The organism is Vibrio sp. 811 (genome assembly GCF_033339195.1).
On sequence record NZ_JAWOUB010000003.1, the window covers coordinates 57672 to 115342 of the forward strand.

Below are 57671 nucleotides of genomic sequence, written 5' to 3' on the forward strand. Positions count from 1 at the left end.
AGATTGGTAACGATTAGTTCAAGGCCATCAGCGTTAAGCAAGCTAACGACATGAATCATGCCATCCGCGGCACGACCTTTTGCACCCTCAGGACGAGGGTCAACTACGGAAACTTCGAAGTATCCTGCAATACCCGACATCACCAGAATGGCTAAACAGAAAATGGCAAATAGTGTGATCGGGTGGGGTAATAAGTTCCCCAAATATTCGACAGTATCCAAAAAGCGCGTAAACAGCGGCTTCTTAGGCGAGTTTTGTTTAATTGAATCAGATGAACTCATCTGTTCCCTCCTTGTTTTTATTCCTATGCAAATGTGACAAAAATGTCAAAAAGCGTGCGAAGGGTACTTGAGTAGAAGGTCAAATAAAAGCCCTAAATGTTACAAACTGTGACGAACAGAGGCATTTATAACCAACATTGAATAAAAATGTAGATATTTCATCCATGTAAGATAATTAACTCAACATTATCAATTAAACAAAACCATAAGTTAGATATATGCAGGTTGATTACTTTTGCACAGCTTTGAATCTCGGGTTCGTTTTACAAATGACATAAAGACGCCCTCTCCGTTTTACAATCTGACAATCCGGATGACGACTTTTTGCACTTTTTAATGATTTTACTACCTTCATGATTTATTCCTTTTCGCTCTTAAATTGACCAAAACGACGGTTGAAGTTCGCAATGCGACCTTCGGTTTGTACAACGCGCTGTTTACCGGTGTAGTACGGGTGAGAAGCTGACGACACATCTAACGTAAAGTAAGGGTAAGTTTTGCCATCTTTCCATTCGATGGTTCTCTCCGTTTTCAACGTAGAACCAACGACAAAGTACTTATCTACACTGGTGTCGTGGAACACCACAGGACGATATTCAGGGTGGATTCCTGGTTTCATAATACTTTTCCTTTTAATTAAATTGTTATGTTATAACATTTTGATTAATAATCATTATCAACAAGAAAAGCAAGAGAAATTTGTGATACTTTTCATCTCAATGAATTCTTAAAGATGTCCACCATGTATTCCATCGAACCCATCGGCGTCATTGAGACACCGTACAAAGAAAAGTTTGCAGTTCCGCGCCAACCACGCTTAGTACCAGAGGCTAAAGCACGCGTAAAACTGTTAGGTGCAGCAAATAGCCCTGAAGCAGTGCGTGGGCTAGAACAGTTCTCTCACGTTTGGTTGTTGTTTCTATTTGATCAGAATCTGGAAGCTGGTTGGAAACCAACTGTACGTCCGCCACGATTAGGCGGCAATGAACGAATTGGTGTCTTTGCCTCGCGCTCGACTTTCCGTCCAAACGGAATCGGAATGTCAGCCGTTGAAGTGAAAGGAGTCACTAAGCAAGGCGATCAAATCTATCTTAATTTAGGCAGTGTAGATCTCGTGGATGGGACACCGATTGTGGATATTAAGCCTTACATCCCCTATTCGGATTCTATTTCGGAAGCACAAGGCGGATACGCAGACCAAGAGCCAGAAAAGTCACAAGTCACCTTTTCTGCTCAAGCATTAGCAACGATAAAAAATCGATCCCATACTGACTATGTAAGATCAGTCATTGAACAAGTTCTGGCACAAGATCCTCGCCCTGCATATAAGAAAAACAAGCCGGACGACAAAGAATATGCGGTAAATTTGTTCGACTTGAACGTAAAGTTCACAGCAACAAGCAACTTAATAACGGTTACCGCTATTGAAAGCTTTTGACAAACGCAATTGGCTGATATTATAGACGGCTAACAAATTTCCCTTTAGGGAACTCCCATACTCCTGCTTATTCAAGCTTGAGTATCTAACTTAAATAAACGGATAAATTTAATGCGTACCAGTAATTATCTTCTTTCTACTCTGAAGGAGACTCCAAACGACGCAGAAGTAGTGAGCCACCAGCTCATGCTACGTGCAGGTATGATCCGTAAGCTGGCTTCAGGTTTATACACCTGGCTACCTACTGGTCTACGTGTACTGCGTAAAGTCGAAAACATCGTTCGTCAAGAAATCGACAATGCAGGCGCAGTCGAAACTTTGATGCCCGTTGTTCAGCCGTTTGAACTATGGGAAGAGACAGGCCGCAGCGAAAAGATGGGCCCTGAGCTACTTCGCTTTACTGACCGTCATGTTCGTCCGTTTGTACTTAGCCCAACCGCTGAAGAAGTGATCACTAGCCTTGTTCGCAATGAAGTGAGCTCTTACAAACAGCTTCCGCTAAACCTGTACCAAATCCAAACTAAATTTCGTGACGAACGACGCCCACGTTTTGGCGTAATGCGTTCACGTGAATTCTCAATGATGGATGCGTACAGCTTTGACATTGATAAAGACGGACTACAAAAGTCATACGACGCAATGCACGATGCTTACTGTAAAGCATTCGATCGCATGGGTCTGGATTACCGTCCTGTACTTGCAGATAGCGGTGCTATCGGTGGTAGCGGCTCTCAAGAGTTCCACGTACTGGCTGAAAGCGGCGAAGATATCATCGCATTTTCTAGCGAGTCAGATTACGCGGCAAACATTGAAAAAGCAGAAGCACTAGCTCCAGCCTCTGAGGCTGCGGCACCAACACAAGAAATGACGTTGGTTGATACGCCAAACGCGAAAACAATCGCTGAATTGGTTGAGCAGTTCGAACTACCAATTGAAAAAACAGTGAAAACACTGTTTGTGAAAGCATCTGACGAAGTTGATACGCCAATCATCGCGCTTATTATTCGTGGTGATCATGAACTGAACGAAGTGAAAGCAGAAAACCTTCCTCAGGTTGCAGCTCCATTGGAAATGGCATCTGAAGAAGAAATTCGTGAGCTTATCGGTGCAGGCCCTGGTTCACTAGGCCCTGTTGGCCTTAAACTGCCGTTCATTGTTGACCGCAGCGTTGCGGTAATGAGCGACTTCGGTGCGGGCGCGAACATCGATGGCAAACACTACTTCGGTATTAACTGGGGTCGTGATGTAGAGCTTGGTCAAGTTGAAGACCTACGTAACGTTGTGGAAGGTGACCCAAGCCCATGTGGCAAGGGCATTATCCAGCTTAAGCGTGGTATCGAAGTTGGCCATATCTTCCAACTAGGTAACGCTTACTCCGCAGCGATGAACTGTGGTGTACTGGGTCCTAATGGTAAGAACGTCATCCTAGAAATGGGTTGTTACGGTATCGGTATCACTCGCGTAGTAGCGGCTGCTATTGAACAAAACCACGACAAATACGGCATCATCTGGCCAGATGCAATCGCACCATTCCAGGTAGCGATCGTTCCAATGAACATGCACAAGTCAGAAGAAGTGAAAGAAGCCGCTGAGAAATTGTACGCTGAGCTAACGGCAATGGGCATCGAAGTGCTATTTGACGACCGTAAAGAACGCCCAGGCGTAATGTTCTCTGACATGGAGCTTATTGGTGTACCGCATACCATTATTATCGGTGACCGCTCAATGAAAGAAGGCAACTTCGAATACAAGAACCGTGCTACTGGTGAGAAAACAGCAGTCGCAATGACTGACATTGTTGAGCACGTAAAAGCTCAACTAAAGTAAGCACTAGACGAGTTCGCATTTGAAGTAGTTTCAAATAGTTAAAAAGGGTTGGCTTCGGTCAGCCCTTTTTATTACAGCTCAACATCCTCCCTCCACCTTTTTCGAACTATTCACTTTGTTAATCTTTGGTTCAGCTTCTTGCTATTAAACTGATTTCATCATCTAAAGGAGGTCAGTTATGGATTTAAAAAGTCTTCTAAACCAAGCACTCAAATCAGACTTACTTAAGCAAGGTGCAGATGCATTGGGCAAACAAACCAACAACATCAAATCCTCATCAAATTCAAGTAGTCTAAAAACGCTAGGAGCAGGTGCTGTAGGCGGAGGCCTCATCGGTATGCTGATGGGCTCAAAGAAAAGTAAAAAAATGACTAAAAAAATAGGGTCAAACGCATTAAAAGTCGGTGGCGCAGCTGCGCTTGGAGCCTTGGCCTACAAAGTGTATAACGACTGGCAAGCCAAGCAATCCGGTCAAGGTGTTCAAGAAACCTTTGACCCCGATGACAGTAAACACAGTGTCTTAATTTTAAAAGCAATGATTGGAGCTGCAAAAGCTGATGGTCACGTTGATGAAGAGGAAATGGCGCGCATTGAACAAGCTCTCGCGGATATGGGCGCAGATGAGCACGTTCGTCACCTCGTTCAGCAAGAGTTAAACAAACCGCTTGATCCTGCTGAAATTGCTAATCAGGCGACCTCTCCTCAACAAGCGTCAGAAATTTACCTGGCGTCTTTGATCGTCGCTGATGAACAAAACTTTATGGAAAAAGCGTATCTGCAAGAACTAGCAAAACAACTTCAACTTTCACCAGAAGTCACCCAGCAGTTAGAAGCACAAATGCAGTGATTAAATCTCGCTCAAGCAAACCTTCAACTTGAGCCAAAACAACTCTGTACTTTGAGTTTCAAATCCGCTGTGTGTATATTGAGATAAGTTATCATTTAGTGGAAAGAAAACATGCAAGTATACGGCTGTTGTGAACTGGTTCGTGAGCTTTATGCTCAGATTGGTAGTGGCGATCAAGCTTATATTCCCCAAGCAATTTCATGTGCAGTTAAAGCACTGAACGATGTTGCAGCGGATGAGTCCCTGCCTAAAGAAGTGCGTGAAAAAGCGGCATTTGCTGCGGCAAACCTACTGATTTCAGATTTTGAGGATAAGTAATGAATCTAGCGAACTTTGAATCCATGGATCCTGTCATGCTGATGAGCATTGTGAATATGAAGCTACGCGACGACTTCGGTGGTGACTTAGATAAACTGGTGGCTTTCTTCGATATCGAACGCACAGCACTGGAGACAAAACTGGCTTCTGCTGGTTTTGACTTTCTTCCAGAAGCAGGACAATTCCGTTAATCAACACCATTCTTGGCGGATAACCGAAACGAGAATAACCAATATCAAAAAGGGCTTGATGAGTTACCATCAAGCCCTTTTCTTTTATTCGATAGGCGTCTCGGTTAGCCAAATGAAGCCCAGATGACTGTCGCCACAAGAATTGGACATACAAACTTCACATACGCAGGCCATAACTTACCAAACCAACCTTGCGTAAACTCCGGGCAACCTTGCTCAAGTTCTTTGATTTTTGAGTTGCGATTCCATACCCAACCACCAAATAAGCAGAATAAGAGCGCAGCGGTTGGTTGTAGATATTGAGTAGCAACCGTCGCGACCATACCAAACAGAGCGCCAAAGTTATAAACAATCACCACACTGAACAAGGCAATGAGACCACCTAAAACCCAGCTCGTTGCGCTGCGCTTAGTATTGAAGCGCTCACTCACTAAAGCCACTGGACACTCTAACATTGAAATGGAAGACGTTAGCGCCGCAATCGTCAGCAATAAGAAGAACACAATAGAGAATAATTGACCAAGCAAACCTAAACTATCAAACATTAGTGGCAATACCGTAAACACTAACGTATCTGAGCTTAAGAGAGAGCCATCTTCTGCATAGATTTGAACGCCCTTTTGCATTGCTACAAACATCGCTGGCATCACCACTAACCCTGCAATGAAAGCAACGGCAGTATCTACCATGGTCACGTTCATCGCCATCTTTGGTAGGTTTTCTTTCTTACTCAAGTAAGACCCGTAAATCAACATTGAGCAGCCACCGATCGTAAGCGAGAAGAAGCCCTGTCCCATTGCAGCAAGAATCAACTTGCGGTCCCATACCTTTTCAAAATCCGGCACTAGGTAATGTTTCAGACCTTCCATCGCACCGTTTTGCGTCATGATGTAAGCAAATAGCAGAGCAAACAGAACAAACAATGCTGGCATCAAACGTGTGGACCACTTCTCAATACCTTGTTTTACGCCACCTTGTACGATGAGAATCGTCAGTACATAAAAAGTAATGGTTCCGAACAAGTTACGTTCAACACTAAAGCCCTTTAGCCATTGAGTTGCAGCTTCTAACCCCATTAGATCTGTGATTGCACCCAGTAAAAAGCAGATCAACCAACCACCAACAATTGAATAAAACGCTAAGACAGCGCTTGGTACGCTTAAACCAATCCAACCCACAATGCCGCCGAGCTTTTTACCGGTAGGGTTATCTGTGATTGCACGCATACTGTCTACAGGGTTGGCTTGACCATGGCGACCAATCGCCATTTCAACCACCAGCATCGGAAATGCGACGATAAGAATCATCACCAAATAAACTAACAGGAAAGCACCGCCACCATTACTGGCTGCTTGAGTTGGGAAGCCCCAAATATTGCCAAGGCCAACCGCGGCACCTGCGGCAGCTAAGATGAACCCGAGACGAGAGCCAAAATGCTCGCGAGGCTGAGAAGAGGTTTGCTGTGTCATACTACTCACACAAAAATATCATTGAACTAGCTAACTAGTACACTATAGCAATATTCACTATTCAACAAGAGTACCTCGGTTAAATCCTCGACAGTTGAAATAATTTATAGTCATTCAGCTTGTAAATTTTAACGTACATCTCATATTCATCGCTCAAAAGCCTCGCGACTGTTGCTCGTTTTACGTGGCTGAATTTTACCAATCCTTCTGCCGTGAAGTGAGCCGAAAAATAATGAGCTCTGGTGTAAGGGACGAACTGTTCCTCGTGATACTGTGTCGAAAAGCAGAATATTGTGCTTCGCTTTTTCCCCCTAATGTCTATTTATCAGCTAGTTATTACTCTGTTCTCATTTATACCCATGATTCAAGGAGAGGAAAATGAAGGTCACCCTACTTCACGGAGCGATGGTTGTAGCACTCAGCGCCAGCTACCAAGCTCAAGCCTATAACTGTCAAAGTCTACCCGACTGGGACAGCACTGCGACTTATACATCGGGCGCTTTAGTAAAAACGCAAGGAGCCGCTTATGAGGCTGCATATTGGACGCAAGGCAATGACCCCGTGACCAACTCAGGATCTTGGGAAGCATGGAAAGCGTTAGGGCAATGTGATGGTGGAAGCAACAATTTATCACCAACGGTGTCGTTCTCCTCTCCAATAAACAACGCACAAATTCCCGAAGGCAGTGCGATCACTTTGTTAGCCAACGCAGCTGACGAAGATGGCCAAATCACACAAATTGAGTTTGTTGCAGGCAACCAAACCGTTGCTGTGGTAACTCAAGCACCATTCGAAGCTTCTTGGACAGCTATTGAAGGGATCTCGCAATTGACCGCAATTGCGACAGATAATGAGGGAGCTGTTAGCACCACGACGATTTCTATCCAAGTTCAACCACAAGTCGAATTACCGCCACCAAGCATTTCATTGACAAGCCCAGTAGGCACAGAAGTGCTTAATGTAGGCGATAACCTAACCGTAGCCGCTCAAGCTGACGATATTGATGGTGTGGTCACACAAGTTGAGTTCTTCGTAAACAATCAATCTGTCGCCATTGATACTAGCGCACCTTACGAATATCAATGGACCGCTAGTCCAGGTACATACTCGTTCAAAGCACAAGCGACTGATGATACAAACCTCGCAACGATGAGCCAAGAAGTAGCGCTGGTTATTAGTAATTCAGAAACCGGAACGGGCGGATGTGCAGATGCAGTACCTTATGTGGCAGGCACAAGTTATCAAGCTGGCGACCTGGTTTCTCACTTCAACCAAAAATATCGTTGTGATGTTGCTGGTTGGTGCTCCTCGGATGCGACATGGGCTTACGAGCCTGGTGAAGGGCTATACTGGCAAGATGCTTGGAGTGGCCTAGGTGCTTGTTCGACACCACCGCAAGTTACCATTACGGCACCAACGGATGGACAAGTCGTGCTCGCTGGCAGCAATAACGAAATCACGGCAAACGCAAGCGATGCTGATGGCACAGTCACGCAAGTTGAGTTTTTTGCGAACAACACCAGCTTAGGGGTCACCACTCAAGCGCCATATTCCGTTACTTGGAACGCCACACTTATTGGCGCTAACCAGCTTAAAGCCGTCGCAACCGATAATGATAACAACACGTCAGAGTCCCTGGTTGGTGTGGAAGTCAGCGATAAAGATTTGGTCGTCTCTCTGACTTCACCAAGCAGCGGTCAAACCGTCGGATTAGGCAAAAGTCTCGCATTAAGCGCCGATGCAACGTCTTTAACTTCAGGCATTAAACACGTTGATTTCATGATCAACGGCTCTATTGTTGCAACCGATACCACAGCACCTTACACAGCCAACTGGACACCAACTGCACTTGGTAACTTTACAGTTAGCGCCCAAGCTGTGGATTTGTCAGGAAGCAATGCACTGTCTGACGCCGCAGCAATAACGGTGGTTGAGCAAGTAGAGAAACGCCATAAACTCATCGGTTACTGGCACAATTTTGTAAATGGTGCGGGCTGTCCAATTCGTCTAGCAGATATGGCAGATGCTTGGGATGTGATTGATATTGCCTTTGCTGAAAATGATCGCAACAGTGATGGCACTGTGCACTTTAATCTATATTCAGGCGATATTTACAGCGATTGTCCAGCACTCGATCCAACACAATTCAAGCAGGACATGGCAGCGCTTCAAGCTAAAGGTAAGAAGTTTGTTCTCTCTCTTGGCGGCGCAGAAGGCACGATTACGCTGAATACCGACCAAGATGAAGCCAACTTTGTCTCTAGCCTAACAGGTCTTATCGCTGAGTGGGGCTTTGATGGTCTAGATGTGGATTTAGAGAGTGGTTCTAACTTAGTTCATGGCTCGCAAATTCAAGCTCGCCTTGGTCGTGCTTTGCTTCAAATAGAGCAAAACATGGGTGGAGATATGTACCTAACCATGGCGCCTGAGCACCCTTATGTTCAAGGCGGCTATGTGGCTTACAGCGGTATTTGGGGAGCTTACATTCCTGTGATAAACGAGACACGCAGCACGCTCGACTTGCTTCACGTCCAGTTATATAACAACGGCGGTTTGCCAAACCCATACCTGCCAGGCAGTGCACCAGAAGGCTCTGTGGATATGATGGTAGCGCAATCTAAAATGCTTATCGAAGGTTTTGAGTTGGCCGACGGCACTCAATTTGCACCATTGCGCGATGATCAAGTCGCAATCGGTTTACCTTCAGGTCCTAGCTCGGCAAATTCAGGGCAGGCTCCAACACAGAATATTATCAACGCACTAGATTGTTTAACCAAAGGCACTTCATGTGGCACCGTTAAACCAGCGTACCATTACCCGAATTATGCAGGAGTAATGACATGGTCTATCAACTGGGATCAGCATGATGGCTTTAACTTCTCAAAACCTGTCGGCGATAAACTCACCGAGATGAATGCGCAATAAGCTATCAAAGAATAAGCGAGTAAAACGCAAAGAGAGCACAATAGTGCTCTCTTTCTTTATCTCATCGAGTTTTTGCTTTTTAATGAGTAATTAAATCGTAAATACTCGATAATCTTTTAGCTCAGGGATTTTCTTCAACAGATCGTTTTCTTGCCCTGCCATGTCATCCAGCGAATCGCACAAGTCTTCTGCTTGTTGTTCTACCTCTTTCGAATGCTCGGCTAAACGCTCTTCTACTTTCGCGCTGAGTTCAGCCATACTCTCTGATAATGCAGTGAGGTTTATCCCTCCCTCTTCCTTCATTTTTTTCGATAAAGCATCCAACGAACTGGCTAAAAACTCTTTATTGAAGATCTCTTGTGCTTTTGCAAAGTCTTCAGTCCACCCTTGTGTCATAGACTCAAAACTCTCCGCAGGCAGGATGAAATCACCATCTTTGTAGTAACGTGATTCAACATCAGCGAAAAAGTCCTTTACTGCGACTTTTACATTATCAAACGCACCAGGTGCATCGAGGCTTTCCGCAACATCATCAATAATATCATTCGCAAGCGCTAAACCATCACTCGCCAATTGCTTTGCTTGTGGAATATACGCGTTCATTTTTTCGCGATAGTCTTCAATTGCCGCTTTTTGGTCGGCATTGAGTTCAATTAGCTCACCTTTGATGAAGAGGTTGTTATCCTCATCCACGACAGCTTTATCACCTGTCGTTTGGCGAATTTCCAAGCTTTGCCCATCCATACGGACTTCATTATTGATGTCCACACGACACTGCGCTGCATAACCAGTAGCACTGACCATCAGCAATGAGAGTGTAAAAAGCTTTTTCATGTCATTCTCTTTTATTTAACATTACTCGTGTTAAACATAACACTGAGTGATACATGAGATGTCAGCAAATCGTCACGACTTCGTAACAAGTTGTTTTATCTCCTATTTTCACGTCAACCTCATCACCCTCTTCTTTCCCGAACAACGCTCGACCCAGAGGAGATTTAGCTGTTAAGACAAAGACTTCCTGAGCCTGATATTGAACAGTCAAACCACCAGAGCAAGGGCCTACAAAGAAGTGCTTTTCAAGCAAATTCTCATCTGCGAGAACAACGTAAGCGCCAACACCAACAGGCGCATTCTTAAAGTCGCGAGTCACTAAAGAACGATATTGACGCAATTCCTCTTCACTATCTTGGATTCGCATGGCTTGTCCATGAGCAAGATACGCGGCTTCAAGTGCCAATGTATCGTACTTGTGCTCGGGAACAGTTTCTTCATCTGTCGCGGCATCGATCGCTCGCTGAGCCGATGCATGGGCAACTTGAAGTTTTTCTTCCAGATGTTGGATGATAATTTGGACTAAGTCAGCTTTGTTCATACTTTTAGGACGCGCGTTTAGTATTCGGGGTGTGTTAATGTAGCCAAGTTTACCATCAAAGAAAGGTTTCCCTATTATGCAAAGTGACTCGCTGCATCAAACACTTCAATCTGTATTTGGCTTTGACTCATTACGCCAAGGTCAGCAACCCGTTATTGAAGCAGTTATGAATGGTTACTCTGCTGCGGCAATCTTTCCTACAGGCTCGGGGAAGTCACTCTGTTATCAACTACCTGCAACCATATTACCCAACCTTACGTTGGTGATCTCTCCGTTGTTGGCGTTAATGAAGGATCAACTGAGCTTTTTACAAAGTAAAGGAATCGCGGCCGCTTCTATCGATAGCAGTCAAAGTAGAGAAGAAGCACAACAGGTCATGGCTGGCGTGAAGAATGGACAAATCAAAATCTTGATGATTTCTGTTGAGCGACTAAAAAATGAGCGTTTTCGTGAATTCATTCGCCAAGTACCGATTTCTTTGATGGTCATTGATGAAGCGCACTGTATTTCCGAATGGGGGCATAACTTTCGTCCAGATTATCTCAAACTACCGCAATATCAACGTGAACTGAACATCCCACAGTCTTTACTTCTCACCGCAACGGCAACGCCTGCAGTTATTGAAGACATGCAAAAAAAGTTCGATATTTCCAGTGAACATATTACCGTTACAGGCTTCTACCGCTCTAATCTGGATATCTCGGTGATCCCGTGTGAGGAAACAAAGAAACAAGAACAGCTCAGTGAGATCATCGCCTCTTCACCTAAGCTTCCGACCATCGTATACGTGACGCAGCAGCAAACAGCAGAACGAGTAGCAAAGTCATTAATCCATATTGGCATTAACGCTCACGCATACCACGCTGGCATGAAAAGCGACGTTCGTGAACAAATCCAACAGCAGTTCATGGATGGCCAAATTGACTGTATTGTTGCAACGATTGCATTTGGTATGGGGGTCGATAAATCTGATATTCGACGCGTCATTCACTTCGACTTACCCAAATCAATCGAGAACTACGCACAAGAGATTGGACGTGCAGGCAGGGACGGGCAACGCTCGGAGTGCATTCTGCTAGGCAATACGTCCGGCCTAACGGTGTTGGAGAATTTTGTCTATGGTGACACACCAGAATTTACGTCAATTAACTATGTAGTCGAGCAAGCGAAAGAACATGCTCCACAATGGGAGGTAGTGCCACTGCGTTTGTCGCGTGAAAGTAATATCCGCCAATTGCCACTCAAAACCTTGTTGGTTTATTTGGAGCTACATAACGTCATTGAAGCAAAGTACAGTTACTTTGCGGAATATCGGTTTAAGTTTTTGCACGATCAGCAATTTATTGTGAATCAATTTCAAGGCGAGCGACGTCAATTTGTGGAGGCCATTTTTTCCTGCTCACAAAAAGCCAAAGTGTGGTGCCAAGTTGATCTAGAAGCGCTATGGATGAACTATCAATCGGAACGCAGCCGAGTTGTCGCAGCGCTCGACTATTTTCACCAGAACGGCTGGATAGAACTAGAGAGCAAACAACTGACGGACGTGTACTCAGTTATGCCAACCACACCAAGCTCGGATGTTTTAATCCAACAACTGTCTGAACTGTTCCAATCCAAAGAAAGCAAAGATATCGAAAGAATCCACACCATGCTGCACTTGTTCCAGTCCGAGCACTGTTTGAGCTCACAATTGGCGAACTACTTTGCGGATCACGATGCACCAAAGCAATGTGGTCACTGCTCCGTGTGTCGTGGTCACGTCGCCACATTCACAGCACCAGAACCTGAAGATATTGAACAATCTCAAGTATCGATATGGGCGCAGGAGTTTATTCAGCTTTCCCCATCGGCCATCAGTAATGATGCCGTTGCTCGCTTCTTGTGCGGAATCAGCACTCCTTTGATTAGCCAGCTAAAAGCCTCAAAGCTAGCAGGTTATGGTGCAATGGCAAATGTAAGTTTTGAGCAGGTATTAACGCAGGTAGAAACGGTAAGGGCCTAAAAAAAGCTCAATTGACGCGCTTGGTCTTCGGGCTTGAGCATCACGTTCAAGCCTAAAAGGCGAATTTCCCGTCCATTTTGGCGTTTAAGAATATCTCTTAGCAAGATCTTGAAGTCCTCAAGCTCTAATTGCGGATGGATGTGCTCAATTGTTGTCAGTTGAAAATCGGCAAATTTGACTTTAATACCTTGTTTAATAATCGACTTATCTGGGCTTGCACGCTCTAAACGTTTCTCGAGTTCAGGATAAAGTTTCTCCTCAATCACTTGCCAACATTCACCATAGGTTGCGATGTTCTGGCTGAATGTCCTTTCCACACCGACGGACTTTCTCTCGCGCTCAACAACGACTTCTCGATTATCAATTCCATGGCTTCGCTGCCATAAGGAGGCACCCTGACGACCAAACTGCCTCAACAACTCTCGATAGTCACTGTTTTTAATGTCCTCACATCGATAAAAACCAGCTTGGTGGAGCTTCTCAAGACTCACCTTCCCCACGCCAGGAATATTCTCTAACGGAAGACTATCGATAACCTCTTGGACTTTCTCTGGCGGAATCACAAACTGACCGTTGGGCTTGTTCATGTCTGACGCGACCTTGGCAAGAAACTTAATCGGAGCAATGCCCGCCGATGCCGTCAACCCAAGTTCACTCCAGATATCACGGCGAATTGACTCTGCGATCAACGTTGCGGAGCCACGGCAAGCTGTCGAGTCCGTGACATCGAGGTATGCTTCATCCAATGAGAGAGGTTCAATGATAGGCGTATAACGCTCAAAAATAGCACGAATCTGCTGAGAGACTTGCTTGTATACATGCATTCTACCGGGCACAACCAACAAATGAGGACAGAGTTGCAGCGCGCGCGCCGTTGACATTGCACTGCGAACACCATATTTACGCGCATCATAATTACAGGTGCTAATCACTCCACGCTGCTTTTCATGTCCGCCAACAGCGAGTGCAATGCCACGGTAACTGGGGTTATCTCTCATCTCTACGGCAGCATAAAAACAATCCATATCGACATGAATAATTTTTCTAATTCGATCTGACATAGCTATCAAGGTACTGTTCAAAAAAACAGTATAAATCAAATCTACCTGAAGAGAAATGGGCGTGTTTAAGCGAACGTCAATCTCGAAGCATTACGTCCAGTTGATCGACCAATTCGGCCCAATCTGCATCTTCTTCGATGGCTTGTTTTAGAAAGTTCGCCTGTGACATCGTCCAAAAGCTAGCTTCATGTAAAGGCGCAGAATCTCTTTTGTGTCGATGTTGATTAATAAAATCTTTCATTTCTTGAGGAGAGCTACCGAGGCCCAGTTGTTGAAATAGCTCAGCCATACCATGTTGATGCATTTCCATACTACTTTCTCCCTACGTTAGCTAAACATAATTATATAACTAAGACAGGAATAATGATGTGATGTTAACGGATGCGTGTCAAACATTTGGGTAGTTGTTCTACTTTTGGTTGACATGTGTTTTTTGATGGCGATAAGTTTAATTTTAGTTATCATTGATTTTAAACAATTAATTTTGGGGACTGCGCTTGAGTAATAAGATTCTGGTTGTTGAAGATAGTCGTGCGTTTAAAAACTTTCTTTGCCAAACAATAAGCCAAGCTGGTTATGAGGTCATCGCAGCAGAAAGCTACGCGGAGGCAAAGAACTTGTTATCTTCAGCACAGGACCTCTTCTGTGCGGTTTTAGACTATTGTTTACCGGATGCTCAAGATGGCGAGATTATTGACCTCGTTTTGGAACATGGTCATCGTGTCATTGTTTTAACGGCTCGATTTCAAGAAGACACTCGCGAAAAGATGCTCGCAAAAGGTGTCCTCGACTATATTTTGAAAGACAGCATGGCGTCCGTTTCCTATCTATTACCACTCCTCAAGCGACTAACCAACAATCAACAACACAAATGTTTAGTCGTTGATGATTCACACACCGTAAGAAGACACATTGCCCAACTTTTGGAGCATCAATACATTCAAACGTTGGAAGCTGACAATGGGCAAAAAGCCCTAGAGCTTGTCGAGCAAAATCCAGATATCACTCTCGTTTTAACCGACCATGACATGCCCGTTAAAGATGGCATTACGATGGTGCGAGAATTACGTCGGAAGTGGGATAAAAATCAATTAGCCATTCTCGGCTTGTCGGGTAGTAACTCTAAGACAATGACGGCTAGGTTTCTAAAAGCAGGGGCCAATGACTTTTTATACAAGCCATTTAATCAAGAAGAATTTTTTTGCCGTATTCACCAACTGTTAGATATCAAAGACGCAACATCTGAACTGTTTAAAATGGCAAATCAAGATGCGCTAACGGGCTTATGGAACCGCCGCTTTCTGTTTGAGCAACCCCATGTAGAAAACGCTCAAAGAAACATCGCGATGCTTGATATCGATTTCTTTAAGCAAGTAAATGATACACACGGACATGAGGGTGGCGATGCTGTGTTAGTCATGATAGCGAATATTCTAAAAATCTATTTTCCAAATGATATTGTCGCTAGGCTTGGTGGCGAGGAGTTTTGTATTCAAGCCAGTGGCGACTATGACGGCTTTCTAACACGCTTAGAACAAATGAGACAGCGCATAGAAAAAACGCCAATAACTTATTTGGACAAAAACATTCTTGTGACCGCGAGTATTGGTGTAAGCAACATCGAGGGGGAGCTGGAACAACAAATAAAAGTGGCGGATGAGCGACTTTACATGGCCAAAGAGAACGGACGTAACCAAATCATTTCTTCGTCCTAATGACTATCAGTGTGGTCTTGCTCTGTAACATGAGAGAAAGAAACAACAAAACACGGTATTGGGCTCTTTCTCGGACATCTGAGCTTTGGTTAGCTGCCTAAAAATAAAGCTCAGCAGAACGCTGAGCTTTATCACTTTCTTAGTACGATTAACCAATACTAAGCAATTCTATCTTTTTCCCACGCCGCCAATTTCTCAGCACGCGCAGCCTCGCGCGCTTCACGTTTTTTACGCGCATCGCAGGGTTCTGGACAATTACACACTTTTTCGATGCCAACTGCCCCTAAGCCACCACAGCTACCTTTCACGACTTTCTTTTGGAAAATGTATCCGACAGCCATTGCAGTGATTACCGCGACAAACACAGCAAAGGTAATTAGAAATGTATTCATAAAAACATGCTCACTTCTGTTGTTATTTCTTCATGAATGGCTTGTATGCTTCCGAAGCCAACTCTTTAAAACCATCTTCCGTTTTCACAATCATGAAAACAGGAATATTATTTTCGTTCGCAATTGCCATGCCTTTGTCTTCACCTAGCACCATAAGACCAGTTGCAAGACCATCAGCAGTCATCGACGATTTATCTAATACCGTTACAGACACCACTTTATGATGAATTGGTTTGCCTGTTCGTGGATTAATAATATGAGAGTATCTCACACCATTACTCTCAAAGTAATTACGATAGTCACCACTTGTTGCAATTGCCATGTCGCCTGGTTCAATAATTTCTTGAATTGAACGTTCATCAACGGTCGGTTTTTCAATTGCGATACGCCAAGGCACACCTTCACGATTGACACCTTTGAGACGCATTTCACCGCCAACTTCGACCATAAAGTTCTGTACCCCTTCAGATTGAAGGTAGTCAGCAACCACGTCAACCCCCCAACCTTTCGCAATCGTCGATAGGTCGACGTACAAGTTAGGAAGGTCTTTGGACAGTGTATTACCATCAACAGATAGGTGGTGAATACCGGTATTTGCTTTGCGAGCAGCGAGTTCTTCATCGGTTGGAACTACATCTGGACGAGCTTCTGGACCAAACCCCCACAGGTTAACTAGAGGGCCGACCGTCACATCCAATGCACCTAAAGTAAGACCGTTAAGGCGAATTGCTTCTTTCACTACCGTTGCTGTTTGTGTCGAAACTGTAAATGGCTCGCTCGTTTGATGCTGATTAAAACGACTTAACTCTGAGTCGTCACGATAGGTCGACATTTGGTCATTAACCTCTTCCAATAAGCGATCAATTTCTGTCTGCATCGCTTTTGGCGTTGGAATACCATCTTGCTCGATATACTTGATGTTGTAAGAAGTCCCCATGGTAGGGCCACTTAAATGAATTTGATCTGCAGGCTGCTCACAGCCAGCCAAAATCAATAGAGAAGCGAATGCAACAAGCCACTTTTTCACTTGTTAACTCCCAATGTTGTTGAATTGATATGGGAAATAGGACCAATCCTTTCAATCCGATTACCTATATCAACTGTTGAGTATCAGTTTTATGTCTATAAAAAACAATGGCTAGCTCTCTTGGAGAGCTAGCCATAGATTCAATCACTTGGAGGAATTAACCACCGAAGTCATCTAGTAGGATGTTTTCATCCTCTACACCTAGATCTTTTAGCATGCCGATTACAGCTGCGTTCATCATAGGTGGACCACACATGTAGTATTCACAGTCTTCTGGCGCTTCGTGATCACGTAGGTAGTTCTCGTAAAGAACGTTGTGAATAAAGCCAGTGTAACCATCCCAGTTATCTTCTGGAAGTGGATCAGACAGTGCACAGTGCCATACGAAGTTGTCATTCTCAGCTTGTAGCATATCGAAATCTTCTACGTAGAACATTTCACGCTTAGAACGTGCGCCATACCAGAAAGACATCTTACGCTTAGAGTGCAGACGCTTAAGTTGGTCGAAGATGTGTGAGCGCATTGGAGCCATACCAGCACCACCACCAACGAATACCATTTCTGCATCTGTATCTTTCGCAAAGAACTCACCAAATGGACCAGAAATAGTACACTTGTCGCCTTCTTTTAGAGACCAGATGTACGAAGACATGATGCCTGGTGGTACGTCTGGGTTGTTCGGCGGCGGAGTTGCGATACGAACGTTAAGCATGATGATACCGTGCTCTTCTGGGTAGTTAGCCATAGAGTATGCACGAATGGTCTCTTCATTAACTTTAGACTCGTAACGGAAAAGGTTGAACTTCTCCCAGTCTTCACGGTATTCCTCAGGAATATCGTAGTCTGCGTATTTCACGTGGTGAGCAGGAGCTTCAATCTGGATGTAACCACCAGCACGGAAAGGTACTGACTCGCCATCTGGAATTTGTAGCTTAAGCTCTTTGATGAATGTCGCTTTGTTATCGTTAGAGATAACAGTACATTCCCACTTCTTAACGCCGAAGATTTCTTCAGGAAGCTCGATATCCATGTCAGTTTTCATTGCAACCTGACACGCTAGACGCTCACCTTCACGCGCTTCACCTTTAGTAATATGGTCAAGCTCGGTTGGTAGGATGTCGCCACCACCTGATTTAACTTTTACGCGACACTGACCACATGAGCCACCGCCACCACAAGCAGAAGATACGAATACGCCAGCACCTGCTAGAGCACTCAGTAGCTTACCACCTGGTTGTGTAACGATCGCCAGAGAAGGGTCATCGTTCACAGAAATTGTAATGTCACCTGTTGGTACAAGCTTAGACTTAGCGAAAAGAATCACTAGTACTAGTGCAAGTACGATCAGAGTAAACATCACTACACCAAGAATAATGTCCATTGACTATTCCTTAATTGTTGCGGTTTACCCGACTTACAGTTGAACACCAGAGAAAGACATAAAGCCTAACGCCATAAGACCTACAGTGATAAATGTGATACCAAGACCACGTAGACCTGGAGGTACGTCAGAGTACTTCATCTTCTCACGGATACCTGCAAGAGCAACGATTGCTAGCATCCAGCCCACACCAGAGCCGAAACCGTAAACGATCGATTCAGCAAAGTTGTAGTCACGTTGTACCATGAAAGATACACCACCGAAGATTGCACAGTTTACTGTGATCAGCGGTAGGAAGATGCCTAGCGCGTTGTACAAAGGTGGGAAGAAACGGTCTAGGACCATCTCTAGAATCTGTACAAGTGCTGCAATTACACCGATAAAGGTGATGAAGTTTAGGAAGCTAAGGTCCACTCCCTCAACTAACGCGTTCTCTCTCAGAACTAGGTTGTATACCAGGTTGTTCACAGGAACAGCGATAGTCAGTACTACCACAACTGCAACACCTAGGCCGAAAGAGGTCTTAACCTTCTTAGATACGGCAAGGAAAGTACACATACCCAGGAAGAAAGACAGAGCCATGTTTTCGATGAAAATCGATTTAACTAACAGACTAATGTAATGTTCCATGACGTCCTTACTCCTTCGCTTCTACTTGTTCTGGTTTCAGAATACGGATTACCCAGATAAGGAAGCCGATTAGGAAGAATGCTGATGGTGCTAGTAGCATTAGGCCGTTAGGCTGGTACCAACCACCGTTGCTCACTAGAGGTAGAACTTCTAGACCAAATAGTTTGCCTGAGCCAAATAGCTCACGGAAGAAACCTACAGTGATAAGAACGAAGCCGTAACCTAGACCGTTACCAATACCGTCAATAAGAGATGGTACTGGCGCAGACTTCATTGCGAATGCTTCAGCACGACCCATTACGATACAGTTAGTGATAATCAGACCAACGAATACAGATAGCTGTTTAGAGATATCGTATAGGTAAGCTTTTAGCACTTGGTCTACCACGATTACTAACGATGCGATGATTGCCATCTGAACGATGATACGCACACTGTTAGGAATGTGGTTACGGATCAATGAAACAGAGAAGTTAGACAACGCAGTTACAAATGTTACCGCTAGTGTCATTACAAAAGCTGTTTCTAGTTTAGTTGTTACTGCAAGAGCAGAACATACACCAAGAACTTGTAGCGCGATTGGGTTGTTATCCAATACTGGCGCTAGAATGCTCTTTTTAACGTTTTGTGCACTAGACATTAGTTAAGTTCTCCGTCACGAACTTTTGCTAGGAAAGGACCAAAGCCCATATCACCTAACCAGAAGTCAAATGTGTGTTGAACACCATTACTAGTGAGCGTCGCTCCTGATAGGCCATCAACACCGTGCTCAGAACCTTGCGGTGCGCCGCCTTTCACGACCTTAATCGCTGGCTGGTGATCTTCATTGTACAATTTCTTGCCAATGAATTGATCGCGCCATGAAGGGTTCTCTACTTCACCACCAAGTCCAGGAGTTTCACCTTGCTCGTAGTAAGTAATAGCAGACACAGTGTTACCATCAGTTTCAACGGCTACAAAGGCATACATCATCGACCATAGTCCTTTACCGTGCATAGGCAGGATAACTTTTTGGACTTCATCTTGATCTTTTACAAGGTACACCACTGCTGTATTCGCGCGACGACGGATATCAGCTACGTCTTCTTCTGGTGTCAATGCGATTGAACGTTCTGCATCTTTTGATGCTTCACGTTGATCGTACGTAGATGCATTACCCTCAGTAAAGTTACCTGTTTCAAGGTCTACTAGACGAGGTTCGATGTACTCAGCAAATAGCTCTGGTACTTTCTTACCGTTTGCGTCAATGCCTGCAACTTCAACGATCTTTGATTGCTTATCTAGGACAGCGTTAGCTTTTTGCTTATCACGCAGACCTACTGCTGCTGTTGATACGATGATTGAACAAACAAGGCTCAACCCGATAACAACACCCAGCGTCTTTTTAATGCTGTCGTTATTACTTGCCATAGCGTGCTAGTCTCCGCTTGATGTTCTTCTCAATCACTACATGGTCGAACAGAGGTGCGAATAGGTTCGCGAATAGAATCGCCAGCATCATACCTTCTGGGTACGCTGGGTTAACTACACGGATCATCACACACATTGCACCAATCAGGATGCCGTACCACCATTTACCTTTGCTAGTAAATGACGCTGATACTGGGTCCGTTGCCATGAAGAACATACCGAATGCAAAACCACCTAGAACTAGGTGCCAGTGCCATGGCATATTAAACATTGGATTAGTGTCAGAACCGATCACGTTAAACAGAGTCGATACTGCGATCATACCGATCATTACACCCGCAATGATGCGCCATGAAGCGATTCGCATGTAAACGATCATCGCTGCACCGATCATTAGAGCTAGAGTCGATACTTCACCAATTGAACCAGGGATGTTACCGATGAACGCATCCATCCAAGTGATAGGAGCGCCAGTTACTGTGTTAACTAGAGCACCGTTACCACCTTGAGCCCATTGGCTAAGAGCAGTTGCACCAGAGAAGCCGTCAGCTGCAGTCCATACTACGTCACCCGAAATTTGCGCTGGGTAAGCGAAGAATAGAAATGCACGACCTGCAAGTGCAGGGTTAAGGAAGTTACGACCTGTACCACCGAAGATCTCTTTTGCTACAACAACACCAAATGTGATACCTAGTGCCGCTTGCCATAGAGGTAGCGTTGGTGGAACGATAAGTGCGAATAAGATAGAAGTTACAAAGAAACCTTCGTTAACTTCGTGTTTACGCACCATACAGAACAACACTTCCCAGAAGCCACCAACAATAAATACTGTTGCGTAGATTGGCAGGAAGTAAGTCGCACCTAGTAGCATCTTACTGCCAACACCCGCTTCCGCACCGATAGTGCCGCCAAGCATTTCTGTTAGCCAGTAGTGCCAGTTACCTGCGATAACTGTCGCTAGTTGGTCACCAGCGTACATGTGGTTAAGTGCTGCAATAGCTTGGCCACCTGCGTTGTACATACCCCAGAACATTGCTGGGAATACCGCAAACCAAACCATGATCATGATACGTTTTAGGTCAACGCTATCACGAACGTGCGAGCTTTTATTTGTTACGATACCTGGCGTGTAAAAAACTGTTGCTACAGCTTCGTACAGGGCAAACCATTTTTCGTGTTTGCCACCAGGCTCAAAATGATGCTCGATGTCTTCAAGAAACTTTTTAAGAGCCATGAAAATTACCCTTCCTTCTCGATAGTATCTAGGCATTCACGAAGTAACGTACCGTACTCGTACTTACCTGGACATACAAAGGTACACAATGCTAGATCTTCTTCATCCAGTTCAAGCGCACCCAGTGCTTGAGCACTGTCTGTGTCGCCGGCACACAGATCACGAAGCAGCAAAGTAGGCTCCATATCTAGAGGCATTACGCGTTCGTAGTTGCCAATTGGAACCATTGAACGATCACTACCATTGGTCGTCGTTGTCATATTGAACAACTGACCTTTGAATACGTGACCAAGGAAAGAGCGAGTTACCGAGAACTTATTCTTACCAGGCATTGCCCAGCCAAATAGTTCTTTTTCACGGCCTTCACGTAATACAGAAACCTGTTGATGGTAACGGCCAAGGTATGCGTGTGGACCAGTTGCATGTGTACCTGTTAGTACTGAACCAGAGATCACACGAACTTCGCCAGGCATCAGCTCGTTATCTGTTAGGTCATCTAAGCTTGCACCCATTACGGTACGAACTAGACGAGGGTTATTCACAACTGGGCCAGCTAGAGACACAACACGATCTGTGCATAGCTCACCAGTTAGGAACAGCTTACCGAACGCGATAACGTCTTGGTAGTTGATGCTCCATGCCACATTCTCTGCATTTACTGGGTATAGGAAATGCATGTGGGTGCCAGCAAGACCTGCTGGGTGAGGGCCATCGAAGACGTGTTCTTCTACGTTAGACTGTGAAGAGCGTGGCAAGCTAGTGCCAGATTTACATACGTAAACCTTGCCTTCTGTCAGGGCTGAAAGAATGTCTAGACCAGCAATGAATGCTTCTTGTTGCTCATTAATGATCAACTCAGGCTTAGCTGCTAGTGGATTAGTATCCATTGCAGTTACGAAAATAGCCTTAGTAGAAGACTCGATTGCAGGAACCTTGCTAAACGGACGAGTACGTAAAGCGGTCCATAAGCCAGAGTCAACCAACTGAGTCTTGATCACTTCACGATCTAGACCTGAAAGTTGAGCGGCTTCGAACTTATCAAATGTCACCTGCTCTTCACCTGCCACTTCAATCACTACAGATTGAAGGACACGTTTAGCGCCACGGTTAACTTCGATCACTTTACCGGCTGCTGGTGCAGTAAATTTCACGCCTGGGTTCTTTTTATCTTCAAAAAGAACTTGCGCTTTTTTCACTTCATCACCAACGCGGACATGCATGGTAGGTCGCATGCCAACGTACTCTTCGCCAAGCAAGGCGACTTTTTTGATGGTCTTACCATCATTAATCACCTGGGATGGAGTTCCTGCGATAGGAAGATCCAAGCCCTTCTTTATTGTAATCATACGCACTTGCACTACTTTTATCGGGAAAAAGATTCTTTTGATTGCGTAACTTTTAGACACGACATCAGTGTCCGGTTTTGATGTTGTTTTAAACATCAAAATCGCAACATCCTATTAAAAATCTCGTCACAAGGAATACGCGAGATTTATCAGGTGCCGTAGTCTAGCATTTTTTAGGAACTTGATGCCATGATCAATCATTAGAATAGAGGGGTTATTTCGGTAGAATCAGGTCTAAAAGGTCAAAGAATAGTCATAACTTTGACCCATCGCACAAATGCCATATTCCATACATATCTTATGGAAAAGTGATATTCATCGCCTGAAATATTCTGCAATTTCCATTCATTTGTTGAAACACTGTTAACACATTTTTTAACCAGAATTTGTGCCACGTTAACGTCCCTAAAGAATGTAAAACGAAAAAAGATGGCCTTAAGCCACCTTTCTCTGCACCTTTATATCTTGCGTTTTTAGTGACCGCCACCCATACACATCGGGCTATCAGGGGCGCCATCTTGTTCACGCTTCCACTCTTCATCAGTGTATGTATGAATAGCTAATGCATGAATCTGGTTATCCAGTTCATCTGCCAAAATTTGATGAACTTGACGATGGCGCCCAATCAAACGCTGTCCCGCGAACGAATCACTCACAACAATCACTTTGAAGTGACTCTCTGAGCCTGGTGGCACATTATGCATGTAGCTCTCATTAATGACTTTGAGATAGCTGGGTTGCAGCTCACTGTGTAGTTTCTTCTCTATGATTTCTTGGATCATATTCGTTCCTCATTGATGCGAATTCCATAAGTATATACCTAAGTAAAGCAGACATGCATCACTCAAACGTCACTCTCATTATTGACGCACTTTGTAGACATATTGTCTCAAGGCGCTCGACTCCATGAACATGCCTAGAGAGCAGCCATCACTGAACTCGTAAAATTTGACAGCTTTTTGTATCTCGACACGTCATCATTTGCGACAATAACACTTAATTTCTAAATCAACTTACATTTAGCTATGAAAACCGAACTGAACCTTCACGAGCGAATCTTAACACTTCATCGTTTCCCAAAACGTAGTAACGAAACGCTACAAGCGTGGGATGCCGGTGATGAGTATCTTATTAATCATGTTGAAGAGCTTGCTTTGCCAGACAATCAAAACATCCTCGTGATTAATGACAGCTTTGGTGCCCTCTCCTGCTGGTTTTCGGAAAAGCACCATGTAACGCTAATGAGTGATTCATTCATCTCACATAAAGGTGCACAGCAAAATCTCGAGCAAAACCAGTGCAATAAAGTAGCGTTTGCCACCACGATGGACCTCGTTCCTGCCAATATTGATCTCGTCTTGCTGCAACTGCCCAAAAGTAACCGCCATCTAGTGTGGATACTAAGCCAATTAAGAAAGGCGCTACCGGCTTCCTGCCCCGTCATTGCAGTCAATAAAGCGAAAGACATTCATACTTCGACGCTAAAACTGTTTGAAAAATACTTAGGCGAAACAAAAACATCTTTGGCCTGGAAAAAGCACAGATTGGTGTTTTCTCAAGCAACAGTTGAGCCTCCGATTGAAGTAATGCCTTTCACGACTTGGCGCGTTGATGGCGAAGATATCGAACTCAAGAACATGCCAAATGTCTATTCAGGAGAAAGTTTAGATTTAGGTGCACGCTTTATGCTGCAGCACCTGCCTCAAGACCCTTCGATAGACAATGTCATCGACCTCGGCTGCGGCAATGGTGTTCTGTCTGTTAAATTTGGTCAGTTGAATCCAAATGCTCGGCTAACATGTGTTGATGAAAGTTTTATGGCGCTTGAATCAGCAAAACAGAACCTACGCGACAACCTTGGTGAAAATAGAGACATACAGTGTATAGCGAACAATTGCTTGGACGGTTTTAAACACAGCAGCAGCTCTATGGTTATGTGTAATCCACCGTTTCATCAACAACAGGCAATCACCGATCATATTGCTTGGCAAATGTTCTGCGATGCTAAACAAGTATTAAGTGAAAATGGCCGTTTACTGGTTATCGGAAATCGTCACCTCGGGTACGACGCAAAACTCAAACGTCTGTTTGGCGATAAAAATGTGAAACTTATCGCTTCCAACAATAAGTTTGTGATTTTACAGGCTACAAAAAATCCTGCTAAATTAAGCGCAAAATAAGCTTTAGCAAAATAGTTAAAAGGAATAATAAAATGAGAAAATTGGTACTTGCGGCTTCGGTTGCGTTGCTTGCTGCGTGTTCAGCCCCTCAACAACCTCAGCTGAACCTGATGCCAGAAAGCACATTGAGCACCAATCCAATTGTTCAAGGCAAGACTTACAGTTTGACCAGCAAAGATGTACGTGCAGCGCAGTACGTGGCGTTGGTGGATAACGGCCGTTCGAACATTCTTCCTCTTCATGCTAAACAGAATTTACGTATTGCGTTAGAAGAAGCATTAGAGAAGCAATTCTCATCTCAAGGTTTCCATGCGGATCTAAACAGCAACAACGCGATTGAATTGAGCGTTCAAGAAGCGTTGGTCAACGTGAAGCATTCGGTGATGGAAAATGAGATGGATGCTAAAGTTGTGCTGGAAATCACAGCAGAGACACCTGAGGGCAAGCTAGTCAAAACTTATACAGGTACAGCAAAGCGATCTGGCACATTGAGTGCTTCTGATGCCGATATTGAAGAGACATTGAATGATGTGGTGACATTGACGCTTAAAGAGATTGCCAATGACCCTGAGCTTCGTCAATACATGCAGGAGCGTTTCTAATGTTACGCAAAGCGATTCTGTCTTTAGCATTACTCAGCTGCAGCGTTTGGGCTGGGCCAAAAGTAGCGTTTGAAACGACCCTTGGTTCATTTACGGTTGAGTTAAACGAAGAGAAAGCACCTATCACTGTCGCTAATTTTCTGAAATATGTAGAAGATGGGAGCTACGAAGGTACTATTTTTCATCGTATTATCCCAGGCTTTATGGCGCAAGGTGGCGGCTTTAACCAAGAGATGCAGATGGTGAAAACATACGCGCCAATCAAAAACGAAGGAAATAATGGGCTAAACAATGACCGTGCTACCATCGCCATGGCACGAACTAATGCACCAAACTCTGCAACTCGTCAGTTTTTCGTCAACTTAGTCGACAATGACTTTCTCAACTATGGCGCTCGACCACCAGGTTATGCTGTATTTGGTGAGGTTACTGAGGGGTTCGACGTTATCCAGAAAATGGCTCAGCAGCCGACCACGACAGTAGGCCGAATGCGTGATGTACCAGAGACGCAAATCGTCATCACCAAAGCTACACTACTTAAATAGCCAAAACGATAAGCCCTTTGAATAATCGAAGGGCTTTCTCTTTCAACGGCTTCATTTTATTGGATTGATTTATGTCTTCATTACCTTCCATCACTTGGTTGGAAACGGTAAAAAGTTACCTCGATAAACGACTCATGTGGGTTTTCATGCTGGGCTGCTCTAGCGGCTTTCCGTGGGTTCTTATCGGTTCAAACATGTCAGGTTGGCTAAAAGATGCCGGCTTGACCCTCTCCGCAATTGGCTATTTTGGTAGCGTTTTTGCGGTCTATGCGATCAATTTTCTGTGGGCACCTCTGGTTGACCGCGTGAAGCTGCCAGTCCTCTTTAGACTGCTGGGGCAAAGACGTAGCTGGATTTTCTTTTGCCAAAGTATCGTACTCGTCGCTACCCTATTTATTGCCGGCGTTAATCCAGCGGAAAACTTGGTGTTTGCGTCACTACTCGCCTTGTGCATTGCAACGGCTTCAGCGACACAAGACATCGCAATTGATGCTTTTCGTATTGATACTTTCCCAAAGTCAGAAGAGTCTAAACTGCCTCAAGCTTCTGCAATGGCGGTCATTGGCTGGTGGACAGGTTATTCACTACCGGGTTATTTAGCGTTTGTTAATGCTGACAGTGTCGGTTGGAATGGTGTGTATTACGGGATGGCGGTGATAGTCGGCATTCTAATGGTCTTTACGATTTTAGTCGGTGAACCGAAGACTCAACGCGAACAACTTCAGTCTGCCGCTGAACAACGCCACAAAGAAGTGGTTGGTTCAAAAGTCGTAGCTTGGTTTACCGTGACTGTTGTAGAACCTTTCCTTGATTTCTTTAATCGCAATGGCGTCCGTGTTGCGATTACTCTGTTGCTGTTTGTTTTCCTATTTAAAATTGGCGAAGCGTTTTTGGGCAGGATGTCGATCGCGTTCTATAAAGATATTGGTTTTAGCAATGAACAAATTGGCTATTACTCCAAACTAATCGGTTGGGGAGCCACCATCTTCTTTACTTTTGTCGGAAGCATGTTCAACGTTAGGTTTGGTATTGTACGTGGATTAATGATCGGCGGTATTGCTATGTCTGCCAGTAACTTGATGTTTGCTTGGATTGCTTCGGTAGGCCCAAACGAGCACTTGTACTTAGCCACGATTATTGTCGATAACTTTACGACTGCTTTCTCAACTGTCGCTTTTGTTTCATTTTTGACGATTCTAACCGGGCAAGCATTTTCGGCAACTCAGTATGCGTTGCTTGCCTCTCTAGGAAACTTCGGACGGACGACTCTTGCTTCTTTCAGTGGCGAGCTAGTGGATTATCTTAATGATTGGAGCACATTCTTCGTGCTTACCGCTGTCATGGTCGTGCCAAGCTTGATTATGTTGTACTCGCTACGACATTACTTTGATGCTCTATTGGAAAAAGCACGTCACAAGCATTAACGAAACATATAAAAAACCACCGAATTCGGTGGTTTTTGTTTTGCGAGATATAAGATAAGAGGTCTATGGGTATAACCCTTTACCAAACATATTAAATATACGTGCCACGCCTTGAGTAAAGATCATCGGCTCAGTCAATACGGTTAAACACAAGCAGTCTTCTCCGGCCTTAGTGTAAGGGCTGTGCTTCACTGATGCGTCTCTAATCATCAAATCGCCCTCTTCATATTGGCCATCCTCGTCACTAAATCCACCATGTAGGATCAATGTAGACTCCAGGCCTTTGTGCGTATGTTGAGGGATTTGCACATCTTCCCCGATGTACATTAAGCTGACACGAGCGTCTTCCCCTAGATCAATCTGAGCACTGAAAACCTTGCCTCCGTAACTTCTCCATGACCCTACGAGGTCAGAGAAACGCGCTAAGGTTTTAGGAAGAGCGAAACTTTTTCCTGCCACATTAACAGCAGCAGAGTCGCGGATCACGATGTTATCAGTCGCTGGCTCCGCGTTGATGATGTCATTGAACATGTCGTCAAATTCAGAAACATACTCAGAAGGTATGTCACTTACGATGTTCGCTTGACTTGCTTCGACTTGGTTCACATAAGCTCGGCACTTGGTGCATGTTTCTAAATGGGTTGCGACCACAAGACCAGAAACTGCATCAATGCTTCCCGAAGCGTATGCTTCTAACAAGCTGTTATCTGGGTGTTTGTTCATAGTTGCTCCGTATGCATTGAATGCCTTAGCTTTTCTACTGCAAGCCTCAGCCTGGATTTTACGGTACCGAGGGGTATATCAAATAATTCCGCGACCTGTTGATGAGGTAACTCTTCAAGATATACCGCTTGCAAAACATCTCTCTGGTTTTTCGGTAATATATCTAAAAACTTAACCACCTGTTCTTTCAACATATCTTGTTCTGGTGAATAGTGATCAACAAGATCCGGTGGATAATACTCTGACGGCCAAATGTCATCAGAATGAATGTGTAATTCCTTACCTTTCTGTTTTCTCAGCAGATCAAAACAAAGGTTTCGGATTATGGTATATATCCAAGTCGATAACGCGCTCTTTTCACCATCATAGAGGTGCGCTTTCTGCCAAACTGTCGCCATGGTCTCTTGCACCATCTCCATAGCAACTTGCTCATTACCAACATGTTTGTAAGCGAATTGCTTCAGCTTGGGTGCGTAAAAACGGAATACAAAAGCGAACGCATCTTTGTCTCGATCCTTCACTTTATCCATGTAATCGTTCCAATCACTGCGCCCCAGTTTTTTCGGGCTATCACTCATCATAATCGGCCTTAATTTGTGGGAGGAGTCTCCTCCTCCCATTCGTCCTAATCGGTCACGTCATCGACCAACAAGTTGAAACCACCGTTGTTCCCATCATCAATGGCAACGACTTGGTACACAACACCGTTCATTACATTGACTGGTGCTGAGTCAACCGCAACAATACTTGGGTTACCAGCCACTGTTACCGTTACATAATATGTACCTTCAGCGACATATAATCCTTGTACGCTATTTTTATACGCAAAATTAGCAATAGTTGGATCACTTCCATCTATTCCTGTACTCGTAGTGAGGTAAATATCCACCATTTCCGCTATAGGATTAGCCGCCGCGTGTGTCACATTCAGCGTCGCGCTAGTCGCCACAGCGCGTCTCATATCTTCAACAACCAGAGCTTCGATATCAATCGCTGGGCTAACAACACCGACTGCGTAAACACTGTAATCCATTCCACCCGCAACCATTAAACCGTCAACATCTATGATCGGATTAGTTGTTGTGCCATCCACGTAAACGTCAATATCGTAAGCGCCAGCAGCAAGATCCAAATAACCACGAATCTCTTTGAACGCTAAGTCGGCAAGAGGAGCGAAGGCCGCCCCGTTAACGTTAACATCGACGACTGGCGCTCCATCGACAAGGTGTCCGACTCTTACTTCAGCTTGGCTGCCCATATCTTCAATTATAGAAGAGCCCGAACCGTCCAACACCAAGAGTTTGACAGGTGACGTGCTATTCGAATCTCCTGTGCCGATAGCGGCAATCGTCAAGTTGGAATTAGCCGCAAGAGATACTGTGCCCGAGTCAAAAGCAACGCTGTCTCCTACGGCAAGTCGAACTTGATACTCACCAGCTGGGATGTTCAATACGTCGGTAGAAGCTTTGTAAGCAAGGTTAGTTATTGGAGTCGCGCTAGCAAGAGCAGCACCTGGCTCAGTGACATAAAGATCAACAGCAGGAATGCCTGAAGCTGCATGAACAACTTGAACATCTAGACTATTGGCATCAGCCATTGAATCGGAGCTGCGAGTCACAACTAAAGGCTCAACTGGGTTTGGCGAACCATCGGCATCGCCAACAACGAACACGTTATAATTGAGGTCGGAATCAAGATCTAGTTCTGTTTTAGGTATTACGGTCGCGGTTTCATTACCTGGGAGCTGAACATCGACCTGAATCGAATTCATCCCCTCTCGCAATTTAACGTAGCCAGATCCCACACCATAATCAACATTCGTTAATGATGGTTTATCGTTGATCCACACATTTGCAAGCGGCGCATCAGAAGACGCGTGCACTGCTTGTAAATTGGAATACTCGATAGTGTCACTGTCGGAGCCACACGCCGCCAGTCCTAATGTCGCAACAATAGTTAGCGCAGCTTTATTAAATCCTTTCATATCCTTGCCTCTTTGTTAGTCGGGGCTTCTATGGCTTCTGTCAGAAATTGCAACGCAGGAATACAGTCCTCTGCGCCGACTAGCTGTTCGAACAGATTGCAGTCTAGGGGTAGTAACTCAAGCCAACGCTGAGTAACCCAAGCAGAGTCATCGTAAAAACGATGTTGGTAGAGGCTTCCAAGTTGAGGAAACTCTTCATAAACATGGGATAACTGCTGGCTTAAAAAGAAGAAATCTGGTGAGTTGTCTAGATGTTGCCAATTGTCTAACCATTCAACCTCTGCATGACGTAAGCCATCCGCATCTGCACGGACGCGTTTGACAACAAAGCGTTGCTCACCAGCAACTGTAATACCAAGAAGGCCATCACTGAGTGTTTCAAAATCAACGATCCTGACCAAAGTTCCGATAGATGAAACGTTACCCACGTCTTTAGGGTCACCTTCACTTCCTACTAGGCAAACTCCAAAGCCCACATTTTGTAGGCTGCATTCCTTTACCATTCGCTTATATCGTGGCTCAAAAATGCGCAGATTCATTTTACCTTCAGGGAGTACAACTGAAGTGAGTGGGAATAACATGACTTCTTTCATTCAAACGTCCTCTTTGATTCACGGATACATACGAATCCCTTATCACTCCGATCACTAACGATTTATGTTGGTTAATCGACTGGCTTAAAAAGTCATAAAATCGCTTACGCAAACGATCCAAATCACATATTTATTGCAATCAAATGCAACAAACAAAAAGTTCCGTAAATAAAGATAATTTCGTGACACAACTCACCAAAAACGTTCAATTTTGCACCCTTTATCACTTTCATTTGGGATTTTTATCGCTATTATTCCCGCCAATTGGAAAGCGCAGCACAGATTGCGTGTTCTGAATCATTACAAACATAGAGAGTCCCCTTATGCGTAAATCACTTTTAGCTCTTAGCCTTCTAGCGGCTACTTCAGCTCCAGTTATGGCTGCTGACTACTCAGATGGCGATATCCACAAGAACGATTACAAGTGGATGCAGTTCAACATCATGGGCGCAATAAATGAGAAAGGTCCTTACGAATCAACTCACGATTACCTAGAAATGGAATTTGGCGGTCGCTCTGGTATTTTCGACCTTTACGGCTACGTTGACGTATTCAACCTAACTTCCGACAGCAGCAGTGATAAAGCTGATAAAGATGGTAAAATCTTTATGAAGTTCGCCCCTCGTATGTCTCTAGACGCTATTACTGGTAAAGACTTATCTTTCGGTCCAGTACAAGAGCTTTACTTGTCTACTCTTTTTGAATGGGACGGTAACAATGGCGGCGTTAACACTCAGAAAGTAGGTCTTGGTTCTGACGTAATGGTTCCTTGGTTTGGTAAAATGGGTCTAAACCTGTACGGCACTTACGACTCAAACCAAAAAGATTGGAACGGTTTCCAAATCTCGACTAACTGGTTCAAACCATTCTACTTCTTCGAGAACGGTTCATTCATCTCTTACCAAGGTTACATCGATTACCAATTTGGTATGAAAGACGAGTATTCTCAAGTTAGTAATGGCGGTGCTATGTTCAACGGTATCTACTGGCACTCTGACCGCTTCGCGGTAGGTTACGGTCTGAAGCTATACCATGACGTATATGGTTTCGAAGATGGTACTGGTCTACCATGGGATTCTTCGACAAAATCTGAGTCTTCAGGCGTAGGTCACTACGTAGCTGTAACTTACAAGTTCTAATTGAACCACTAAGTTTCATCAAAAATGGCGCCTTTCGGCGCCATTTTTATTTGCTTTCCTTTTTTCCCTCATTATCCTTGCAGCAAACCTTTTTAATGAGAGCGTTTGGTGAATATCCTTATCCTCGGTCCAGGTGCGGTGGGCTCACTCTGGGCAACAAAATTTAAGCTTGCCGGGCACAATGTTTCATTGTGGGGAAGAAGTTCTGAAAGCCAACAATCACTTCAGTTGGATGACACACCCGCAATCGTATTCAGTAATCAAGATATTTCCTCCGTAAATAAAGCAGATCTCATTTTGATCACGGTAAAAGCTTGGCAAATGGAAGACGCCATTCAGCCTTTACTGCCTCATATCAACGCAGACACGATTATCATGCTGATGCACAATGGTATGGGTACCGCCTCTGGCGTGGAGAAGGCTCTGCCAAACAATCCTATCGTGCTCGCCACAACGACGCACGGCGCATACAAACCAGATAACCAACACGTACTGCATACCGGTCACGGAACAACGCAAGTGGGTGGTTATAATGACAAAGGAATGCAGTGCGCTTTTCTGCAAGATGTTATGCATCATGCTCTTCCAGAGGCCATTTGGAATCCACACATCCAATCTGCGTTATGGACTAAGTTAGCAATTAACTGCGCGATTAACCCACTGACTGCGATTCAGCAGTGTAAGAATGGTGAGCTTGCGCAGCCCGAGTTTAAGATACAACTCGAAAGCATCACTCAAGAACTGGTTGAAGTAATGAGTAAAGAAGGTATTGCTATCGAGTTTTGCTCTCTTTTCGATACGGTAATGCAAGTGGTGAACGCCACAGCTGAGAACTATTCTTCAATGAGACAAGACGTATTCCATCAGCGTCGAACGGAAATTGATTTTATAACCGGATACCTGTTAAAGGCTGCCGAGAAACATCGCATCAATACGCCTGAGAATTTAAAACTTTACCAACGCATCAAACAAATAGAACAAAGCTGGACAGAACAATGAGTAAGAAAATCTTAGTGCCAATCGCTCCGGGCACCGAAGAAATGGAAGCCGTCACCGTTATCGACATGATGGTTCGCGCGGGTTATGACGTTACGGTAGCGAGTGCTGCTTTTGATGGCTCATTGACGATGAAAGCTTCTCGCGGAGTCACATTAACGGCAGATTGTAAGCTGGTCGATATCGCTGATGATGAGTTTGACGCCATAGCGCTTTCTGGTGGTGTTGGTGGTGCAGAAATTTTTCGTGATAGTACGGTGATGATAGAAATCCTTAAGCAGCACATCTATGAGGGAAAATTGGTCGCTGCTATCTGCGCAGCACCGGCGTTGGTATTGCAACACCATGATCTTTTCCCACAATCACTGATGACCTGTCACCCGAGCTTTCAGTCACATATCCCGGAAGAGAAGTGGCGCAGCAAACGCGTGACCTTTGATATCAACCACAACCTGATCACCAGTCAAGGTCCGGGCACTGCTTTAGAGTTCGCAATGGAAGTAATCATTCAACTCTCAGGTAAAAAACACGCATGGTCAGTTGCTGAACCAATGATCCCTCTGCCTACTCTGCATTACCATAAGCTTGGTGAAAAATAATGTTTGACGTAAATGCTGTACGTGAGCAATTTCCCGCTCTAAATCAATCCGTCAACGATACGCCCTTAGTGTATCTAGATAGCGCAGCGACAACGCAAAAACCGCAATGTGTGATTGATGTCATCAGTCATTACTACAGTGCGCAAAATGCCAATGTTCACCGTGGTAGTCATAGTTTAACGGCTAATGCCACCAGCCAATTTGAAGCGGCACGAGAACGAGTGGCAAACTTTATTGGTGCAAACAGCTCTAAAGAGATCATTTGGACACGGGGCGCAACCGAAGCACTGAACTTAATTGCTCAAACCTACGCCCGTAGCACGTTACAACCAGGTGATGAGATCTTGATTAGCGAGATGGAGCACCACGCCAACATCGTGCCCTGGCAAATCGTGGCAGAGCAAACGGGTGCTAAAGTCATTAAAGTTCCGATGACATCAGATTGCCAGTTCGACATCAGTGCATTTGAGGCGCTTCTGTCTGACCGCTGTAAAATTGTTGCTTGCGCACAAATAACCAACGTAACAGGCACACGCCAACCTATCGAAAAAATCACTGAACTGGCGCACAACGTTGGCGCGGTTGTTGTAGTTGATGGCGCGCAAGGCATCGTACATGAGCAACTTGATTTATCGACATCAGATATCGATTTCTACGTTTTCTCAGGTCACAAACTTTATGCACCAGCAGGCATTGGGGTTTTATACGGCAAGCTTGAACTTTTGGAAGCCATGCCACCATGGCACGGCGGCGGTAAAATGGTTGAACGCGTTTCTTTCGAAAAAACGACGTTTTCTGCACTTCCTGGAAAATTTGAAGCGGGCACACCAAACGTTGCGGGCGCGATTGCTCTAGCGAAAGCCATTGAGTGGTACCAAGGTTTTGACCATCATGAAGTAGAGACTCATCTCCATGCGCTTCAGGATAAGGCCTACCAAGCACTAAGCGCTTTGGATGACATTCATATTCTAGGCTATCAACCGAATGCCTCTGTACTGACGTTCGTCATGGACGGCGTTCATCACCAAGATATTGCGACGCTGCTCGATCAACAAGGCATTGCGGTACGAGCAGGACACCACTGCGCTCACCCATTGATGGATGCGCTAAATGTGAAAGGCACGGTACGCGTCTCTTTTGGTATTTATAACACGACGAGCGATGTGGAAAGACTCATCGCCGCCGTAGAAAAAGCCGTCGACATGCTATAACGCCAACGGTTTGATTTGGAGTAACCAACAAGGTTACTCCATCTGCCTATCCAGAGTCGCCACGCAATTTCTGCCATTTCTTTTCGCAGCATAAAGCGCTTTATCTGCATGCGCATACAAACGTTTGGTGGTTTCATTTCTGCCTATTTCCACCACGCCTACACTCACCGTGACCGGAATTTCAATCTTTTCAAATTCGAACTGACAATTTTGAATGTGGGAACGTACTTCCTCTCCTACCTCTTTCGCCGCCGACAGAGAAGTTTCTGGCAAAATAATCGCAAACTCCTCCCCTCCGACTCTTGCGAAAATTTCGTCTTTGACGAGTAAGTGAGAAACCAAATCAGCTAACGTCTCTAAGACATAATCCCCCGCATCATGACCACGTTTATCATTGATGACTTTAAAAAAGTCCAAATCAAACAATAACAACGCGGAGTGATAATCTGGAGCTTGGGATTTGATAACTTCTTCTGTGAGCTTTTCGAAAAAAACACGTCGGTTGTAGATATTGGTGAGAGCATCTATTTGGCTTTGATGGCGAAGAAGGGTTTCAACTCGGTGGCGATTGGAGATGTTGCGTGTAAGAATAAGGACAACGCGACGACCCCGGTATTTTATAGCGAGTGGGCAGATCTTGCCTTCGTAGTATAGGTCGCCTCTTGGTCCACTGTTGGCATCTATTCCCTGAATGCTGTCGGCGCACATCTTGTACTCGATCGTCACAATACTGTCTTGTTTCAGTGATCGACTGATCTGCTCGATAAACCAGTCGGCTTTATCTTTTTCAAGTACGCTGTGAAGTGTCTTACCTATCAAATTGCTTCCATCGTGATAGGCTTTTTTATCTGTTCCTCCAAAAACATCAATATAGATACCATCTTCACTCAGAATAAAAGTGGGGTCTGGCATTCCGGATAACACGTCTTGCGCATGTTCCAAGGTGAATTGCATATAGGGAGGTTCCTAGCATTTGTATCTAAGTAACCCAATCGCTTCCAAGTGTGTTTCCACATTGGGGAATAGGAGCGAATGGGGCATATGTCTATTATCTAATATAGACAAATTTTAAATACAATTGAGTTTATAAAAACCAAGTGGGCAATATAATGAACCAGGATCAATAGAATGGTTAATTAACGCTAAAATAGTCGACCATTTGCATATTTTTTATCCATATGCAAAAAATGTCTCAACTCAGATACAAAAAAGCGCCAAACAGCTAGGTTATTCGGCGTTTTTAAGAATTGGGAAAATGACTCGTTACACGGCGGTTTGCTTAATCTGCTCTACAATAGCTTTCAAGCCATTACCACGTGACGGGCTTAAATGGGAGACAAGCCCCAGTTGATCAAAATAAGCATCAATATCAAATGCTTGAATTTGATCGGCCGTTTTTCCGTCATAAGCCGCCATCACCAAGGCAATCAATCCACGGACGATACGCGCATCGGAGTCCGCACAAAAATGCCAAACGCCATCTTGCTCTTGGCTCACTAACCACACCAAGCTTTCACAACCCGAAACGGTAACTTGTTCTGATTTCAGCTCTTCTGGCATTTGTGGCAGCTTTTTACCCCACTGAATAACCTGACGGTAGCGATCTTCCCAGCCTTGAAATTGCTGCATAGTCGCTACAATGTCTTCGCTGGTGATATCTGTACCAAATGGAGAAACGGGAAAATCTGTCATGATGCGCTCTTCTTCTAGTTTACTTCTTATATTTTGAAATCAACTTCTCAACGATTCGCGATACCGCGACAAAGCCAAACGTTGCAGTTACAACAGTCGCCGCACCAAAACCGCTAGCGCAATCCATACGTTTTGGGCCTTCCGCTGTCGACTTCACACCACACACTGAACCGTCTGCTTGAGGATACTTCAGCTGCTCGGTTGAAAACACGCAATCAATACCAAACTTACGAGCCGGATTCTTAGGGAAGTTATGATGACGACGCAAGGTGTCTTTGATTTTCTTCGCAAGAGGATCTTGGATCGTTTTCGTTAAATCAGCGACCATGATCTGCGTTGGGTCAACCTGACCACCAGCGCCCCCCGTGGTGATCACTTTGATCTTGTTGCTGCGGCAATACGCCAACAAAGACGCCTTCGCTTTTACGCTGTCAATCGCATCTAGCACGTAATCAAACTCTTTGCTTAAGTACTCATGTTGATTGTCTGGCGTGATGAAATCATCAATCAGATTGACTTTACACTCTGGGTTGATCAATTTGACACGCTCGGCCATCACTTCAATTTTGCTTTGGCCAACGGTGCCCGTCATCGCATGAATTTGGCGGTTAATATTCGTGACACAAACATCATCCATATCAATCAGAGTCAACTCACCGATCCCAGTACGGGCCAGCGCTTCGACCGCCCATGAACCCACGCCACCAATACCAATAACACAAACGTGTGCAGCGCGAAGAATGTCCACTTCACTGTTGCCATAAAGACGACGAGTGCCGCCAAAGCGTTGATTGTAGCTGTCAGATGCTGGGGTATCGAGTTCACGCATATTGAAGTCCAGATGATCGATAGAAAAACAAAGAGTGCGATTTATACGCACTCTTTGATGAAATGTCTAGATAAGAGGCGGTTCCTCTTTCTTGGGTCGCTATTGTAGCTTTTCTGGCGGCAAAGCCCAAGGCGCTTGAGTTGGTGAGTTTTCCAGCCCAAGTTTCCAAACTCGACCAAAATGCTTGTAGTGCCCTGCTTCCGTTCCTGCTCTCGCACCAATGCCATGATACAGATCCAAATGGTTCTGTTTTACCGCACCACCAGTGTCTAAAACTATCAGCATTCGCAGTTGATGAGCACCGCTCCACGTACCATCCGCATTCAGCAATGGTACTTCCGCCAAGATTGGTGTGCCCATTGGTAAGATAGAACGGTCACCCGCGACCGCGGCCATTGGTAACAAAGGAATACCAGCCGATCCCGTTACTGGCGCTTCCGCTTTTGGCGCAAAGAAGACGTAAGAAGGGTTTTGCTCCAACAACTCGCGTACTGTTGCGTCGTCGTTGTCCATTACCCACTCTTTAATCGCTTTGAGAGACATTTTTTCACGCGGCACTTCACCACGTTCAATCAAAATGCGGCCAATACTAACGTAAGCTTTATTATTTTTCCCTGCGTACGCGAAGTACTCCAACGTATCATCATCTTCAAAATGCACATAGCCACTGCCCTGCACTTCCATCATAAACGGGTCAATACGATTAGGCGCATAACCTAGCACTAAACCTTGGCCATCTAATGCCCCGTTGTAGATCTCCGCACGAGTCGGACAATCTGATGAGCAGTTTGGCTTGCCATAAACTGGGTACTTAAAAATGTCGTTTGGTGTATGACGCAGCTCCATCACGGGAGAAAAGTATCCGGTAAACAGCACATTACCTTTTTTATCACCACCACCCAATTGCGCGGCTTGAATGCCAAACGCACTCAACGCACTGGTATCTCCGCTCTGTTGCGCCCACTCACTTAATCGTTGATATAGCGGTTGGTATATCTTCGCCATGGATGGTGACTTTATCACCACTTGCTCAGCTTGCTTGTTAAATTCAGTAAAATCGCGTGGTTTGTTAGACTCAACCACATCCACTTGATTGAGGATCTGAGGAAACTCACCATCAAGATATTGCTGAGCACGATCATTTTGTTGAGCACAGCCAAAGAGTAGGCTCAAAGAGATAATAGGAAGGAGTTTTTTTAACACGTGTCTTTTCCGTAAAAGAGAATAGCAAAAGGATGGCAAACAAATGCATACGGTGCAATTGAAAAGCAACGACAAAATGTTTCAACGCTAAGCCAATCCGTTTACTCGTTGTGAATTCATTCAGTTAATACAACATGATAGCAGCGGAAGAATTACGGAATTGTCCGGATTATGTTTGAAAGTAAGATTTACTGATTGAGAGATGAAATTGTGATCATCCATGTGACTCACAGACGCAAGAGATCTCTGCTTAACAGACAAAGATAAAAACGACTATCTTACCGCAATCCTTGCACGCCCCTCTAAACGGAATACAGGTAGATAATGTGCATTGGCATCCAGCTTCATTTCTGCATGCTGCTTACCCACAAAATTGAAGTGCCGCTCATTTGAACCCACTCGATACGAAAACGAATCCCCATCGAATTCAAAACTGGTCGCCACTGTAGAACCATTTACGGTAACACCGCGCTCACTCAACACAAATTCTTCACGAGCATAAGGCGCAACATCTTGCTCAACCCAGCGACCATAAATTGTCGATTTGGGAATGGGCGGATTAATGGTTCGAGTAATCAAATCACTATACAGCATGCACACGACAACGGTTCCAACTATCGCTATAAGCATGAGAGAACGCTCTAGCCACTTACGAAGCATTGATTTAGATGACGTTTTTGACAGATTTGAAGCAGTGATCGCAGCATTCTTATTAACAGCAGAAGACATGAGGTTCACGTATTGAGGAAAGACGCACCCATTGTAACCTTCCCTTTTAACGGGACCAAGAACCTACCTCAATATGTTTGTGCTTTATTCCAAAATTTCACCTTGCCACCAAATGAATAAAAAGGCATTATTTTAACATAATTAAACAAGGGAATGGCTGTAGTGAAAATTCGTAGTACTGCTCTCGTAAAAGGATTCCGTCAATCAACACCTTATGTCAATGCTCACCGCGGAAAAACCATGGTGATCATGCTGGGCGGAGAAGCCGTCGCACACAAAAATTTTGGCAATATTATTAATGATATCGCACTCATGCACAGCCTCGGAATCAAAGTCGTGGTGGTGTATGGTGCACGTCCTCAAATTAATCAGCTGCTAGAAAAACAAGACCTCACTACGCCTTACCACAAAAATATCCGCATTACGGATGAATCAGCTTTATCTGTTGTTATGCAAGCTGCCGGACAACTTCAGCTTGCGATTACTGCGCGCCTATCAATGAGCCTCAACAACACTCCGATGGCAGGCACCCAGCTCAATGTTGTTAGCGGAAACTACATCATTGCTCAACCACTCGGCGTTGATGATGGTGTGGACTATTGCCATAGTGGACGCATTCGCCGCATTGACACCGATGCTATCAACCGCACTCTTGATCAAGGTTCAATTGTTCTGCTAGGTCCCATTGCTAGCTCTGTGACTGGCGAGTGCTTCAATTTATTATCGGAAGAAGTCGCCACCCAACTAGCGATAAAGCTGGGTGCGGATAAGCTGATTGGTTTTTGCTCCGAACAAGGTGTCATTGATGACAACGGCAATGCTGTCGCCGAGTTACTACCAATTGAGGCGGAGCATGTCATCAAAACGCTTTCTGAAAATACGTATCCTGACCTAGATTACAACACTGGGACACTGCGCTTTCTTAAAGGCTCTATTGCCGCTTGCCGTGCCGGAGTACCTCGTAGCCACTTGATCAGTTATAAAGTAGATGGCGCCTTAATTCAGGAGTTGTTCTCTTTCGATGGCATCGGAACCCAAGTTGTTATGGCGAGTGCTGAACAAGTGAGGCAAGCTAATATTGACGATATTGGCGGTATCTTAGACCTCATTCGCCCGTTAGAAGAACAAGGTGTACTCGTTAGGCGCTCTCGAGAGCAGCTAGAGCAAGAGATTGGAAAATTTACCATCATCGAAAAAGACGGCTTGATTATTGGCTGTGCTGCCCTTTATCCATACCCAGAAGAGCGCAAAGCTGAGATGGCTTGCGTAGCGATTCACCCTGACTATCGTGATGGAAACCGAGGTTTGTTACTGCTCAACTACATGAAACATCGTTCTAAATCCGAAACCATTGATCAGATTTTTGTCCTCACGACACATAGTTTGCATTGGTTTAGAGAGCAAGGTTTTTACGAAGTCAGTGTCGACTATTTGCCTGGAGCCAAACAAGGGTTATATAACTTCCAGCGTAAGTCAAAAATCTTAGCGTTAGATTTATAGCTTAACCTTAAATCAGGGAGCGAAACTTAACGTTCCGCTATACCAAAACCTCAAGGTGCGGGATTCAGCTCATTAACGCTCAACCCTGCACATCGAGCTTGTTTAGGAACGAGTTTGTTTAGGAGTAAGGCCACACATAACCCCTACTCCGGACTAGCGGGTCATCATGTAAACCCAACTTAGATATGCGCAAACCATTGCTTGATTTTTGTTCCAATTTTATCTTTTAAATATACATTTGGTTGGCTATACTCTGCTCGCTAGTGATTGGTTTTTAACCAATACGAATGGATCTAGGTGATGTAATGTAGCCTTCACCCTAAAATACTGGGCAATTGAAAAACTAGTTAGCTCCGTATTGCGCACCAAGGACAGTTGTTAATCTGACTTTAAATAAGCCGAGACGAGCACTGTTATGAGAACAATCATTTGTAATTCGCTTCAAAGCTTCTGGGATATGGCTGACAATCAGTTTTTAGAAGGCCTAGACGTCCACTGTGTTTTCCCCGTAAATGACGCTATCCGAGATTTTATTCTTGCTTATCAACAGCAATACAAAATACGCAGCGTGTCTTTTACCAATGCGTTTGCAAAACATGCATAAAAGAAGACCGAGCCATAAGCTCGGTCTTCTTTTACGTACGTAATCAATTCAAAACAAAATCATAGCTAACAAAGATGCAAAAATAGTGACTACGATAAAGATTAAAATAGTCCAGTACACTAGCCCAATACTTATGAACCACTTTGGGCAAACTCTACGAATATCTGTTAGCTTTCTTTTTTTGGCCAACTTAGGAAATGCAACTGCGGCAACAAGAGCTAATCCATGTATTAAGGCCCCAAAGTGAAATCCAGAAACTAAAGCAAGCTCAATATCTGTATAGTGCTCACTAGTATACGCATAGTGCTTTACTTTTTGCGGCGTGATAACAATAAGCAAAATACCTACTATCAGGTACCAAAAAACTAACAAAGCACCTGCAACAAAAAATGTAATAAAAGAAACTTCTAATAACTGCAAACTTCACCGACCTTCTATTCCAGCTCTCAAGTAATAGACATCCAAACCACCATTGAGCCTAAAGTGATCATAGCTAGAAGCAATAAAACGCTTATATAAATACGGCAAATTCCGATGAATAGACCGGAGCAAACTTGATGAATATCAGCAAAGCCCCTTCTCCTCGCTAAAGTTGGTAAAGCGACCGCCGTAACTAAGCCTACACCATGTACTAAAGCACCAAAGTGAAAACCCGAGACTAAAGCTAACTCTACTTCTGAATAATGTTTCGGATTAAAAGCAAACCGCTTCACCTTTAGTGGTATAAAAAATATAAAAATTGCTCCGATAATAACGAACCATAAAAACGTGCCTCCTCCGGCGATAAAGAAGGTTAGAAAAGACGAGTCGAGCAATCCCATATTCAGCTGCCTTTGATATGTGAATGAGAAAGGAGAAATATATCGCTAAGAAAGAGCCTTACTCAATAACAATCCATTTTGCATGAAAACGAAATGGCAAATATAAGACCCGCCACAAAGAATCATCTTCGAAAATGTCACAATCACAAGTAAAAATTAATTCGTAAGACGCTTTACTAACCCACTCGCACGAGTCGTTTTCACCTTAATGCCTCGCTTCAGGACATTGAGTTCGGCATAAAGAGCTAAACGCTTTTTCGCGCGGGTAATGCCTGTGTAAATCAACTCACGGGTTAATATCGGGCTAAAGTCTGGAGGCAAAATCATCAGGGTGTAATCAAATTCACTGCCTTGCGATTTATGGATGGTCATGGCGTAAGCCGTTTCATGTTCAGGTACTCGGCTTGGCAAGACCGATTTCACACTGCCGTCAGGTAACTCAAAAAAGACTTTCAAACGCGGTTCTTCTTCACTGTCATCCCGCATACAAATACCAATATCACCGTTATACAAACCTAAACCATGATCATTACGCGTAACCATGACAGGTCTGCCGTGATACCAAATTTCATCCTGAACTTGAATTAACTTGCGCGCCGCGAGCGCTTTCTCGATACGTTGGTTTAGCCCAGCCACACCAAAGTCACCTTCACGGATCGCGCACAGCAGTCGACATTGGTTGAAGGTATCTAACACCGCTTTGGCTTTGTGCGTTAGCGACTCTGGCTCTCCGGTTTTAGGATCGATTTCTTGTTGTCCAATGCGTTTGAGGTAACGACCGTATTCCTGCACCAATGTCTGCATCATTTGGTTGTAATGTTGACTACTTAGTGCGAAATGTTCGATATCAGAAAAGTCACGCGCCCAGACGTTGTCTACGCTCGCAGCAGAACCTGAGTTAACCGCTTTTGCCAACTGACCAATGCCTGAGCGAGCGTCAAATCGGTAGCTCTTTTGCAACATACATAAACTATCAGCAATGCTAGATGCACTGTTACCTGTATGGGCTAAAGTATCGAAACCCGTCAGTTTTGCGATGGCTGACGCCTGCTCTTTGCCATAACCCAATGCATGGAACGAACAGATATCACCCAACACTGCCCCTGCTTCAACTGAGGCAAGTTGGTCTTTATCACCTAGCAAAATCAGCCGCGCATGTTTCGGTAAGGCATCGACCACTTTGTACATCATTGGCAAATCGACCATCGACGCTTCGTCGATAACCAAAATATCCAAATGCAGTGGATTTTGCTTGTTGTGACGAAATTCTGCGCTATTAGGAATCGCGCCCAGCAACCTATGTAAGGTACTCGATTCAGTCGGAATTTTGGCTTTTAGCTCCGGAGAAACTGGCAGTTCTTGCACTGCTTTACCAATGGACTCGGTTAATCGCGCCGCCGCTTTCCCCGTCGGGGCCACCAGCTTGATGGTTAGATTTTTCTCGTGTGTCGCCTGTTCAATCAAAGCAGCAAGCAATTTGGTTACTGTCGTCGTTTTACCCGTACCAGGGCCACCAGAAATCACAGCAAATCGACGAGTTAACGCAACCGCCGCCGCGACTTTTTGCCAGTTCACACAAGCTGAAAGTGGCACCAGCTCATCCAGTTGATGCAAACCCTGAACCTTGCGCGCATTGCTAAGCACGGAATCAATGGCGTGCCAATCCAACGATTCGCTTGCGACCACATCAAGGTGATCACACACCAATTGTTGACGCAACACTTGGTTGCTGCTTCCCGCTTCTACTGCTTTGCCCAACGCGTTAAACAGAAAATGGTATTGGCGTGCGAACAGATGGTTGAGCAACTCGGATAATCGCACAAACTCTTGTGGTTGCAAGTTAACTGCGGCGCCCAACTGATTGAGCTTTTCCGCCAGTGTCACTTCATAATGCCAATAGCGGTGCAGATACAGACGCTCGCCATCGAACATCAGCGGCAAGGCTTCTCCTTGCGCGCCGACCACGGTGGAATTTTTTAATACTTGAATCCAGTCTATGTCTTGCAACTGTGTGTTGAGCGCCAATGCCGACTCACCAAACAGCCCTAGCTTACTGGCTAAATCCGTAGATTGCCCTTGTGCATCGAACAGAGACAGACAGATATGTCCTTTGCCAAGCTCACTACTGACAACACCCGCGATAAACGCCAATGCTTGACTGTCCGACTGTTCATCATGCGTTTGAGAATCAATAAAACAGGCGAATTGGTAGTCGAGCTGACGAATAGCACCTTTGTGCGCCAAGCGTTCCAGCACTACCAATAAACTATCTTGGCCAGAATGAAGATTGTGATTTGTCGTCATTAAAGTAGCTCCATCTGCCCGGCTTGAGTTGAGCGCGTTTCAAGTACTTGACCATCAATCAAACGATCCATCTCTTGTAAGAAGTCTAAGGTTGGTTTCGCAGCAAAAATGCCGTGGTCACTCTGCCCATCCATGCCGCGTAAGAACAAGTAATACACGCCACCGAAGTGATGATCATATTGATAATTCGCCAATCGGCTGCGTAGGAAACGATGCAGTGCTAACGCATAAATCTGGTACTGCAAATCGTAGCGGTGATCCGCCATCGCCGATTTCAGAGCCTCACCATGGTAGTGCGTCACATCGTCGCCAAGATGATTCGATTTCCAGTCAAGCACGTAGTATTTACCTTGATGTTCAAACACCAAGTCGATAAAACCTTTGAGCATGCCTTGCACGGTTTGGAAACCTAAATCCCCCGCTTTCGCCGACAACGGATCGTGACGTTGAATGACTCGGTTTAACGCCGGTGCAGACAAAACTTCAATCGGCAACAAAAATTCCATCTCCACCAAACGTTGCGACGGTGCTTTTTGATTCAGCAGCAAAGACTTACCATCCAACGGCGTAGCGAGTACGGTATCAATCAGTTGCTGTAAAATGGGCAACCACTCTTCATCGAGCTGTTCGCTTTCCATCAAGCCAAGGATGATTTGTGTATTCTCTTCCGTCGTGGCTGGCTGAGTAAATTCAATTTCCTCAAACAGGCTGTGCAGGAACGTACCCGGACGCGCACCACGAGGGAAGGTAAAAATAGAATGCTCTGGCTCCACCAAATCCGCTTCGTCTTGTTCTTCAGATGAGTCAATATCAAAACCCGTAATCTCAATCGTGGCATCATGCTCGGCGTGATGAGAGCCTTGCTTGACCAAGCCAGAATAACTGGTGATGCGCCAGTTTCTGTCGATAGGGTTTTGCAGTTCTTTCGCACTAAGATCGTGTACTTCTTCTTGTGGCGCTACGTACTTCTCTTCGAGTTTCTGCGGCGGATCGGCCACGACGACACAATCAAGCTCGTCTTGTTGCTTTGTTAAACCTTGGTGCAAATCGTTAATGCCACCTTCTTGACCATTCTGAATCAAATAGCCAATCGCACTGCGGTGTACGCCAGTTGGCTCTTTGGTCGAACGACCATTGCGCAAAGGCGAGGCTCCAATAAAACACGCATACACAGCACGCGTTAGTGCCACGTATATCAAGCGTAAGTCTTCCGCCAAACGCTCTTTATCCGCTTGCTTCATGGACGCATCGTTGCCAGTGATATCCAGTACCGTGCGGTCATTGGCTGCATCGTAATATTTGGCTTCACTGGCTTCTCGATAGCTGAATACAAACGGCAGAAACACGAGGTCATACTCCAAGCCTTTTGATTTGTGAATAGTTACGATCTGCACTAAGTTACGTTCCGATTCTAAACGTTGGATTTGGTCATCACTGCCACCCAAACCGTTTTCCGCATCACTGACAGACTGAGCGAGCCAACGCAGCAGACCGTGGTCGCTATCCAGTTCATTACTGGCTTGTTGAAGCAGTTCACCGATGTGCATTAAATCGGTAAGTACTCGCTCACCATTCTCACCCTGTGAACTAGCACCTTCTTCTAGTAATCGCTCGGCAATATGGCGTTTGCTGATCACCGCGCGCAACATCGGCAGCACACCACGTTGAACCCAAAGTTTGCGATATTCTTTGAATTCGTTTACGGCGTTTTCCCACACCACTTCATCGTTATTAAGTGCATCCAAACTTGCTGCGTCGAGGGCAAACAGCTCAGAAGCAAGACTTGCACGCAGCGCACGGTCATTTTCTGGAGTCAGCACCGCTTGCAGCAAACGCTGTAAATCCTGCGCCACCGAACTGGTAAACACACTGTCTCGGTTAGACAGATACACGCTGGCAATGCCTTGGTCTGCCAGCGCTTGTTTGACCATTCGACCTTCACTACCTGTTCGAACCAACACCGCGATATCGCCCGCTTGAACCGCTTTCTGTTTTTCGCCATTCACCAGACACGCTTGCCCCTGTTGAGCCTGCGTCAAAATGGTTTGGATTTGGCTTGCGGTCGCCTCTGCCATTCGAGCCAAATACTCGCCTTTTGGTAGCGGTTTATCGTCCGCTTCTTGCAACCAATAAGTCAGCGCTGGTTGCTTTTGGCCACCCATAGTCCAAATGCGTTTTTCGGCATTGGGACTGTACTTAACGGGTAAAAACGGAATGTCCGAATCATAGATAAATGGACTATCAGGCAAAGCAAATACTTGGTTTACCGCCTGCACCATATCTGCGCTAGAACGCCAGTTGGTTCCTAACGTGTAGTGGGCACTTACTTGGTTACGCGCTTTGATATAGGTGAAAATGTCTGCGCCACGAAAGCCATAAATCGCCTGCTTGGGGTCACCGATCATAAACAAACCACATTCCGGGTTGTTCAGATAAATACGGCTGAAAATACTGTATTGAAGCGGGTCGGTATCTTGGAACTCGTCAATCATTGCGACAGGATACAAAGTACGAATACGCGCCGCTAAAAGCTCGCTTTCGTCCGTATCGATAGAAGCAGAAAGTTGCGTCAGCAAATCATCGAAAGAGAGCCACTGTTTTTGATTTTTCGCGTTGGCCAGCATCACACGACAATGCTCAATCGCATGAGCAAGCAGTGGCGCTTTTAAGCTGATTGGGTTAGCAAGAAATGTTTCAATGGCTTCAAATACCGCGTGCTGCGGCGCACTGCCTTTCAGTGTTTTTTCCAACAAGACGTTTTGCGCGAATTTCTCCAGCTTGTCTGGATAATCGTAACCTGTGGTTTCCGTTGCCGCCCAAGCATTCACCGCCTCCAACCACGTCGGCAGAGACTTTTTGTTGTAACTTCTCGGATTTACACCTGAAGACGAAATTAGCGTTAAGAAGTCATCTTGGCTTTCTCGCCACTGTGCTTTTAATTCATCAATTTTTTTCAAATTTTCAGTATGAAGATCAGCCAAACTGCCTTTCATTGCTGGAACAGAAAGGCTTAACGGCGCACCAGTTAAGTAATTGCTGATGTCAGACAACAACGCAGATGGAGAGCCCCATAGCTGGCGAATTTCTCCAGCCACGGTAAATGGCAACGGGTAGAAATTGCGACGCCAGTAATCGGCTACAACTTGCGCTTTTAGGTGACTTTCATCGGTCACAAACTCGTTATTAAATCGGCTGCCAGATTCAAACGCATTTTGCGTTAGCATACGTTGGCAAAAACCGTGAATGGTGTAGACCGCCGCCTCGTCCATCTGACGCTCTGCCTGCAATAAAATTTCTGCGGCTTGCTTGTGATCGTCAAACTCATTAAGCAAAGGTTGGATCACCGGATCGGAACTCTGTCCACGCGCAAACGCGATTCGCGCGTCATGGATCCTTGCCCTGATACGATCGCGTAATTCCGCAGTTGCCGCTTCGGTAAAGGTTACGACCAGGATTTGGTCGACCGTAAGCGGTGCGCGATGTCGAGTTTCCGCGCTGCCGTGACCAAGCAAAAGGCGCAGATATAAACCTGCAATAGTGAAGGTTTTACCTGTACCTGCTGATGCCTCGATTAACCTCGCACCATGCAGAGGAAACGTCATCGGTTCTAGTGGCGTTGGTTGAGGTTGCTCTGTGCGGTCTAACGTATGTAGAGGACACTCTGCACCTGACATTTGATCCATAACGCTGAATCTCTCCGGATTATTTACTAGGACGTATCACCTAATAAATGTGATCTATAGTTAAAAATTCTATTAATATGTTTAACAAGTTGGATAATTTAGAGCTTTGTGAGATCTTTCTCACGGTTATCCATAAGACGTACCGTTAGTATGCGCCCCACGAGATAAGCCAAACCTTTTTGGCGACACAACTCAAATGAATTAAACAAAAGTATCATGGTCCCTCTGACCTTGTGGCCGTACAGCGAACGCCCTACAAAAAATAATGATTTTCTGACGGCCACCCTACTCTTCCTTCTCTTTATCCAACTTTCTTTATCACGCTTTTACATCATCAGCGTCTTGAACCGCTAAGCGCGCACCTTGCAGTACTAATGCTGTCAGCAAACGAACTTCTGAGGCCAACTCATCATTCCAAGCAGGCCAAATTCGAGAGATGTACGCATTACTGCCTTCGCCCGGGCTCATGAAGCCATCATTGAATGCGTCAGCCATTTTCTTCAAAGATTTCTCTTCGTCATCGACCCACTGACCGCGGCTAAAGCCCGCTTCAACACAAGCCAACGCCGTTTTCGGGAAATAAGGCATAGGCTTAGTCATGCCTTCGAAGAACAAGCGAACCAATTCAGTCAGGAGCTGTTTGGCATACTGCACATCGGCAATTTCTGGGTAGATCAAATGCAGCGCGCCTTCTTTACGATCGTAACCAATGATGTGGGTTTTCTTAGCATGACCCGACGCCGACATGGCAAGGTGATCGATCCACGCTGCAAGGTAATCCTGCGATCGAATCTTACCGCTTCGATAGCGAATCAAACCGGATTGGTAGCATTGAGTTAGCCAACCTGTTAGGCGAACGTTTTTCTCTTCGCCTTCATTTCGCTCAAACAAGGAATCAAACGTCAGGTCGATTTCCAAATCGTCTTGAGGCGCACCAGATAAAAACGCCAGTTTATCCACCAGCTCTTCCGCCTGAACTCGGTTAGTTTCAAATTCGATATCACCAAACGCCCCCACCGGCAGTTTGCCTTGCGCGCGCTGTTGACTCATAAAGTGTTTAAGCACCTCTGTTTTTTTCTCTGGCTGCATCAATGTCGTTTCAAGCAAGGTTTCTAACAGCTCATCACGCATTTGATAGCTTTCCAAACCACCTAAAACAAAGGGTTCGTCGTCTTCCATCACCGGTAGCGGCGGTTCAAAGATTACTTTTAAACGACGATTGAAAAAATACTGCACAGGTAAGCGCCAGAAACGTTGCAACTCGACTAAGTCGAGCTCAAGTGGGAACGTCGCTCCTAACAGATAGTCGTCTAATGCCCGATTAAAATCACGACGAACATAGCCTTGCGATTGACTACTTTGAGTCAATGCCGCTGGAATCCACTCTTTCGCGTAGCTGGCGTGCATGCCTTGGAACGCACTTGGGCTAAACGGCACCATGGCGTGGGTATTCACTAACGCATTTAATAAGTTGTCGCCAGACTCATCAACGGGCAACGCTTCATCACCACTTAGACAATAGTTTTGGTGACAGTATTCCATCAGCTCAGAAACCAGAACCGAAGGCACTCGCTCGGTGTTGTCTTGGATTGAACGGCCAACATAACTGATGTAGAGCGTTTGCTGTGCAGACAACATCGCTTCGAGGAATAGGTAACGGTCATCATCTCGGCGCGAACGGTCGCCCGGTTGGGTTCTTCCTGTCATCAAGTCAAAGCCTTCTGGCGGCATGGAGCGTGGGTACACGCCGTCATTCATCCCCAGTAGACAAACGGTTCTAAACGGAATAGAGCGCATCGGCATCAGGGTACAAAAGTTCACTTGACCAGCAAGGAAGCGCTGGCTGACTCGTGTGCCAGATAATTTGTTTTGAAGGTATTGGCTGATGATCGACGGCGATAACGCATCATCAAATGCGGCATCAGCTAATTGCTCTTTGAGTTGGCTGAGCGTATCGCGAATGGATTTGAGCGCCATTTCGCCTTCTAACTCAACTGAGAAGAAGTCATCCAGCAGTAAAACTAAAGTCTCTCGCCAACCATCAATAGTCTGAACATGAGAAAGTTTGCTTCGATAAGTGCTAATTTGTTGGATAAAGTGTGCCAACTTGCCCGCCAGCTCTGCGCCCATGCCTTGCACTTCGTTGTACGGAGACAAACTGCCTTGCTCGGTTTCAAACAAACCAGCGGATTCTGGCATCGCGTAGCCAAGCAACATGCGTTGAATACCAAATTGCCATGTGTTTTGACGAGTTTCCGGCAGTTCAAATTCGCGTCCGGTATTGGCATCCAACCCCCAGCGAATTCCCGATTCCTCAACCCATTGTTTGGCTTGTAAGAAATCATCTTCGCTGAGTTCAAAACGCTTTAATATCGCTGGAGTTTCCAGAAGTTCGAGTAGTTCTGATGCCAAACAGCGCGTATTGGGTAAGTTCACCAACTGCATAAATGCAGCCAGAATTGGGCTCTCTTGATCGGCGGTTCGGTCAGAAATCGAATATGGAATAAAACGCTCACCCGGCGCGTTACCAAAGACCGCCTGAATCGCAGGGCTGTAAGCGTTGATGTCCGCGACCATCACGATAATATCGCGCGGTTTTAACGTTGGGTCAGCATCGAACATCGCCAACAGTTGATCATGCAGCACTTCAACTTCGCGCATCGGGCTGTGACAAGCGTGTAGGCTCAGTGATTTATCACCCAAGCTAACCACTTGTTTGTGATGACTGTTTTCAATCTGTTGATCATCTTGATGTTCTTCAAGATTGAGAATATCCGCTTGCAATTGATGGAGCAGACTGTCGCGCTCAACATCAACAAAGGCTTCGATTTCATGAGATTCCAGCTGAGACAACAGATACATATTGTCGCGCCCGAGTTTACCCATGGATGCCAACAGACTGTTTCCGACCACATCGGTGTGCAGCTCATCGATCACATTATCTTCCAGTGATCCTTTCAGTTGCTCAGTTTCACCTTGCACTTCCGAGTGATCGTCCTGCCACACAACGTGCTGACGATGTTTCGCCGCCAAACGAGCCAGATATTTGCGATCTCGAACTTCACCCCAGTAATAACGACACGGGTTGGTGAACATCAGATGCACGTCGATGTGTTCACCAATTGCTTTTAGCGCATCCATATAGCGAGGCGGCAACGAAGAAATGCCAAAAACAAACAAACGCTTGGGTAAATGGTCAAAATTGCCGTTAAAACTCTCTAACGTGTCGATAAAGTGCTCATAAAGGTTGGCACGGTGATATGGAGACTGTCCTAATGACACAGTGTGATCATACAACGCTTGCCATAAGATCGGCTGCCACGGATGCTCATCTTCCAGCTCTGGTACACTCTGCCCTGCTTCCCAACTTGCGATCCACTCCGGACGATACACCAAGTAACCATCGAAAATATCGGCAATTTTCTCAGCCAGTTGATACAGCTTAGAGTGATCACTGTCATCTTTGAGGTACTGCGCTAACGGCGAAAACACGTCTTGGTTGAGAAGCCCCGGCAGCAGATGCATCAACTTCCAAGTCATCGCTTCTTTGTTAAACGCACTGCGTTTTGGCACGTCTGGCAACACCTGCGTAAACATTTCCCAAATGAAGGTAGCAGGAAGCGGAAAATCAATGTTCGCGGCAACACCAAACTCTTTGGCCAATTCCATTTTTAGCCACTGGGACATGCCCGGACTTTGAACCAGAATTTGTTCTTTTTCGAACGGGTTTTCCAGCGGACTGATTCGAATCAGTTCGACAAGGAGTGATTTAAGAACGTCAACTTGGTTGGAGTGATAAACAGTAAACAAATTGGGAATACCGAGCGCCGATTGAAACTGTTAGCTAGCTTAGCACAGCCCCATTTAAACCCGCAGTGATCTCGCGTTCGGAAAAAACAAAAGGTTATATATCACTCAAATAGAGTATGAATCTTCTGAATTTTCACATGTCAATCAAGTCTGACACTTCCATACAAAATGTGACATTCGTCGCAACTATTCCATGATAAAAAACACTGTTTTATACTCCCTCTACCCATAATTTATAAACAAACAAAAAGTATGTTTCGCAAACTGTCTTCCAACAGCGCTTGGCTGATTGCTTTTTTTGCTTGCTTTGCAGTGTACCTGTCGATCGCTTGTTATCCTTTTGTGTTGTCTAACAATCAGAATGAACCGCTAACCTTGTTGCAAGGTTACTATTTGGTTTCGACTCAATATGGCTGGCTGGGCTTGATCGCTCTTCCATTTATGTTGTTGAGTTTATTGCTCTCTTTTCTACCGACTCGAGTATTCAAAGGCATCGTGATCGCTATCGCGATCTGTCTATTGATTATGTTTAAAGTCGATATTCTCGTTTTTCAGCAATACAAACTTCACATCAACGCTCTATTAATCCGTATGTTTTTCGAAGGTGGTGATGATGTCTTCGATATTTCGTGGATGAGTTGGCTAATCTTCATCAGTGAAATTGCCGTTCTGGTGATCGGGCTCGCTTGTACCGTTTGGGTAAGTAATCAACTGGCACAAAGCCGAGCTAAGTTCGTTTTGATCAGCGTCTGGTTTGCTGTATTGCTTAGCACGCAGATGATTCATGCGTACAAAAACGCACTTTACGACGATGAAGTCAGTCAGTTTTCGAATAACTGGCCACTTTACTACCCGCTGACGGCTCGTAAATTTATTTACAAACACGACCTAGTGGATGAGAACATTGCATCGAAGAACCGCGTAGAGTTAACCAACATTGAACGTAGCTCACTCAACTACCCGCTTGCGCCGATTCAAGTGCAAAGCAAAGAGAAACAGCCCAATGTTTTGTTTATCTTGGTTGACGCGTGGCGCTACAGTGATGCGACGCCGGAAGTCATGCCAAATGTCAGCAAGTTCGCCGAAAAAACGGTGAATTTCACACAACATATGAGCGGCGGCAACTCAACTCAAGCGGGTATTTTCAGCCTGTTTTACAGCTTGCCAGCGACCTACTGGGAAAGCTTTTACGCAAGTCAACGCTCTCCTGTGTTTATGGATACGCTGCAAGCAGAAGGCTACCGCATGGGCATTTTTGGCTCAGCACCGCTCACCAGCCCGCCACTTTCTCGCACGGTATTCAAAAAAGTGTCGGACTTGACCCTGAAACAAACTGGAGAAACAACTGTCGAGCGCGATCAGCAGATAACAGACAAGTTCATCGAGTTCCAAAAGCAGGACAGCGACAAGCCGTACTTTGGTTTTCTGTTCTACGATGCCGCCCACGGCACGGTGTTTCCTGAACCTGAATTTGCGAAATTCAAACCATACTGGGAACGCGTTGACCACATTTTGCTCAACAACAATTTTGACGCTTCGCTTTACCACAATCGATACAAGAACTCGTTGTACTACATCGACAGCTTGATTGGTGATGTGCTGAAAAATGTCGACTTAGACAACACCATTGTGGTGATTTCATCAGATCATGGTGAAGAGTTTAACGACCATAAGATGAACTATTGGGGCCACACGGGTAACTACAGTGACGTTCAAGTACATGTGCCTCTTTACGTGTACATGCCAAATCGTCAGCCAGAGCAAGTTGATTACCGCACGACCCATTTTGACGTCGTGCCAACCATGATGAATACGCTGTTTGACGTTCAAGGCACAACGAGTTCATACAGCGTTGGTCATAACTTGTTTGATAGCTCTGCCTCTCGCGATTGGTATATTGCAGGCAGCTACTACAACTATGCATTGGTCGGCAAAGAACTGATGCTTGTGGTCAACCCTGGCGGGCACTCTCAGCAACTGAATCGCCAGTTAAAAGTCGAGAAAGAACAGAAAGTTCCTGTCGATATCATTCGTCATTCTCTGGATGAGATGTCGCGATTTTACAAAAAAGGCTAGCGTCCGACATCGACGCCGATTGAAATAAAAAAGCCTCTTGGTTGTAAGACCAAGAGGCTTTTTCCTATCTGCTATTTAAGCGTGATGAGCGTGCATCAAGCGTGGCTGAATCAACAAGTTGTTGATGTATTGTAAGGCCACATAAGAGACAACAAATGTTGCCACAATCAACTCAAGACCAGCTAAGCCTCGCACTTGTTGAACATAGTGCGCAGCCAATCCTTGCAACTCCATCCAATTCGCCATTTTAAACAGCGCCGTCGCACCGATCACCATCGGGAAGGTAAACGCTGCATAGCCAGGGCTAAATGGCAGTCTAAGCAATTTAAAGAATGCGAGGTAAATGATGGCTGTCATCAATACCGCGATACCAAATAGCATAGCGATGATCACTGGTGATGGTGTCGCAGTGACCGTTAAGTACCCTGCCAATGATAGACTTGCTGGCGCTGCCATGATTGCCATTGTTGGTTTCGCTGCATCCGGAATTTCATGGGTGAACATGAAACGGTAAATCATCATCGGCAACATGATCGCGTACGCCACCATACCAAACATCAATGCACCTTGTGCCACTGGTGCTAACATCGGGTTGCCAGAGAAAGACACATCCGCAACGATGATACCCACAGGCGGTACAAACCAACTAGGAACCATGTGGTGCAATTCAAAATCTTTGGCGCGATGGTAAACAAAGCTCACCAAAAACACGATGTGCAAAACCACCGCAATCAGCCAAAGCGCATCGCCAGCTAATGGGTAAAAATGGCCGAGAGAGTTCGATACCACCATAGTGCCCATCGCAAATGTCGGAACCACGCTGCCCACAACCGGATGAGCAAGATCTTGTCTCAATAGATGATTATGTAGCAAAAACTTGGTTGCCAATATAGCCAATAATATGCTCGCGATACCCGCACTAATCCACTGTCCGTAGCCATGTAATTCGGCGAAGTTCTCCCAACTCCAGCCCAAGCTTGCAATACCAAGAGCCAAACCCGCCATTGGAGTTGGCGCTCCCATTACTTTTGCTTTTGTTCTTTGAATCATGATGACCTCAACCAGACTCACTCTTGATGGGACGTATAATACGCTTGCACTTCGTTCCGATATATCTAATTATTTAAAACAAACGTTCAGAATTACTTAACGGTAGGGTATGGCAAGTCACATTTCTCTTAAACAACTGAAAGTGTTTACGACGATCACGCAGCACAAAACGCTCACAGCGGCTTCTGATAGTCTCTTTTTATCGAAAGCCGCAGTGAGCATGGCACTCTCAGAATTAGAAAAACAGATCGGCCATCACTTGTTTGATCGTGTTAATAACCGACTGATTTTGAACCAAGAAGGTCAAAAACTGCTACCACTGGCGGATGAGTTACTCAACCGAGCCAAAGACATCGAGAGCATTTTCGATGGTGACCAAGCGCTATCGGGCCAACTTCGCATTGGTGCCAGCGACACCATTGGCAACCAAGTCGCGCCCTATTTGCTTAGCGAATTTCGTCAGCAAACGAACCATCGATCTCAAAGCCTGTTCATTTCTAACTCCGCACAAATCTGCGACATGCTGACCGATTACGAGTTAGACATAGCCCTCATTGAAGGCAAAACACTTCACCCTGAATTGCAGTCCACCCAGTTTAGCGAAGATGAAATGTGCGTGATTTGCGCGCCCGATTCCCCAGCCGCGCACGAAGGGCCAGTAAACTTAACCGAGCTAGAAAACAGTGAATGGATATTGCGAGAGGCGGGATCTGGTTCACGCGAATTTTTTATGCGCGTTGTCGCGCCGCGCTTGGAACATTGGCATGAAGCTTTTCAGCTCAATACCACCGAAGCGCTGATCAACTCAGTATCGGCAGGGTTAGGCTTAGGTTGCTTGTCACGTTTGTCTGCAGAACCTGCTATTCGTGACGGCCGCGTAAAACTGCTCGACATGCCTTTAGATATGAAACGTCGCTTCTGGTTACTGGTTCATAAAGAGAAATATCAAAGCCCATTGCTCAGAACGTTTATCGAATTTTGCCAAGATTGGGAGCGACCAACAAACCTTCCTTTGGGGAATAAATCCGCAAAGTGAAACCAAGATAGTTTAAATGCTAGTCAGTTAGTTGTACGTGTCTCTCATTCTGAGGCTTGTCGCTAGACTTGATTGGTCAAAAACTGTATAAAAAGCCAGTATCAATACACCAAATTAGGGGACCAACCATGGCTGTAATCGTCAAGTACGTGGTAGAACGCAATGGAGAAGAGAAAATGACTTTTACCTCTAAAGCGGAAGCTGACGCATACGACAAAATGCTGGATATGGCAGACGAGTTATTCTCACTGCTGGGTAAAAGTGAACTTCTAGAAGACGAAGGTAAGCAAGAAGATCTTGCAATGTTCCTTGCGCAAAACAAAGAAGAAGTGCTTTACGCTCTGGGTGCAAAACGTAAACCTGCACCAAAAAAAGCAAAGAAGCTTGAAGCTGTTGAAGAAGATAGCGAGCAAGAAGACGCTGCATAAGCCAATGACTGCCCTTCAAATAACGCCGCATCTTGTGGCGTTTTTTTATTCCTGAAGTTAAACACTCTCTACTTCATAAAAACTAACCCCGGTAAACTCGTTTTTAGTCACTAGATTTAAAAAGCTATTGTCAGTATTTGAAGTATAGATGCTTATTGGAGAACCACTTAATTTGAAGAGCCTCGGGGTTGAAACTTTAGCACGATCAATAACAAAACGCTTATATGGTCTAGTTCTATGAACTCTGCCATTTGGCTTGTAGTTTATCTCGCACAGTTCAGTATGTAATGCATCCAATTTAGAAGTCACATTAAGTGCATACCAAATGGAGTTATCCACATTTACAGGTAGGAATTCACAACAATCTCCGAGCGTATCTTTGAACAAGCTCGCAATATCATGGCGAACTACGTACGTACAGCTACCCCAGGCAGCAATCATTGGTTTTATTAAGTCATCGGAATCATCATGCCGGAGCCAATCAAGTGTCAATGGTTGCCAAGTTGATATTTTTGAAGCTCCATTGAATATTGGTAAAACTTCATTATTCACGTCGTCTAAATCCAATAGGCTCGTGTGCTCTAGATATAAATATTTATCCACATCTGGCTGAATACCAAATACCTTAGTAAAAGTTTGTTTTTTAAACTGCAATTTCATTCGCCCTTATTTTTCTGGTTATTGGAAACATGCCCATTTTCAAGTCGTCTCCAATATCCTCTAAAACCTCAACGATATCTTCTCTATCTGCATCCTGAGCAATCGTATTTTCAAGTAAATGTTCAACGTTCAAATAGTAAAATGAAGTATGGATACAGGAGTGAGAATAAGCTTCAACCATTTGCGAATGGGGCACATGTTTATTCCATCTTGGTAAAAATACACCATTTTCCGCACTATCTATATCGATTCGAAATGCTGATAGCCTCATTCTGGACTTTGCAGCTCTAATGTTTTTCCATGATACAATATGATGAGCAGCTACATTCTTAGGACGACATTGCCCTGTTTTTTAAGGATGTTTTTTTCCAAGCGATAACT

The 57671-nt window shown here is 45.0% G+C and carries 56 protein-coding genes (2 of these 56 cut by a window edge); 21 read left to right on the forward strand and 35 right to left on the reverse strand.

Annotated features, from left to right (window positions below):
- The 3 genes from R7Q46_RS07125 to R7Q46_RS07135 form a co-directional block, all read right to left on the reverse strand.
- Positions 1-281 carry the 5' end (the start) of an AbgT family transporter gene (locus tag R7Q46_RS07125; RefSeq protein ID WP_005380301.1) on the reverse strand. Its footprint begins 1306 nt before the window's first position, so only the first 281 of its 1587 coding nucleotides appear in the window; it begins with the start codon at positions 279-281; the stop codon falls past the left edge of the window.
- A 229-nt stretch (positions 282-510) separates the two neighbouring features.
- Complete coding sequence (gene ykgO / locus R7Q46_RS07130; RefSeq protein WP_005380299.1) at positions 511-636, reverse strand: type B 50S ribosomal protein L36; 126 nt, start codon at positions 634-636, stop codon at positions 511-513.
- Between the two features lie 3 nt (positions 637-639).
- Positions 640-900 carry a type B 50S ribosomal protein L31 gene (locus tag R7Q46_RS07135; protein WP_005380295.1) on the reverse strand — a complete coding sequence of 87 codons (261 nt, stop codon included), beginning with the start codon at positions 898-900 and terminating at the stop codon, positions 640-642.
- A gap of 123 nt (positions 901-1023) precedes the next feature.
- Between R7Q46_RS07135 and tsaA the strand changes: the two genes are divergently transcribed.
- From tsaA to R7Q46_RS07160, 5 genes are all read left to right on the forward strand, one after another.
- Positions 1024-1719 carry a tRNA (N6-threonylcarbamoyladenosine(37)-N6)-methyltransferase TrmO gene (gene tsaA, locus R7Q46_RS07140; protein ID WP_262647454.1) on the forward strand — a complete coding sequence of 232 codons (696 nt, stop codon included), beginning with the start codon at positions 1024-1026 and terminating at the stop codon, positions 1717-1719.
- A 111-nt stretch (positions 1720-1830) separates the two neighbouring features.
- Entirely contained in the window at positions 1831-3546 is a 1716-nt protein-coding gene (locus R7Q46_RS07145) for a proline--tRNA ligase (protein WP_318077414.1), read from the forward strand.
- A gap of 178 nt (positions 3547-3724) precedes the next feature.
- On the forward strand, positions 3725-4393 hold the full coding sequence (locus R7Q46_RS07150) for a tellurite resistance TerB family protein (RefSeq protein WP_053306724.1): 669 nt from the start codon (positions 3725-3727) through the stop codon (positions 4391-4393).
- Positions 4394-4504: 111 nt separating this feature from the next.
- Complete coding sequence (locus R7Q46_RS07155) at positions 4505-4711, forward strand: YaeP family protein (RefSeq protein ID WP_005391765.1); 207 nt, start codon at positions 4505-4507, stop codon at positions 4709-4711.
- Positions 4711-4902, forward strand: coding sequence for a DUF4250 domain-containing protein (locus tag R7Q46_RS07160; protein WP_005380289.1), 192 nt, complete (start codon positions 4711-4713; stop codon positions 4900-4902). The genes R7Q46_RS07155 and R7Q46_RS07160 overlap by 1 nt, the downstream gene beginning before the upstream one ends.
- Positions 4903-5006: 104 nt before the next feature.
- Here R7Q46_RS07160 and R7Q46_RS07165 read toward each other — a convergent pair whose 3' ends face one another.
- On the reverse strand, positions 5007-6371 hold the full coding sequence (locus tag R7Q46_RS07165) for a sodium-dependent transporter (RefSeq protein ID WP_033905531.1): 1365 nt from the start codon (positions 6369-6371) through the stop codon (positions 5007-5009).
- A gap of 378 nt (positions 6372-6749) precedes the next feature.
- Between R7Q46_RS07165 and R7Q46_RS07170 the strand changes: the two genes are divergently transcribed.
- Positions 6750-9296, forward strand: coding sequence for an Ig-like domain-containing protein (locus R7Q46_RS07170; RefSeq protein ID WP_258480745.1), 2547 nt, complete (start codon positions 6750-6752; stop codon positions 9294-9296).
- Positions 9297-9386: 90 nt separating this feature from the next.
- Here R7Q46_RS07170 and R7Q46_RS07175 read toward each other — a convergent pair whose 3' ends face one another.
- Entirely contained in the window at positions 9387-10130 is a 744-nt protein-coding gene (locus R7Q46_RS07175; protein ID WP_005380283.1) for a YggN family protein, read from the reverse strand.
- Positions 10131-10191: 61 nt separating this feature from the next.
- On the reverse strand, positions 10192-10671 hold the full coding sequence (locus R7Q46_RS07180; RefSeq protein ID WP_005391761.1) for a GreA/GreB family elongation factor: 480 nt from the start codon (positions 10669-10671) through the stop codon (positions 10192-10194).
- Positions 10672-10747: 76 nt separating this feature from the next.
- Here R7Q46_RS07180 and R7Q46_RS07185 point away from each other — a divergent pair, with 76 nt between their 5' ends.
- Positions 10748-12673: a RecQ family ATP-dependent DNA helicase gene (locus R7Q46_RS07185; protein WP_318077415.1), complete on the forward strand. Its 1926-nt coding sequence runs from the start codon at positions 10748-10750 to the stop codon at positions 12671-12673.
- On the opposite strand, the gene dinB is transcribed toward R7Q46_RS07185, so the two are convergent.
- Positions 12670-13734, reverse strand: a complete 1065-nt coding sequence (gene dinB / locus R7Q46_RS07190; RefSeq protein ID WP_025998728.1) for a DNA polymerase IV — start codon at positions 13732-13734, stop codon at positions 12670-12672. The genes R7Q46_RS07185 and dinB overlap by 4 nt on opposite strands.
- Positions 13735-13810: 76 nt before the next feature.
- A complete protein-coding gene (locus tag R7Q46_RS07195) occupies positions 13811-14044 on the reverse strand; it encodes a DUF2789 domain-containing protein (RefSeq protein ID WP_005380277.1) in 234 nt (77 codons plus the stop codon).
- A gap of 187 nt (positions 14045-14231) precedes the next feature.
- On the opposite strand from R7Q46_RS07195, the gene R7Q46_RS07200 reads away from it, so the two are divergent.
- Positions 14232-15449: a response regulator gene (locus R7Q46_RS07200; RefSeq protein WP_005380276.1), complete on the forward strand. Its 1218-nt coding sequence runs from the start codon at positions 14232-14234 to the stop codon at positions 15447-15449.
- Between the two features lie 158 nt (positions 15450-15607).
- Here R7Q46_RS07200 and nqrM read toward each other — a convergent pair whose 3' ends face one another.
- From nqrM to bolA, 9 genes are all read right to left on the reverse strand, one after another.
- Positions 15608-15841 carry a (Na+)-NQR maturation NqrM gene (gene nqrM, locus R7Q46_RS07205; protein ID WP_005380273.1) on the reverse strand — a complete coding sequence of 78 codons (234 nt, stop codon included), beginning with the start codon at positions 15839-15841 and terminating at the stop codon, positions 15608-15610.
- A 22-nt stretch (positions 15842-15863) separates the two neighbouring features.
- Complete coding sequence (locus R7Q46_RS07210) at positions 15864-16868, reverse strand: FAD:protein FMN transferase (protein ID WP_005380272.1); 1005 nt, start codon at positions 16866-16868, stop codon at positions 15864-15866.
- Positions 16869-17025: 157 nt separating this feature from the next.
- Positions 17026-18249, reverse strand: coding sequence for an NADH:ubiquinone reductase (Na(+)-transporting) subunit F (gene nqrF, locus R7Q46_RS07215; RefSeq protein ID WP_005380271.1), 1224 nt, complete (start codon positions 18247-18249; stop codon positions 17026-17028).
- 33 nt (positions 18250-18282) lie between these two features.
- Complete coding sequence (gene nqrE, locus R7Q46_RS07220; RefSeq protein ID WP_005380270.1) at positions 18283-18879, reverse strand: NADH:ubiquinone reductase (Na(+)-transporting) subunit E; 597 nt, start codon at positions 18877-18879, stop codon at positions 18283-18285.
- 7 nt (positions 18880-18886) lie between these two features.
- Positions 18887-19519 (reverse strand): NADH:ubiquinone reductase (Na(+)-transporting) subunit D, encoded by a 633-nt coding sequence (locus tag R7Q46_RS07225; RefSeq protein ID WP_005380269.1) that lies wholly within the window; start codon positions 19517-19519, stop codon positions 18887-18889.
- Positions 19519-20289: a Na(+)-translocating NADH-quinone reductase subunit C gene (locus R7Q46_RS07230; RefSeq protein ID WP_005380267.1), complete on the reverse strand. Its 771-nt coding sequence runs from the start codon at positions 20287-20289 to the stop codon at positions 19519-19521. Before R7Q46_RS07230 ends, R7Q46_RS07225 begins: the two co-directional genes overlap by 1 nt.
- Positions 20279-21523: an NADH:ubiquinone reductase (Na(+)-transporting) subunit B gene (locus R7Q46_RS07235; RefSeq protein WP_005380265.1), complete on the reverse strand. Its 1245-nt coding sequence runs from the start codon at positions 21521-21523 to the stop codon at positions 20279-20281. The genes R7Q46_RS07230 and R7Q46_RS07235 overlap by 11 nt, the downstream gene beginning before the upstream one ends.
- Positions 21524-21528: 5 nt before the next feature.
- A complete protein-coding gene (locus tag R7Q46_RS07240; RefSeq protein ID WP_005380264.1) occupies positions 21529-22869 on the reverse strand; it encodes a Na(+)-translocating NADH-quinone reductase subunit A in 1341 nt (446 codons plus the stop codon).
- A 473-nt stretch (positions 22870-23342) separates the two neighbouring features.
- Complete coding sequence (gene bolA, locus R7Q46_RS07245) at positions 23343-23651, reverse strand: transcriptional regulator BolA (protein ID WP_025768234.1); 309 nt, start codon at positions 23649-23651, stop codon at positions 23343-23345.
- Positions 23652-23894: 243 nt separating this feature from the next.
- Here bolA and R7Q46_RS07250 point away from each other — a divergent pair, with 243 nt between their 5' ends.
- The 4 genes from R7Q46_RS07250 (at position 23895) to R7Q46_RS07265 (ending at position 27620) form a co-directional block, all read left to right on the forward strand.
- Positions 23895-25049 carry a methyltransferase gene (locus tag R7Q46_RS07250; RefSeq protein ID WP_025768233.1) on the forward strand — a complete coding sequence of 385 codons (1155 nt, stop codon included), beginning with the start codon at positions 23895-23897 and terminating at the stop codon, positions 25047-25049.
- A gap of 32 nt (positions 25050-25081) precedes the next feature.
- Positions 25082-25651, forward strand: a complete 570-nt coding sequence (locus R7Q46_RS07255) for a YajG family lipoprotein (RefSeq protein WP_005380259.1) — start codon at positions 25082-25084, stop codon at positions 25649-25651.
- Positions 25651-26196: a peptidylprolyl isomerase gene (locus tag R7Q46_RS07260; protein WP_262647452.1), complete on the forward strand. Its 546-nt coding sequence runs from the start codon at positions 25651-25653 to the stop codon at positions 26194-26196. The genes R7Q46_RS07255 and R7Q46_RS07260 overlap by 1 nt, the downstream gene beginning before the upstream one ends.
- A gap of 71 nt (positions 26197-26267) precedes the next feature.
- On the forward strand, positions 26268-27620 hold the full coding sequence (locus R7Q46_RS07265) for an AmpG family muropeptide MFS transporter (RefSeq protein ID WP_005380257.1): 1353 nt from the start codon (positions 26268-26270) through the stop codon (positions 27618-27620).
- A gap of 63 nt (positions 27621-27683) precedes the next feature.
- On the opposite strand, the gene R7Q46_RS07270 is transcribed toward R7Q46_RS07265, so the two are convergent.
- Genes R7Q46_RS07270 through R7Q46_RS07285 form a run of 4 tightly spaced genes read right to left on the reverse strand, consistent with a single transcriptional unit; the run spans position 27684 to position 30920 of the window.
- Complete coding sequence (locus R7Q46_RS07270) at positions 27684-28343, reverse strand: ChrR family anti-sigma-E factor (RefSeq protein ID WP_005380256.1); 660 nt, start codon at positions 28341-28343, stop codon at positions 27684-27686.
- Entirely contained in the window at positions 28340-28924 is a 585-nt protein-coding gene (locus R7Q46_RS07275) for an RNA polymerase sigma factor (protein ID WP_017636022.1), read from the reverse strand. Before R7Q46_RS07275 ends, R7Q46_RS07270 begins: the two co-directional genes overlap by 4 nt.
- 44 nt (positions 28925-28968) lie before the next feature.
- On the reverse strand, positions 28969-30327 hold the full coding sequence (locus R7Q46_RS07280; RefSeq protein WP_318077416.1) for a DUF4397 domain-containing protein: 1359 nt from the start codon (positions 30325-30327) through the stop codon (positions 28969-28971).
- Entirely contained in the window at positions 30324-30920 is a 597-nt protein-coding gene (locus R7Q46_RS07285) for an LON peptidase substrate-binding domain-containing protein (protein ID WP_017636020.1), read from the reverse strand. The genes R7Q46_RS07280 and R7Q46_RS07285 overlap by 4 nt, the downstream gene beginning before the upstream one ends.
- A 323-nt stretch (positions 30921-31243) precedes the next feature.
- Here R7Q46_RS07285 and R7Q46_RS07290 point away from each other — a divergent pair, with 323 nt between their 5' ends.
- The 4 genes from R7Q46_RS07290 to csdA all read left to right on the forward strand — a co-directional run bounded on the left by R7Q46_RS07290 (position 31244) and on the right by csdA (position 34865).
- Positions 31244-32059: an outer membrane protein OmpK gene (locus R7Q46_RS07290; protein WP_033905541.1), complete on the forward strand. Its 816-nt coding sequence runs from the start codon at positions 31244-31246 to the stop codon at positions 32057-32059.
- Positions 32060-32167: 108 nt separating this feature from the next.
- A complete protein-coding gene (gene panE / locus R7Q46_RS07295; protein ID WP_151515065.1) occupies positions 32168-33058 on the forward strand; it encodes a 2-dehydropantoate 2-reductase in 891 nt (296 codons plus the stop codon).
- Entirely contained in the window at positions 33055-33654 is a 600-nt protein-coding gene (locus R7Q46_RS07300) for a DJ-1 family glyoxalase III (RefSeq protein ID WP_318077417.1), read from the forward strand. Before panE ends, R7Q46_RS07300 begins: the two co-directional genes overlap by 4 nt.
- Entirely contained in the window at positions 33654-34865 is a 1212-nt protein-coding gene (gene csdA / locus R7Q46_RS07305; protein ID WP_318077418.1) for a cysteine desulfurase CsdA, read from the forward strand. The genes R7Q46_RS07300 and csdA overlap by 1 nt, the downstream gene beginning before the upstream one ends.
- A 33-nt stretch (positions 34866-34898) precedes the next feature.
- Here csdA and R7Q46_RS07310 read toward each other — a convergent pair whose 3' ends face one another.
- From R7Q46_RS07310 to R7Q46_RS07330, 5 genes are all read right to left on the reverse strand, one after another.
- The gene (locus R7Q46_RS07310; RefSeq protein ID WP_054577576.1) at positions 34899-35819 is read right to left on the reverse strand and encodes a sensor domain-containing diguanylate cyclase; all 921 of its coding nucleotides are present in this window, start codon (positions 35817-35819) and stop codon (positions 34899-34901) included.
- Between the two features lie 309 nt (positions 35820-36128).
- Positions 36129-36557 (reverse strand): cysteine desulfurase sulfur acceptor subunit CsdE, encoded by a 429-nt coding sequence (csdE, locus tag R7Q46_RS07315; protein ID WP_017636016.1) that lies wholly within the window; start codon positions 36555-36557, stop codon positions 36129-36131.
- A gap of 19 nt (positions 36558-36576) precedes the next feature.
- Entirely contained in the window at positions 36577-37386 is an 810-nt protein-coding gene (gene tcdA / locus R7Q46_RS07320; RefSeq protein ID WP_005380241.1) for a tRNA cyclic N6-threonylcarbamoyladenosine(37) synthase TcdA, read from the reverse strand.
- Between the two features lie 99 nt (positions 37387-37485).
- A complete protein-coding gene (gene mltA / locus R7Q46_RS07325) occupies positions 37486-38589 on the reverse strand; it encodes a murein transglycosylase A (protein WP_005391723.1) in 1104 nt (367 codons plus the stop codon).
- Between the two features lie 273 nt (positions 38590-38862).
- The gene (locus R7Q46_RS07330; RefSeq protein ID WP_005380234.1) at positions 38863-39318 is read right to left on the reverse strand and encodes a DUF2850 domain-containing protein; all 456 of its coding nucleotides are present in this window, start codon (positions 39316-39318) and stop codon (positions 38863-38865) included.
- A gap of 162 nt (positions 39319-39480) precedes the next feature.
- Between R7Q46_RS07330 and argA the strand changes: the two genes are divergently transcribed.
- Both argA and R7Q46_RS07340 read left to right on the forward strand, forming a co-directional pair.
- Entirely contained in the window at positions 39481-40818 is a 1338-nt protein-coding gene (gene argA / locus R7Q46_RS07335; RefSeq protein ID WP_042521373.1) for an amino-acid N-acetyltransferase, read from the forward strand.
- Positions 40819-41233: 415 nt separating this feature from the next.
- Positions 41234-41422, forward strand: coding sequence for a hypothetical protein (locus R7Q46_RS07340; protein WP_005380230.1), 189 nt, complete (start codon positions 41234-41236; stop codon positions 41420-41422).
- Between the two features lie 48 nt (positions 41423-41470).
- Here R7Q46_RS07340 and R7Q46_RS07345 read toward each other — a convergent pair whose 3' ends face one another.
- The 5 genes from R7Q46_RS07345 to recC all read right to left on the reverse strand — a co-directional run bounded on the left by R7Q46_RS07345 (position 41471) and on the right by recC (position 52040).
- Positions 41471-41842 (reverse strand): hypothetical protein, encoded by a 372-nt coding sequence (locus tag R7Q46_RS07345; protein WP_031780957.1) that lies wholly within the window; start codon positions 41840-41842, stop codon positions 41471-41473.
- A 26-nt stretch (positions 41843-41868) separates the two neighbouring features.
- Positions 41869-42243, reverse strand: a complete 375-nt coding sequence (locus R7Q46_RS07350) for a hypothetical protein (protein WP_318077419.1) — start codon at positions 42241-42243, stop codon at positions 41869-41871.
- 156 nt (positions 42244-42399) lie between these two features.
- Positions 42400-44547: an exodeoxyribonuclease V subunit alpha gene (gene recD / locus R7Q46_RS07355; protein ID WP_318077420.1), complete on the reverse strand. Its 2148-nt coding sequence runs from the start codon at positions 44545-44547 to the stop codon at positions 42400-42402.
- Positions 44547-48221, reverse strand: coding sequence for an exodeoxyribonuclease V subunit beta (recB, locus tag R7Q46_RS07360; protein ID WP_318077439.1), 3675 nt, complete (start codon positions 48219-48221; stop codon positions 44547-44549). Before recB ends, recD begins: the two co-directional genes overlap by 1 nt.
- 327 nt (positions 48222-48548) lie before the next feature.
- Positions 48549-52040, reverse strand: coding sequence for an exodeoxyribonuclease V subunit gamma (recC, locus tag R7Q46_RS07365; RefSeq protein WP_318077421.1), 3492 nt, complete (start codon positions 52038-52040; stop codon positions 48549-48551).
- A gap of 252 nt (positions 52041-52292) precedes the next feature.
- Between recC and R7Q46_RS07370 the strand changes: the two genes are divergently transcribed.
- Positions 52293-54116: a DUF3413 domain-containing protein gene (locus R7Q46_RS07370; protein ID WP_318077422.1), complete on the forward strand. Its 1824-nt coding sequence runs from the start codon at positions 52293-52295 to the stop codon at positions 54114-54116.
- 75 nt (positions 54117-54191) lie between these two features.
- On the opposite strand, the gene R7Q46_RS07375 is transcribed toward R7Q46_RS07370, so the two are convergent.
- The gene (locus R7Q46_RS07375; protein WP_017636010.1) at positions 54192-55166 is read right to left on the reverse strand and encodes a TDT family transporter; all 975 of its coding nucleotides are present in this window, start codon (positions 55164-55166) and stop codon (positions 54192-54194) included.
- 109 nt (positions 55167-55275) lie between these two features.
- Between R7Q46_RS07375 and R7Q46_RS07380 the strand changes: the two genes are divergently transcribed.
- Positions 55276-56202, forward strand: coding sequence for a LysR substrate-binding domain-containing protein (locus R7Q46_RS07380; RefSeq protein ID WP_213901505.1), 927 nt, complete (start codon positions 55276-55278; stop codon positions 56200-56202).
- A gap of 128 nt (positions 56203-56330) precedes the next feature.
- Positions 56331-56630: a YebG family protein gene (locus R7Q46_RS07385; RefSeq protein WP_005380208.1), complete on the forward strand. Its 300-nt coding sequence runs from the start codon at positions 56331-56333 to the stop codon at positions 56628-56630.
- A gap of 57 nt (positions 56631-56687) precedes the next feature.
- Here R7Q46_RS07385 and R7Q46_RS07390 read toward each other — a convergent pair whose 3' ends face one another.
- The 3 genes in view from R7Q46_RS07390 to R7Q46_RS07400 are tightly spaced (at most 11 nt apart) and all read right to left on the reverse strand, a layout consistent with a single transcriptional unit that may run on beyond the window.
- Complete coding sequence (locus R7Q46_RS07390) at positions 56688-57284, reverse strand: hypothetical protein (RefSeq protein ID WP_318077423.1); 597 nt, start codon at positions 57282-57284, stop codon at positions 56688-56690.
- On the reverse strand, positions 57274-57600 hold the full coding sequence (locus tag R7Q46_RS07395; RefSeq protein ID WP_318077440.1) for an AHH domain-containing protein: 327 nt from the start codon (positions 57598-57600) through the stop codon (positions 57274-57276). Before R7Q46_RS07395 ends, R7Q46_RS07390 begins: the two co-directional genes overlap by 11 nt.
- A gap of 11 nt (positions 57601-57611) precedes the next feature.
- Positions 57612-57671 carry the 3' portion of a hypothetical protein gene (locus tag R7Q46_RS07400; protein WP_318077424.1) on the reverse strand. 216 nt of this gene lie beyond the right edge of the window, so only the last 60 of its 276 coding nucleotides appear in the window; its start codon lies beyond the right edge, outside the window — the gene reads right to left on this strand; it ends in the stop codon at positions 57612-57614.

Bases quoted from the DNA above. Each gene is read 5' to 3' on its own strand.
- ykgO (WP_005380299.1), bottom strand. From the start codon at position 636: ATGAAGGTAGTAAAATCATTAAAAAGTGCAAAAAGTCGTCATCCGGAT.
- R7Q46_RS07135 (WP_005380295.1), bottom strand. From the start codon at position 900: ATGAAACCAGGAATCCACCCTGAATATCGTCCTGTGGTGTTCCACGAC.
- tsaA (WP_262647454.1), top strand. From the start codon at position 1,024: ATGTATTCCATCGAACCCATCGGCGTCATTGAGACACCGTACAAAGAA.
- R7Q46_RS07145 (WP_318077414.1), top strand. From the start codon at position 1,831: ATGCGTACCAGTAATTATCTTCTTTCTACTCTGAAGGAGACTCCAAAC.
- R7Q46_RS07150 (WP_053306724.1), top strand. From the start codon at position 3,725: ATGGATTTAAAAAGTCTTCTAAACCAAGCACTCAAATCAGACTTACTT.
- R7Q46_RS07155 (WP_005391765.1), top strand. From the start codon at position 4,505: ATGCAAGTATACGGCTGTTGTGAACTGGTTCGTGAGCTTTATGCTCAG.
- R7Q46_RS07160 (WP_005380289.1), top strand. From the start codon at position 4,711: ATGAATCTAGCGAACTTTGAATCCATGGATCCTGTCATGCTGATGAGC.
- R7Q46_RS07165 (WP_033905531.1), bottom strand. From the start codon at position 6,371: ATGACACAGCAAACCTCTTCTCAGCCTCGCGAGCATTTTGGCTCTCGT.
- R7Q46_RS07170 (WP_258480745.1), top strand. From the start codon at position 6,750: ATGAAGGTCACCCTACTTCACGGAGCGATGGTTGTAGCACTCAGCGCC.
- R7Q46_RS07175 (WP_005380283.1), bottom strand. From the start codon at position 10,130: ATGAAAAAGCTTTTTACACTCTCATTGCTGATGGTCAGTGCTACTGGT.
- R7Q46_RS07180 (WP_005391761.1), bottom strand. From the start codon at position 10,671: ATGAACAAAGCTGACTTAGTCCAAATTATCATCCAACATCTGGAAGAA.
- R7Q46_RS07185 (WP_318077415.1), top strand. From the start codon at position 10,748: ATGCAAAGTGACTCGCTGCATCAAACACTTCAATCTGTATTTGGCTTT.
- dinB (WP_025998728.1), bottom strand. From the start codon at position 13,734: ATGTCAGATCGAATTAGAAAAATTATTCATGTCGATATGGATTGTTTT.
- R7Q46_RS07195 (WP_005380277.1), bottom strand. From the start codon at position 14,044: ATGGAAATGCATCAACATGGTATGGCTGAGCTATTTCAACAACTGGGC.
- nqrM (WP_005380273.1), bottom strand. From the start codon at position 15,841: ATGAATACATTTCTAATTACCTTTGCTGTGTTTGTCGCGGTAATCACT.
- nqrF (WP_005380271.1), bottom strand. From the start codon at position 18,249: ATGGACATTATTCTTGGTGTAGTGATGTTTACTCTGATCGTACTTGCA.
- nqrE (WP_005380270.1), bottom strand. From the start codon at position 18,879: ATGGAACATTACATTAGTCTGTTAGTTAAATCGATTTTCATCGAAAAC.
- R7Q46_RS07225 (WP_005380269.1), bottom strand. From the start codon at position 19,519: ATGTCTAGTGCACAAAACGTTAAAAAGAGCATTCTAGCGCCAGTATTG.
- R7Q46_RS07230 (WP_005380267.1), bottom strand. From the start codon at position 20,289: ATGGCAAGTAATAACGACAGCATTAAAAAGACGCTGGGTGTTGTTATC.
- R7Q46_RS07235 (WP_005380265.1), bottom strand. From the start codon at position 21,523: ATGGCTCTTAAAAAGTTTCTTGAAGACATCGAGCATCATTTTGAGCCT.
- R7Q46_RS07240 (WP_005380264.1), bottom strand. From the start codon at position 22,869: ATGATTACAATAAAGAAGGGCTTGGATCTTCCTATCGCAGGAACTCCA.
- bolA (WP_025768234.1), bottom strand. From the start codon at position 23,651: ATGATCCAAGAAATCATAGAGAAGAAACTACACAGTGAGCTGCAACCC.
- R7Q46_RS07250 (WP_025768233.1), top strand. From the start codon at position 23,895: ATGAAAACCGAACTGAACCTTCACGAGCGAATCTTAACACTTCATCGT.
- R7Q46_RS07255 (WP_005380259.1), top strand. From the start codon at position 25,082: ATGAGAAAATTGGTACTTGCGGCTTCGGTTGCGTTGCTTGCTGCGTGT.
- R7Q46_RS07260 (WP_262647452.1), top strand. From the start codon at position 25,651: ATGTTACGCAAAGCGATTCTGTCTTTAGCATTACTCAGCTGCAGCGTT.
- R7Q46_RS07265 (WP_005380257.1), top strand. From the start codon at position 26,268: ATGTCTTCATTACCTTCCATCACTTGGTTGGAAACGGTAAAAAGTTAC.
- R7Q46_RS07270 (WP_005380256.1), bottom strand. From the start codon at position 28,343: ATGAACAAACACCCAGATAACAGCTTGTTAGAAGCATACGCTTCGGGA.
- R7Q46_RS07275 (WP_017636022.1), bottom strand. From the start codon at position 28,924: ATGATGAGTGATAGCCCGAAAAAACTGGGGCGCAGTGATTGGAACGAT.
- R7Q46_RS07280 (WP_318077416.1), bottom strand. From the start codon at position 30,327: ATGAAAGGATTTAATAAAGCTGCGCTAACTATTGTTGCGACATTAGGA.
- R7Q46_RS07285 (WP_017636020.1), bottom strand. From the start codon at position 30,920: ATGAAAGAAGTCATGTTATTCCCACTCACTTCAGTTGTACTCCCTGAA.
- R7Q46_RS07290 (WP_033905541.1), top strand. From the start codon at position 31,244: ATGCGTAAATCACTTTTAGCTCTTAGCCTTCTAGCGGCTACTTCAGCT.
- R7Q46_RS07300 (WP_318077417.1), top strand. From the start codon at position 33,055: ATGAGTAAGAAAATCTTAGTGCCAATCGCTCCGGGCACCGAAGAAATG.
- csdA (WP_318077418.1), top strand. From the start codon at position 33,654: ATGTTTGACGTAAATGCTGTACGTGAGCAATTTCCCGCTCTAAATCAA.
- R7Q46_RS07310 (WP_054577576.1), bottom strand. From the start codon at position 35,819: ATGCAATTCACCTTGGAACATGCGCAAGACGTGTTATCCGGAATGCCA.
- csdE (WP_017636016.1), bottom strand. From the start codon at position 36,557: ATGACAGATTTTCCCGTTTCTCCATTTGGTACAGATATCACCAGCGAA.
- tcdA (WP_005380241.1), bottom strand. From the start codon at position 37,386: ATGCGTGAACTCGATACCCCAGCATCTGACAGCTACAATCAACGCTTT.
- R7Q46_RS07330 (WP_005380234.1), bottom strand. From the start codon at position 39,318: ATGTCTTCTGCTGTTAATAAGAATGCTGCGATCACTGCTTCAAATCTG.
- R7Q46_RS07340 (WP_005380230.1), top strand. From the start codon at position 41,234: ATGAGAACAATCATTTGTAATTCGCTTCAAAGCTTCTGGGATATGGCT.
- R7Q46_RS07350 (WP_318077419.1), bottom strand. From the start codon at position 42,243: ATGGGATTGCTCGACTCGTCTTTTCTAACCTTCTTTATCGCCGGAGGA.
- recD (WP_318077420.1), bottom strand. From the start codon at position 44,547: ATGACGACAAATCACAATCTTCATTCTGGCCAAGATAGTTTATTGGTA.
- recB (WP_318077439.1), bottom strand. From the start codon at position 48,221: ATGTCAGGTGCAGAGTGTCCTCTACATACGTTAGACCGCACAGAGCAA.
- R7Q46_RS07370 (WP_318077422.1), top strand. From the start codon at position 52,293: ATGTTTCGCAAACTGTCTTCCAACAGCGCTTGGCTGATTGCTTTTTTT.
- R7Q46_RS07375 (WP_017636010.1), bottom strand. From the start codon at position 55,166: ATGATTCAAAGAACAAAAGCAAAAGTAATGGGAGCGCCAACTCCAATG.
- R7Q46_RS07380 (WP_213901505.1), top strand. From the start codon at position 55,276: ATGGCAAGTCACATTTCTCTTAAACAACTGAAAGTGTTTACGACGATC.
- R7Q46_RS07385 (WP_005380208.1), top strand. From the start codon at position 56,331: ATGGCTGTAATCGTCAAGTACGTGGTAGAACGCAATGGAGAAGAGAAA.